The sequence below is a fragment of the Streptococcus sp. A22 genome (assembly GCF_043674215.1).
Classification (GTDB): Bacteria; Bacillota; Bacilli; order Lactobacillales; family Streptococcaceae; genus Streptococcus; species Streptococcus suis_V.
The window spans coordinates 1-43,851 of record NZ_JBIMJQ010000016.1 but is presented as its reverse complement, the minus strand read 5'-3'; the positions used below and the strand labels follow the sequence as shown (position 1 = coordinate 43,851).

The 43,851-nt window shown below is 40.6% G+C and carries 45 protein-coding genes and 2 pseudogenes; 41 read left to right on the top strand and 6 right to left on the bottom strand.

Features of this window, described 5'->3' with window-relative positions; genetic code table 11:
- Nucleotides 1-189 precede the first annotated feature (189 nt).
- Nucleotides 190-1,479 carry an LlaJI family restriction endonuclease gene (locus tag ACHBHN_RS07550; protein ID WP_394733883.1) on the top strand — a complete coding sequence of 430 codons (1,290 nt, stop codon included), beginning with the start codon at nt 190-192 and terminating at the stop codon, nt 1,477-1,479.
- Here the strand turns inward: ACHBHN_RS07550 and ACHBHN_RS07545 are convergent, their stop codons facing one another.
- On the bottom strand, nt 1,480-2,661 hold the full coding sequence (locus ACHBHN_RS07545; protein WP_394733882.1) for a hypothetical protein: 1,182 nt from the start codon (nt 2,659-2,661) through the stop codon (nt 1,480-1,482).
- A gap of 411 nt (nt 2,662-3,072) precedes the next feature.
- Here ACHBHN_RS07545 and ACHBHN_RS07540 point away from each other — a divergent pair, with 411 nt between their 5' ends.
- Entirely contained in the window at nt 3,073-3,678 is a 606-nt protein-coding gene (locus ACHBHN_RS07540; RefSeq protein ID WP_171942518.1) for a hypothetical protein, read from the top strand.
- A gap of 43 nt (nt 3,679-3,721) precedes the next feature.
- On the opposite strand, the gene ACHBHN_RS07535 is transcribed toward ACHBHN_RS07540, so the two are convergent.
- The 5 genes from ACHBHN_RS07535 to ACHBHN_RS07515 all read right to left on the bottom strand — a co-directional run bounded on the left by ACHBHN_RS07535 (nt 3,722) and on the right by ACHBHN_RS07515 (nt 8,011).
- Nucleotides 3,722-5,677, bottom strand: a complete 1,956-nt coding sequence (locus ACHBHN_RS07535) for a DNA polymerase (protein ID WP_394733881.1) — start codon at nt 5,675-5,677, stop codon at nt 3,722-3,724.
- Between the two features lie 234 nt (nt 5,678-5,911).
- Nucleotides 5,912-6,460, bottom strand: coding sequence for a DUF2815 family protein (locus ACHBHN_RS07530; RefSeq protein ID WP_394733880.1), 549 nt, complete (start codon nt 6,458-6,460; stop codon nt 5,912-5,914).
- Between the two features lie 4 nt (nt 6,461-6,464).
- Nucleotides 6,465-7,586 (bottom strand): DUF2800 domain-containing protein, encoded by a 1,122-nt coding sequence (locus tag ACHBHN_RS07525; protein ID WP_394733879.1) that lies wholly within the window; start codon nt 7,584-7,586, stop codon nt 6,465-6,467.
- Entirely contained in the window at nt 7,579-7,902 is a 324-nt protein-coding gene (locus ACHBHN_RS07520; protein ID WP_044685914.1) for a hypothetical protein, read from the bottom strand. Before ACHBHN_RS07520 ends, ACHBHN_RS07525 begins: the two co-directional genes overlap by 8 nt.
- A complete protein-coding gene (locus ACHBHN_RS07515; RefSeq protein WP_257116605.1) occupies nt 7,877-8,011 on the bottom strand; it encodes a hypothetical protein in 135 nt (44 codons plus the stop codon). The genes ACHBHN_RS07520 and ACHBHN_RS07515 overlap by 26 nt, the downstream gene beginning before the upstream one ends.
- Nucleotides 8,012-8,320: 309 nt before the next feature.
- Between ACHBHN_RS07515 and ACHBHN_RS07510 the strand changes: the two genes are divergently transcribed.
- The 39 genes and pseudogenes from ACHBHN_RS07510 to ACHBHN_RS07320 all read left to right on the top strand — a co-directional run bounded on the left by ACHBHN_RS07510 (nt 8,321) and on the right by ACHBHN_RS07320 (nt 43,731).
- The gene (locus ACHBHN_RS07510; protein ID WP_394733878.1) at nt 8,321-10,603 is read left to right on the top strand and encodes a phage/plasmid primase, P4 family; all 2,283 of its coding nucleotides are present in this window, start codon (nt 8,321-8,323) and stop codon (nt 10,601-10,603) included.
- A 349-nt stretch (nt 10,604-10,952) separates the two neighbouring features.
- Nucleotides 10,953-11,234: a VRR-NUC domain-containing protein gene (locus ACHBHN_RS07505; RefSeq protein ID WP_024411454.1), complete on the top strand. Its 282-nt coding sequence runs from the start codon at nt 10,953-10,955 to the stop codon at nt 11,232-11,234.
- A complete protein-coding gene (locus ACHBHN_RS07500) occupies nt 11,215-12,591 on the top strand; it encodes an SNF2-related protein (RefSeq protein WP_394733877.1) in 1,377 nt (458 codons plus the stop codon). Before ACHBHN_RS07505 ends, ACHBHN_RS07500 begins: the two co-directional genes overlap by 20 nt.
- Nucleotides 12,584-13,060, top strand: coding sequence for a hypothetical protein (locus ACHBHN_RS07495; RefSeq protein ID WP_125065244.1), 477 nt, complete (start codon nt 12,584-12,586; stop codon nt 13,058-13,060). The genes ACHBHN_RS07500 and ACHBHN_RS07495 overlap by 8 nt, the downstream gene beginning before the upstream one ends.
- A 194-nt stretch (nt 13,061-13,254) precedes the next feature.
- The gene (locus ACHBHN_RS07490; protein ID WP_014638129.1) at nt 13,255-13,437 is read left to right on the top strand and encodes a DUF6900 domain-containing protein; all 183 of its coding nucleotides are present in this window, start codon (nt 13,255-13,257) and stop codon (nt 13,435-13,437) included.
- A 44-nt stretch (nt 13,438-13,481) separates the two neighbouring features.
- Nucleotides 13,482-14,519 (top strand): methionine adenosyltransferase, encoded by a 1,038-nt coding sequence (metK, locus tag ACHBHN_RS07485; protein ID WP_394733876.1) that lies wholly within the window; start codon nt 13,482-13,484, stop codon nt 14,517-14,519.
- Between the two features lies 1 nt (nt 14,520).
- The gene (locus tag ACHBHN_RS07480) at nt 14,521-14,886 is read left to right on the top strand and encodes an HNH endonuclease (RefSeq protein ID WP_029185059.1); all 366 of its coding nucleotides are present in this window, start codon (nt 14,521-14,523) and stop codon (nt 14,884-14,886) included.
- Between the two features lie 298 nt (nt 14,887-15,184).
- Nucleotides 15,185-15,646 (top strand): hypothetical protein, encoded by a 462-nt coding sequence (locus ACHBHN_RS07475; protein ID WP_014638126.1) that lies wholly within the window; start codon nt 15,185-15,187, stop codon nt 15,644-15,646.
- Nucleotides 15,618-16,496: pseudogene (locus ACHBHN_RS07470) on the top strand (ParB N-terminal domain-containing protein); the annotation flags it as partial. The gene ACHBHN_RS07475 and the pseudogene ACHBHN_RS07470, both read left to right, overlap by 29 nt.
- A gap of 111 nt (nt 16,497-16,607) precedes the next feature.
- The gene (locus ACHBHN_RS07465) at nt 16,608-17,729 is read left to right on the top strand and encodes a site-specific DNA-methyltransferase (protein ID WP_079270013.1); all 1,122 of its coding nucleotides are present in this window, start codon (nt 16,608-16,610) and stop codon (nt 17,727-17,729) included.
- A complete protein-coding gene (locus ACHBHN_RS07460) occupies nt 17,726-19,006 on the top strand; it encodes a DNA cytosine methyltransferase (protein ID WP_394733875.1) in 1,281 nt (426 codons plus the stop codon). The genes ACHBHN_RS07465 and ACHBHN_RS07460 overlap by 4 nt, the downstream gene beginning before the upstream one ends.
- A 72-nt stretch (nt 19,007-19,078) precedes the next feature.
- Complete coding sequence (locus ACHBHN_RS07455; RefSeq protein WP_024388643.1) at nt 19,079-19,327, top strand: hypothetical protein; 249 nt, start codon at nt 19,079-19,081, stop codon at nt 19,325-19,327.
- A 1-nt stretch (nt 19,328) separates the two neighbouring features.
- Nucleotides 19,329-19,541 carry a DUF4314 domain-containing protein gene (locus ACHBHN_RS07450; RefSeq protein WP_024399324.1) on the top strand — a complete coding sequence of 71 codons (213 nt, stop codon included), beginning with the start codon at nt 19,329-19,331 and terminating at the stop codon, nt 19,539-19,541.
- Nucleotide 19,542: 1 nt separating this feature from the next.
- Entirely contained in the window at nt 19,543-19,773 is a 231-nt protein-coding gene (locus ACHBHN_RS07445; protein ID WP_018374774.1) for a hypothetical protein, read from the top strand.
- Between the two features lie 50 nt (nt 19,774-19,823).
- Nucleotides 19,824-20,297, top strand: a complete 474-nt coding sequence (locus tag ACHBHN_RS07440) for a phage terminase small subunit P27 family (RefSeq protein ID WP_018374773.1) — start codon at nt 19,824-19,826, stop codon at nt 20,295-20,297.
- Nucleotides 20,294-21,886, top strand: a complete 1,593-nt coding sequence (locus tag ACHBHN_RS07435) for a terminase large subunit (RefSeq protein ID WP_394733874.1) — start codon at nt 20,294-20,296, stop codon at nt 21,884-21,886. The genes ACHBHN_RS07440 and ACHBHN_RS07435 overlap by 4 nt, the downstream gene beginning before the upstream one ends.
- Nucleotides 21,887-21,980: 94 nt before the next feature.
- Nucleotides 21,981-22,325, top strand: a complete 345-nt coding sequence (locus tag ACHBHN_RS07430) for a hypothetical protein (RefSeq protein ID WP_105114932.1) — start codon at nt 21,981-21,983, stop codon at nt 22,323-22,325.
- A gap of 57 nt (nt 22,326-22,382) precedes the next feature.
- Nucleotides 22,383-23,666: a phage portal protein gene (locus ACHBHN_RS07425; protein ID WP_394733873.1), complete on the top strand. Its 1,284-nt coding sequence runs from the start codon at nt 22,383-22,385 to the stop codon at nt 23,664-23,666.
- Nucleotides 23,659-24,354 carry a head maturation protease, ClpP-related gene (locus ACHBHN_RS07420; RefSeq protein WP_105182484.1) on the top strand — a complete coding sequence of 232 codons (696 nt, stop codon included), beginning with the start codon at nt 23,659-23,661 and terminating at the stop codon, nt 24,352-24,354. The genes ACHBHN_RS07425 and ACHBHN_RS07420 overlap by 8 nt, the downstream gene beginning before the upstream one ends.
- Before the next feature lie 18 nt (nt 24,355-24,372).
- The gene (locus ACHBHN_RS07415; RefSeq protein WP_014638115.1) at nt 24,373-25,578 is read left to right on the top strand and encodes a phage major capsid protein; all 1,206 of its coding nucleotides are present in this window, start codon (nt 24,373-24,375) and stop codon (nt 25,576-25,578) included.
- A gap of 2 nt (nt 25,579-25,580) precedes the next feature.
- On the top strand, nt 25,581-25,838 hold the full coding sequence (locus ACHBHN_RS07410; protein ID WP_041179267.1) for a head-tail connector protein: 258 nt from the start codon (nt 25,581-25,583) through the stop codon (nt 25,836-25,838).
- A complete protein-coding gene (locus tag ACHBHN_RS07405; protein WP_394733872.1) occupies nt 25,838-26,176 on the top strand; it encodes a head-tail adaptor protein in 339 nt (112 codons plus the stop codon). The genes ACHBHN_RS07410 and ACHBHN_RS07405 overlap by 1 nt, the downstream gene beginning before the upstream one ends.
- Nucleotides 26,169-26,537 (top strand): HK97 gp10 family phage protein, encoded by a 369-nt coding sequence (locus tag ACHBHN_RS07400; protein ID WP_394733871.1) that lies wholly within the window; start codon nt 26,169-26,171, stop codon nt 26,535-26,537. Before ACHBHN_RS07405 ends, ACHBHN_RS07400 begins: the two co-directional genes overlap by 8 nt.
- Before the next feature lie 6 nt (nt 26,538-26,543).
- Complete coding sequence (locus tag ACHBHN_RS07395; RefSeq protein WP_394733870.1) at nt 26,544-26,870, top strand: hypothetical protein; 327 nt, start codon at nt 26,544-26,546, stop codon at nt 26,868-26,870.
- 1 nt (nt 26,871) lies between these two features.
- On the top strand, nt 26,872-27,441 hold the full coding sequence (locus ACHBHN_RS07390; RefSeq protein ID WP_394733869.1) for a major tail protein: 570 nt from the start codon (nt 26,872-26,874) through the stop codon (nt 27,439-27,441).
- A gap of 10 nt (nt 27,442-27,451) precedes the next feature.
- A complete protein-coding gene (locus ACHBHN_RS07385; protein ID WP_024407624.1) occupies nt 27,452-27,871 on the top strand; it encodes a hypothetical protein in 420 nt (139 codons plus the stop codon).
- Nucleotides 27,872-28,053: 182 nt separating this feature from the next.
- Nucleotides 28,054-30,912 (top strand): phage tail tape measure protein, encoded by a 2,859-nt coding sequence (locus ACHBHN_RS07380; protein ID WP_394733868.1) that lies wholly within the window; start codon nt 28,054-28,056, stop codon nt 30,910-30,912.
- A complete protein-coding gene (locus ACHBHN_RS07375) occupies nt 30,909-31,631 on the top strand; it encodes a phage tail protein (RefSeq protein WP_105115043.1) in 723 nt (240 codons plus the stop codon). Before ACHBHN_RS07380 ends, ACHBHN_RS07375 begins: the two co-directional genes overlap by 4 nt.
- On the top strand, nt 31,631-36,112 hold the full coding sequence (locus ACHBHN_RS07370; protein WP_394733867.1) for a phage tail spike protein: 4,482 nt from the start codon (nt 31,631-31,633) through the stop codon (nt 36,110-36,112). The genes ACHBHN_RS07375 and ACHBHN_RS07370 overlap by 1 nt, the downstream gene beginning before the upstream one ends.
- A 12-nt stretch (nt 36,113-36,124) precedes the next feature.
- Entirely contained in the window at nt 36,125-36,331 is a 207-nt protein-coding gene (locus tag ACHBHN_RS07365) for a hypothetical protein (RefSeq protein WP_024409976.1), read from the top strand.
- Nucleotides 36,332-36,336: 5 nt separating this feature from the next.
- Entirely contained in the window at nt 36,337-36,705 is a 369-nt protein-coding gene (locus ACHBHN_RS07360; protein WP_024412680.1) for a hypothetical protein, read from the top strand.
- Nucleotides 36,683-37,078 carry a holin family protein gene (locus tag ACHBHN_RS07355; protein ID WP_014636353.1) on the top strand — a complete coding sequence of 132 codons (396 nt, stop codon included), beginning with the start codon at nt 36,683-36,685 and terminating at the stop codon, nt 37,076-37,078. Before ACHBHN_RS07360 ends, ACHBHN_RS07355 begins: the two co-directional genes overlap by 23 nt.
- A 6-nt stretch (nt 37,079-37,084) precedes the next feature.
- Entirely contained in the window at nt 37,085-38,554 is a 1,470-nt protein-coding gene (locus ACHBHN_RS07350; RefSeq protein WP_394733866.1) for a LysM peptidoglycan-binding domain-containing protein, read from the top strand.
- Between the two features lie 106 nt (nt 38,555-38,660).
- Entirely contained in the window at nt 38,661-38,822 is a 162-nt protein-coding gene (locus ACHBHN_RS07345; RefSeq protein ID WP_024380991.1) for an SHOCT domain-containing protein, read from the top strand.
- Nucleotides 38,823-38,879: 57 nt separating this feature from the next.
- Complete coding sequence (locus ACHBHN_RS07340) at nt 38,880-40,115, top strand: recombinase family protein (protein WP_394733865.1); 1,236 nt, start codon at nt 38,880-38,882, stop codon at nt 40,113-40,115.
- Complete coding sequence (locus tag ACHBHN_RS07335) at nt 40,115-41,677, top strand: recombinase family protein (RefSeq protein ID WP_394733864.1); 1,563 nt, start codon at nt 40,115-40,117, stop codon at nt 41,675-41,677. The genes ACHBHN_RS07340 and ACHBHN_RS07335 overlap by 1 nt, the downstream gene beginning before the upstream one ends.
- A gap of 114 nt (nt 41,678-41,791) precedes the next feature.
- Nucleotides 41,792-41,998, top strand: coding sequence for a hypothetical protein (locus ACHBHN_RS07330; RefSeq protein WP_394733863.1), 207 nt, complete (start codon nt 41,792-41,794; stop codon nt 41,996-41,998).
- A 98-nt stretch (nt 41,999-42,096) separates the two neighbouring features.
- Nucleotides 42,097-42,669: pseudogene (locus tag ACHBHN_RS07325) on the top strand (ComEC/Rec2 family competence protein); the annotation flags it as partial.
- 105 nt (nt 42,670-42,774) lie between these two features.
- Nucleotides 42,775-43,731 (top strand): DNA/RNA non-specific endonuclease, encoded by a 957-nt coding sequence (locus tag ACHBHN_RS07320; protein WP_105161160.1) that lies wholly within the window; start codon nt 42,775-42,777, stop codon nt 43,729-43,731.
- Nucleotides 43,732-43,851 lie beyond the last annotated feature (120 nt).

The window sequence follows — 43,851 nt, the reverse complement described above, 5'->3', positions numbered from 1 at the left end:
TGGGCTAGCCCAGACAGCTTAACCTCTGGATCTCTAGTTATCAATGAACTTGTTGCACTTGACTTGACAATGTGCGATTTATTATTTTTAAAGATGAAATCAGAGAATTACTGTCCTCTGAATCTGCAGATGTAATGGAAATTACCAACAATGAAATAGAAGATCAGAATCCATAATAGGGAGCATAGAATGGGAAATTTTGAAGACTTACAAATAGATAAGCCTCTTTATGAATATTGTCAAAATGCGACCAATAAGGAAGGTGATACATTTGTCGGTATTAGGTCAGAAATAGTAGATGAAAAACATAATTTGACTATCTATTTTCCTTTAGGATTTGAAATATCTAAAGATGAAACTTTAGTTAGAAATGAAATAATACAATTATTATCGGTGCTTCAGGATTATAATGATGAACAGTCTCAGGTTGCATCAATTACACCAGAACAGTTGTTAAAAACTGTCAGGTTTCCAGCTCAAGCTTATATAAGAGTAATTTCTGATTATTTAAATAGTGGATACTATAAAATGATTGAAGATGAGTTTAAACTGGGGCAGTCTGGAGCAGTTTCTTGGAATAAGACCAGAAAAAAGGTTGAGCCGATAGTAACCAAAAATGGTATTGTCTATCCACAATACGTGGTACGCCAACATAGTGAGACAGACAAGCAATTGATTACAGAAATTAGTCAGTATTGCGTTTATGAGAGTTACGTAAAAATTGGTTGGTTATATAGACTTCCAAATGTACTAAAGCCACATAGAACTAGAGACTTAGAAGTTTATAAATCATATATACATAATATGATGTTAGTTGCTACTAAGGATAGGGATAAGCAATTATTTTCAGCTATGCATGATATCCTAAATTTTACAAATCAGGATGATGAGCCAGAAGAATTTTATTTTGGAACCAACAGATTTGAGTATATTTGGGAACGCCTAATTGAAGCTACTTTTGGAAACGAGAATAAAGAGTATTATTTCCCACGAACAAAATGGTTACTTGACATTGGAGTAGAAAAGACCAACAAAGCTATTGAACCAGATACTGTGATGAAAAAAAATCATGATATTTATGTGCTTGATGCGAAATACTATAAATTTGGTGATACTTTAAATCCAAATCATTTACCTACATCAACTTCAATCAATAAGCAGATTTCATACGGAGAGTATATACAAACAAATGCTAAGTTTGAATCTGAAAGAAAACAGGGAATGGCAGTTTATAATGCATTTTTGATGCCCTATAATTCTAGAAGTAAACCATTCAATGATGTGAGTAAGAGTACTTACTATTCCATTGGTGAATCCGTTGCAGATTGGAAAAATTCTACTGAAACGTATGAAAGAGTACAAGGAATTTTGGTTGATGTTAAGCATCTAATTAGTAATTCAGTAAGACCAAACAATATCGAAATCGAGAATCTATCTAATACAATATTAAAAAGTATTGAAAAAAAACGAGGGAAATAATTAACTCCTTCGTTTTTTTCGTTGTCGCATAATTCTAGCATTCTTACTATCTCTACAGTTATCAGAACAATGTCGTTTGGTACTATTGGTACTGGATACCTCGAAATACTGCTTACAATAATCATTTTGACATACTCTATAAATGATATTTTTAGAATTTTTATAATAGATTGAGAAGTATAGTGCACTAATCAATGAGGGTAACTTCCAATCGGGTGCCATAGTATCTGTGTTATATGTAAAGTGTATGTCCTCAAGCATTCTCTCAAATTCCTCACGAATAGTTATTTTTGATACTTCTAGAAGATATTCAGTAAAGTGATGTTGTGCTTCTATTTCTACGTAAATTGCCGTTGAGAAAGTATTTTTTATTTTAACTTGTTCTGAATAGAACGGATTCAGTATATATATGCAACCGAATAAGAAATCAATTTTTTTATTTAATTCATCAGTTAAAACAAGGTTATCAAGACTATAAAATAAATTGAAAATTCTTTTACACCAGTGAGGTGTATTTTCGTCCTGCATAATTTGCTGAGCTTCTAGCAAATCAAATTCAACCGTTTTATTCAATGATTCTGAATATCTTGAAAGTTTTGATTGAATTTGCCCTTCTATTGATACAGTTTTTACAGCATTATGATCTTTTGTTAGTGGAGTAATTGCTGCATCGAGTTGATTTTGAAGATCGGAGTTTGTAGGTAAAAACTTAGACTTCTTATAAGCTGTTGTAGAATATTTTCTTAAAAGGAGATAAAGTGTTGAGTCAAATAATTCTCGGTATTTTATTTGTGATTTGTTTTGATTGTTTATCAAATTAATAAATGCTTTTAAGCGCTCTTGAATCGAGTGTAGCTCTTCAATATCCACCGGACAATATTTTTCTTGTGATATAGGATAGATGAAACCGTATTTGTCAATAAAGTTTTTTAATTCGGATAAGTTATTTAAGTCGAGTCCTAGAAACTCACCAAGTGGGTTATTCTTTCGTCTGTTCCAAGTGATTATTTTTAACCCTTCACCAGGACTATAGCCCATTTCAATGTAAGGAAGATTAATTGATTTTATCACTAAGCGTTCTGTCTTTAATCCAGACACTTCATCTATTAGTGATTCAAATTCAGAAGATACAGCTTCATTTGTAAATGTAAATTCTCCTAAGTAACTTTTTTCACTACTCATTTTGTCCTCCGTAATTGGTAATTTAATAAAACTCTATGACAATATCTATTATATCACTTATAACAAGCAAAATACCAATGATAAAAATTTTTTATCATTGGTATTTTTGATATCTACTAAAATAGCATGAATTGATAGAGAATATATATATCAAGAAATATTTATGAAATGACATGACGATGTTGTTTAGCATGAATGTTTAGCTATTAACAATAGCACTTGAGGTATCTAGGCTACATTGTTACAACTGTAACTAAGCCATTAATGTTAGTTTGGATACAGTCATCTCAAATGGCAAGTTGACTAATTATGTATAAACCGCAAAGGAAAAGCATATGAGGTCAAAAATAAAACTAAATATTGGTTTGTCGTACTCTTTTTCTTTGCTTGTCAGAGAAAAGGAGTCAAGATATGACAACAAATGATAAAAATACTAATTCAAAATACACTCCAGAAAGCTATCGTGATGAGAAACCCTACAATGATATTCCTTGTGAAGAAGGGGAAGTTCTTGTTCCAATCGTGGTAATGAATAACGATATGATTAAAGCGATGGGTATTAATCGTTCAAATATGAAAACTGCTCGTATGAAAAACGGTTCAAGAGTACCAGTTGCTTATGCTCCAGTCAAACTTGAACATTTTGACAACGCTTTGAAGATATATTACAAGGATGTCAATATCTATCTAAATCAATTTAAAAGAGATTCAGATGTTTTATCTTTGGAAGAGATGATGGAAAATATGAATAATGAGAATAAAATGGGATATGACCCAACCGGAATTCCTTCTCACGAGGAGAAACTGATGCTTATTGTAACACTAGAAGAATTGATTGATGTTGTTTATCAACGTAATGAAAAGTACGGTAAAATCCTAAAGCTAATTTACCAAGATGTCACAATTAGCAAACAAGAGATCATTGAAAAACTTGGTCTGAAAAAGACCCAAGGTTATGATGCAATCAAGAAAGCACATGCACTCGCAAAGGAGGTATATAAAGAACTTAATCAATAATTTAAAATCGCCATCTCAATATTTTTGAGGTGGCGATTTTTTGCTAATCTTTCTGATAGAATAAGCATTCGTATCCGTCGGCACGAAGGTTAATATCAGATATCCAGTCTGGTGCAATTCCCATCAACGATGCAATCTCATCAAGTTTTTGTTCCATTGGGGATTCTATAATAACTTCATCATGTACATGTCCTACAATTTTAAACTCTTTTAGTTGCTTCAAAGAGTAAGCAAGAATGTCTCTACTGATAGCTTGGACAATGTTCTCCACAAATTTGGGACCATAACTTTCTAACCTCTCCCAACGTTTAGCAGTTCCAGTTCCCTCATAAGTGACGGACTCTCCACCGAACTGGTTCTCTCCAATTCTTGGTTTAATATATGCTAATTTACGACCAGATGGGAGTGTAATGAATAGAATGCCACTTCTTACTTCAAATTGAATACCGTGAGTAGATGTTGGAATTTGTTCCTTTACAGCAGTCTTTACAGCATTATCGACATCCCACCATAAGAGAACGATATTGGGATTTGCTTGTCGCCAAGAGTTCACTAGTGGTTGGAGTTCTTCCTCCGATAGTCCCATATCAATTGCTCCCATGGCTTTGAGTGCACCGACTGAACCACCATATCCGCAAGCAAGTTCCGCAATTTTCCCTTTTTGTCTCAATTCAGAATTTTGTCCGTGTTTTTCAACTGGTACTCCAAACATCTGAGAAGCGGACATACAGTAGATGTCTTTTCCCAGTTCAAATACCTTACTACGCCATCTCTCCCCTGCCAAGTGGGACAGGATTCGAGCTTCGATAGCTGAAAAGTCGCAAACAATGAATTTCTTTCCTTTACTAGGGACAAAGGTCGTTCGGATAAGTTGAGATAAGGTATCTTGTGTGTCGTAGAGTAGCTCAGTAGCTTCTAAGTCACCTGTTCTGAAAAGTTCTCTAGCTTCCTCTAGGTCAGGAAGATGGTTCTGTGGTAAATTCTGAAGCTGTACCAAACGGCCAGCCCATCGACCTGTACGGTTAGCTCCGTAAAATTGAAACATCCCCCTTGCTCGACCGTCCTTACAAACACAGTTCATCATGGCTTGATATTTGGATACACTTGATTTGGCGGCTTGCTGACGAAGTTTAAGAACTTGAGCAGTCGTATGATCAACCATTTTGAGAAGTTCTTTCACCGCTTTTTTGTCGAGTGAATCTGTAGTTACTCCATGTTCACGTAGCCAGCCAATCATCTGTAGAACAGAGTTGGGATTTTCTAGACTTGTTAAAGCTTTCAGTTCCTCTTGGATTTGAGCTTTGCTCTCTGTATCAATTTTGATTGCTGCTTTAACAAAATCAACATCTATGCCAATACCTCGGTCGTTGATAATCTGATCCTGGAGGTACTCATCCCAAACAAAATCAGGTACTGGGAAGTTTTTCAGTCGTTCCTTGATGGCCAATTCGACCTCAACATCACGTCTGTTGTAATCGATAAAGGTAGCCCACTTGTCAGGCGCGTGATGTGGAAAGTTGCGAATTCGTCCCTCATTGACTTTGGTAGGCTTACAAGGTACGCAGAAGTAGCGAATGAGGTCAGCCCCCTCTCTCATCTTTTTGTCTTTGAGTTTGAGAACTGTTCCAACCCCTTCTAAGGAAAGTGGGAGTCCTAAATATGCGGACCAAATCATGCTACACCGCCATGAATTAGGCGAGAGAAATCCATCTGATAAGAATTCAGGATGATATTTCTTGAGCCAGTTGGATATGCAAATTCGCTCAAATGAAGCGTTGAATGCCCATTTTATGACACTATCATTCACCAAGGCCTCAAGGATATCTTGTGGAAATTTCTCTTTAGTTAAGTCATATACAGTAACTGGTCCATTATCGACAGATACCGCAAACAAAAGGATTTCAAAACTGTCATCTTCCGCATAGCGATAGACACCAGATTTTCGTAAGTCAATTTCACAATAAGTTTCGATGTCTATACTGATCTCTTTAATTGGCATAGTTTGTCCTTTCTGAAAAAGGTGACAGAAGTACTGCCACCTTGAGTTCTATTTGTTTTTTCGACTGAGTGGTGTTTGACTAAGTTTTTCTTTATTTTGCTTTGCCTTTCGTTCCATTTCATTTCGAATGTCATCTCTAATGGTCATATATCCGAAGTATAGTCCGATAAGCACCCAGAGGCTCATAATAGTACAAGTTAAAATAGTATACATCATTAATCTAATTCTCTCTTTCTAGTTCAAAAAGTCATCATCGTCTTCTGTCGCAAAATCATCTTCAGCACGAGTGCGACCACCGAGGGGCTCGCCATCACGCAATTTTTGCAAGTTATTCAAACCGCAAGCAATCCCTTTATTGCCATTGGAATTAAATGCGTAGAAGGTAATAGAAGCACGTCCGTAGATGCCTGAATACAATTCTGATGTATCAATGATTTCTTGACGATTTCCGTCAACCACCCCAGGTTTGTGTGGAGAGTTGGCATTCACAAAGTAAGCATTTTTGTATGCTTCATCATCCGGGCGTTCAAGGTCACCATCACGAAGTGGAGTTTTTAGAGTAGATAATGCAGGTACAGATTTACCGTTGCCCTTGAGTTTTGACTCACCTTCTTTGTATGCTTGCTCAATAGCAGACTTGATTTTGTTAATAGTGATTGTATCCTCTTTTGGGATGATGAGTGAGGCACTGTACTTGGGAGTGCTACCGTTAATTGACTTTGGCTCATTGGCATTTAAGTAGCTGAAGCGCGTGTTTGGTCCTGTAATTACTTTAGTTGTCATATAGTTAATCCTCTTTAAATTCATGTTTTGCTAGGTTCATCTCTTGACGGCTATCGTCAATTGGAACGAGTGTTGGTTTACCACTTGGTTTTATTACGAGACCACCAAGTAGGTCGTTAAAGGTTTTCTTGCCGAGGAGTTTGGTCATGGCAGTGATAGTCAAGAGTTTCTTTTCGTAAGGGTCATAGCCAGCATCCATCACAGCTTGACTCACGGCTGACTCATCTGAGAATTTACGAATAGAGCGACCTTCAACCAGTTTGTATCCTGGGATGTGATGTCCTTCGGTAGCTTCTTTCAAAGCATAGGCTTTGACATCATTTGCCCACGAAACTAGCAAGTCCAGTTTAGGCAAAATCTCTGCAATGTCCTCGTTATCAAGAGTAGCTGGATTCGCAAACTCCATCTTGGCAAGAGCCAAATTATCCTCCGAACGTTTGCGACAGATATTCTTTAGTTTACAGAATTGGCAGTGTTTACCAGACTGCATATCCCCCTCACCTTTGAATGCAAGTTCAGCTTTTGGAGCGAGTTCATTTTCAGCCCATTCAAGCAACTCAGTCTTTTCTATCTCAAAGGTAGATATGTTATGTTTTCGTGGTTGAAAGATGGTCATGGTGACTTTATCAAAATCATAAAGCCCATCAAACATCTCAAGAGCACCGAGGGCATAACACATCATTTGTGGGTTATGGTCTGCATCAACTAGAACACCAAGTCCGTGCTTATAATCAATAACCTGAAGAAGTCCATCTGCCACAATAAGGCAATCTCCAGTTCCAAATCCTTCAGGTACCCACTTAGAAAAGTCCAGTCGTTGTTCGATAAGAACTGTAGGGTCACGAGAGTAGCCTCTGGCTTTCTCGACTTGTTCCATGACATAGTTGCGGTATTCTTCAGCGCAATCCTGCATTTCATTGTTATAAAATGCTAAATCCTCTGTCGGATCACGCGCATTCCGACCTAAAGCTTTCTCGACTAGATAAGCACATAACTCGTGAGCATCCGTACCTTCAAGGGCAAACTCAGAGTTTACATCTGGCATATCTTCTGTTAATCGAACGGAAGGTGGACAGTTCAACCAACGATGTGATGCAGATGCGGATAGAATGGCGTGGTTAGTCATTACCAATCCCTCCAGCTTCTTCAAGGACTGCCGCAAAGTGTTTAGGGTCAAGAGTTGATAGAGAAGAAGCACCGTAGGCATTTAGCAGAGAACGAACCTCATTCTTAAAGCCATCTTTTGCCTTTGTAGCAAGGACTGCACGGACATCCTCCAATTGAATTTCCTTTTGTGGTTCATTTTTTGGTGGATTTGATTTAGGTGCTGTTTCCTCCTCAGTAGTGAGGAGTTTCTTGAACTCATCCACCAAGCGAAGGTAGTACTTTGCGGTTTCTTCCATATCATGAATTAGTCTATTCAGTTCTTTCATTTTGCTCATTGATTTCTTCCTCCTTTATTTTACGAGCGAGTTGCTTTGAGATGACGCTGATGGCGGTGAGTGTATCGACCAGTTCATCATTGTGATTCACAGTTATTTCTTTAGTCATTTTGTGACCTCCTATCTTATTAGGTAGAGATGTGAACAGAAATTCCGGTTTTTAATAAAAATTTTTTGAATCGATGTTTTTCATCTCTTACACCTATATAGGTAATACTGGGGTGAAATTTTCCGCTTTTTTATAAAATTTTTTTTATTTGGTAAACATGAAAATAATCTTCCTCTAGCTATATAAAGGAAGATTATTTTTTTTTGAAAAAAATTTTATTAAGGTGCGGAAAAATGAGCCGTAGTTCTACCTAATAAGGTAGGAGGGAAAAATCTCCACACATCATTAATTACATTTGGAGGGTGCATAATGCAATTTACCTTATCTCATTCTGGACAGACTGGGGTTCAGACAACCACGGTTTATCCCAATCAAGTAACTGTTACAGATGAAATATCGCTACAAACTGTTGCGCAATTCGACCATGTGGCAGGGCTGTTTTTAAACAATACACGCTCAAATACCAATTTCATCCAGTCGGACGTTTTGGTCATGGATATTGATAATGACCATTCTGAAAATTCAGATGAGTGGATAACTGTAGAGCGATTAAAAGAAATCTTTGCGGATTATAACTTCGCTTTGGTGACAAGCCGTAGTCACATGCAGACTAAGGCAGGAAAAGCACCTAGACCCAAGTTTCATATCTACTTCCAAATTAATGAGGTAACAGATAAAGACATCTATGTAGCAATGAAGGAAGAACTCTGTAATCAATACAAGTTTTTTGATGATAATGCCAAAGATGCGGCACGTTTCTTCTTTGGAAATCCGCAAGCAGAGGTAGTTTGGCATGATTCATGGCTAACTATTGATGAAGATATGTTTCAAGCTGTGTCTATTGATGACGAGGAAGATTTCGATGCAGACTTCTATACTCCTCCAAGTGGACCGATCCAGCAAGGGAGTCGTAATTCAACGATGTCTGTATTTGCAGCTAAGATTGTCAAACGGTTAGGCGTGACCCAAGAAGCTAGGGATGGTTTTGATGAGCAGGCACAGAAATGTGTACCACCACTTGATATAGCAGAGTTAGATTCCATCTGGGGAAGTGCAGTCCGATTTTACAATCGAACCATTAAGCAGTCACAAGATTATGTATCACCTGAGGCCTATAACCGAGAAGCCATGCGACCTGATGACTATACCGATATTGGTGAAGCAGGACTGTTAGCTCGTGAATATGGAGACCGAATTGCTTTTACTCGTGAGACTGACTATCTTGCTTTCAATGGGAAACACTGGGTGGAGGATGAGCAATTGGCCATGCGACAGGTTCATGTTTTCTTGGATGAGCAACTAGCAGTGGCAGATGCCAACCTAGAGGATAAGACAAAACGGCTCATCCAAACAGGTATTTCAGAGGAACTGATTTTTAAGGGGGTTAAAGCCATTGAAAAAGCCCTTGATGGACCAAGTCAATTATCAGCCTTTAAGGAGTACAAGAAAGCATTTGACTTCCATAAATTTGTCATGAAATATCGTGATTATCGCCATCTCTCAGCTATCGTTAAAACCGCTAAACACATGGTTCGGATGAGTGTGTCTGAGTTTGATAACAATGAAATGTTGCTGAACACACCTAATGCCACAATCGACCTGTCAAAAGGACTAGCTGGTGTTAAAGACCATGTGTCATCAGATTATTTGACTAAAATGGCGACAGCCTCTCCAAGTGATAAAGGAAAAGGTTTGTGGTTGGAGACGCTTGCCACCTTCTTCTGTGGGGATCAAGAATTGATTGACTACGTTCAGATGGTGGTTGGTATGGCAGCCATCGGTAAGGTTTATCAAGAGCATCTCATTATTGCTTACGGCAGTGGTGCGAACGGTAAGTCTACCTTCTGGAACACTATCGCAAGAGTGCTTGGGAACTATTCAGGCAAACTGTCTGCCGATGCGCTTACTATGAGTGTTCGTCGTAATGTCAGTCCAGAAATGGCTGAACTAAAAGGCAAACGCCTCATCATTGCATCAGAGATGAGTGAGGGCATGAGGTTAAATACCTCCATGGTGAAACAGCTCTGTTCTACTGATGAAATCTTGGCTGAGAAGAAGTACAAAGCACCGTTTCATTTTGTCCCATCTCATACGCTAGTGCTTTACACTAACCACCTTCCTAAAGTTGGAGCGAACGATGATGGGATTTGGCGACGTCTGATTGTCATTCCTTTCAATGCCAAGATTACTGGTCGTAGTGATGTCAAGAATTTTGCGGACTACCTTTACGATGAAGCAGCACCAGCCATCATGACTTGGATTATTGAAGGGGCAGAAAAATCCGTCAAAGCTCACTTCAAGTTTACTTTGCCAAAGGTCGTTCAAGAATCGGTAGCTGCCTACCGTGAAGCAAACGATTGGATGGGGCAGTTCTTGTCAGATTGTTGCGATGTTGACGCTACTTTCACGGAGAAGTCGGGAGAACTATACTCCACTTACCGTACTTATTGCTTAAAGGTAAATGAGTACACGCGCAGCACAACAGATTTTTATACTGCCCTAGCTAACGCTGGTTTCACCAAGAAAAAGACAAGTAAAGGAATGATTGTTCAAGGTTTACGACTGAAAGAAGACGATGATTTTCTTAATTAAGGCGTGACAGTCGGTGCAGATCGTCATACTCACCCAAGGAATAGTAGTGACGGTCGTGATAGGCGAAAAGTAAACTCATTTCAAAATCTTATTTTTATTCTTTTTGAAAACTGTAGAGAGTTTTGAAATGGATTGTCACGACCTGCATTAATGGTCAAAAGTGCAGGTCTAGAAGGTCACATACAAAAGTTGCCATAGGGGATTTTCAAAGTGCAGGTCTAGAAGGTCATTTCTATAACTTGTATATAAGAAAAAATAAAAAGAATAAAAAAATATATAGGAAAGTTAAGGAACTGACTACCTTGACCTGCACTTTTACCTTGGCGATGTTTTGACGAAAGGATCAGTTATGAGAGAAAAAATTGTTGAACAGAAGTTAGTAATTGAAGTGAAAAAGCGTGGAGGGATTTGTCCTAAGTGGGTATCACCATCCTTTTCTGGTGTGCCAGATCGCTTGGTGTTTTTACCCAATGGCAAGTTTGGCTTGGTGGAAGTAAAAGCTCCTGACCAAAAGCCAAGGATGTTGCAAGTGTCAAGGCATAAACTGTTCGAGCGGTTAGGTTTCAAGGTTTACGTTATTGACCGAATTGAGATGATTGGAGAGGTGCTAGATGAAATTGACATTACATAACTATCAGGTAGTCGCCAAGGACTTCATCATAGGTCACCCTTATGCAGCAGTCATCCTAGACATGGGGATGGGAAAGACAGCTACAACCTTGTCTGCAGTGAACGAGTTGATGTTTGATCGGTTTGAGGTGACAAAGGTTTTGGTCATTGCCCCACTTCGTGTTGCAAACACGGTCTGGAGTGACGAGATTGAGCAATGGGCGGAGTTGCGTCACTTACGGTATTCGAAAATTGTGGGAACTCCCAAGCAACGAAAAGTAGCTCTTCAGAAAGATGCGGATATCTATATCGTCAATCGTGAAAACCTCCCTTGGTTGGTGGAACAATGCAGTCCCTATTTCAAGTGGGATATGGTGGTGATTGATGAATTGAGTTCCTTCAAGTCATGGCAGTCCAAACGCTTCAAAGCCTTTATGGCAATGCGACCTTACATGAAGCGAGTGGTTGGACTAACAGGAACACCAAGCTCGAATGGACTGATGGACTTGTTCGCAGAGTTTAAAGTCATTGACGGAGGAGAACGTCTTGGTCGCTTCATCGGTGAGTTTCGTAGTCGCTACTTTGAAGAAGGTCGTCGCAACGGAAACATTGTCTATGAATACATCCCCATGGACTATGCGGAGTGTCAAATTCAAGACAAGATTAGTGATATTACCATTTCCATGAAAGCATTAGACTATCTGGATATGCCTGAATTGATTTCAACCAAGAAACTGGTGCGTATGTCAGAAAAGGAAAAAGAAAAGTACAGTCAGTTTAAGAAAGAGTATGTATTGTCAGAGTTAGATGGACTAGAAGTAACTGCCGCAAATGCTGCAAGCCTTACGAACAAGTTAGTTCAGTTATCTAATGGTGCTGTATATTCTGATGATCATACAGTCGTGCCACTTCATGAACAAAAACTAGATGCCCTTGAAGATATCCTTGAATCCGCAAATGGAGAGCCGGTTTTAGTTGCCTATTGGTTCAAACATGACTTGACTCGGATTATAGGTCGTTTAGAAAAACTCAAGGTAAAGTGTCGGGTATTGAAAACAGAAGAAGATATTCGTGAATGGAACAAGGGCAATGTACCAGTTGGCTTACTTCATCCAGCTGGAGCAGGTCATGGTTTGAACCTCCAAAAAGGTGGTCACAACTTGGTCTGGTTTGGTTTAACGTGGTCTTTGGAACTATACCAACAAACCAATGCTCGTCTGTGGCGACAAGGTCAGGAGGCTGAGACTGTTGTTATCCAACACATTGTAACTGAAGGAACGATTGATGAGGAAATCCTTAAGGCATTAGAAAACAAAGATGCACAACAAGAACGGCTGATTGCAGCTGTTAAAGCACAAGTAGGAGGGGCAGATGGATAAGGCAGAGCACATACTGACGAATTACAATGAACTCAAAAGTGACTTGGAGATGTTAAAGTATCGTTTGGAACATTTCAAACCAGTGACAGAAAATGAGGTTATTGGTTCACTCGTTTTTGAAAAATATGATGAACCTAGAGTTAAAAGTACACCAACTAATCAACGGTCAGAGATGATTGCGCTGAATTTTCGTGAGAAGATGATACAGGAAAATGAGGAACAATTGGCGGATTTATCGCAACGGTATATCCGATTGGCTAATGACCTTGATAATTTTGAGATGGCTTTAAAATTTCTAAAGGGAGATTTGTATGATTTTGCGCAATCCATGCTTAAGACAGATAGTAATTGGGATAGTTTGATGAGAGAGTTTCATATTAGTCGAAGTACTGTTAGAAATTGGCGTCGTAAGGTCTTAGACCATGTTAGGGAAGTGTATATGAAAATGGGATTTTCTTTGGAAAAGTAACCTCTCCCTGACCTACCCTTGACCTACCAGTAACCTACCCCTGCACTAAGTGTGACCTAACATTGACCTCACTTTGTCAAAATTTGTGGTAGAATTGTAAGTGTCAAAAAAGATAAAAAATATCCAGTAATGACTGGATATATCTCCTTTTTAGAGTTAATATGTACACAACAAAAGAAGAGGAGAACAATACAATGACAAAACGCCAAGAAGAAAAACTCAATGCACTTTTAACAGAGATTGCTAAAGAAGAACTACTAGTTGAAACCTTGGAAAAACGTTGGAGTGACAACCTCGATTTCTACGATGTTTCGGTTTGGGGAATCAAAAGAGCATTGGAGAGAGCCTACGAAGCAGGCCGACAATCAGTAAAATAAACCAAAGCCTAGCCCGAGGGTTGGGCTTTTTGCGTGGAGGAATTATGATTATTACTAGTGAACAAGTGTCGGTTGGACACCCAGATAAAATCTGTGACCAGATTTCAGATGCTATTGTGACGGAGTGTCTCAAGTATGACAAATCAAGTCGAGTGGCAGTTGAGACTTTAATAAAGGATAACCATATTGTAGTAGCTGGTGAAATTTCGACAAGACATTTCTTTAATCTCGAGGACATTGTACGCCAGGTTGTCGAGCCACTTGGTTTGAAGAATGTTCGGGTAACTAACCTACTTGGACTCCAAAGTTCTGATATTGCCCAAGGTGTTGATAATGGTGGTGCTGGTGACCAAGGAATGATGTTTGGTTATGCGACAGATGAAACACCTGAGTACCTGCCACTTCCTTATGTCTTAGCAACTCGAGTCCTTGAGAAACTGATGTCACTCGGTCACCCCTTACTTGGAAAGGATGCAAAAGCACAGGTATCCTACGACTATGAGAAGAATCGAATTGATACATTTTTAGTTTCCATCCAACATACCGAAACGGCTGACCTTGCCAAAGTGAAACGAATTGTGACTGAAGCTATGATGGCTGTAGCTCTTCGTTACCGTCAGAATCTAGATTTCAACGTTCTAGTCAATCCAACTGGTCGATTTGTTCTTGGTGGCTCATTTGCGGATGCAGGAGTGACTGGACGTAAGATTGTGGCGGATACCTACGGTGGTTTCGCACATCATGGTGGAGGTGCCTTCTCTGGAAAAGACCCAAGCAAGGTGGACAGATCCGGTGCCTACATGGCACGAAAGATTGCAAAGGATATTGTTAGAGAAGGCTATGCGAAACGATGTGAAGTACAATTAGCCTACGCCATTGGAGTTGCAGAACCTGTGTCGGTGTATGTAGAAACCTTTGGTACCAGTCGCTACACCACAAAACAACTGGAAGGAATGATTCGTGAGCGATATGATTTAACACCACGAGGTATCATTAAGGAACTTCATCTCTTGAATGTAGACTACACCAAAACATCTTGCTTCGGACATTTCACGAAAGAAAATCTTCCTTGGGAGAAGTAAAATGCCAAGAAGACCAAGCACACCTTGTAAACAAAATGGTTGTCCTAACTTAGTATCCTATGGTCACAAGTATTGTGACAACCATAAGGGAAACCATCAACTGGATGCCAAGTCAACCAAAGCCAAAGGATACAATGCCCAGTGGAATAAAGCACGACTTCGTTACTTAAAAGTTCATCCACTCTGTGTTGAATGTAAAGTCAAAGGTCGATTAACCAAAGCAACAGTGGTTGACCATATCACACCCCACCGAGGTGACCAAGAACTCTTTTGGAATCAATCAAACTGGCAAGCACTTTGTAAGTCTTGTCATGATAGGAAGACCATGACGACTGACCGATATGTGGAGTATACGTATCGATTTTAGTCTTGGAGTTTCGTTACAATAGTATCCAATTTTTAACCCTTTGGGGGAGGGGGGATGGAATCTCTAAACCCTTGGGAGACTAAGACCGACGCCCCCTCAAACGTGCAATTTCGCAAAATTCGCAAGCGGGTACATTAAAATCGCTTCATTTTGACGTTCCTTCCCACCGTTATCACGTTTCTAATGTGGGGATGTAGCGTTCCCAAGTATGTCATTTTGGTAATAAAATAGTGAAAAAGGCTAGAAACAATGTAGAAAATAGTTGTTTTTAGTCCTTTTTTGCTGGAAAGGAAAACAAATGGACGAAAGTCAACGCAAACAAATCTGGAAAATGCGAGCAGAAGGTCTTGGCTATGGCTTAATCGGTAAGGCTACAGGACTGTCTAGAGATTCTGTTAAAAAATACTGTAAACGAAATCCAGCATTGCTTGGTCATGGAGCGGCGACAAAGCAAATGGCAAAAGCCGACCAGAATGACGGACTCCGTTGCCCACAGTGTTATCAAACACTTAAAATTCATAAAATAGGAAGACCAAAGAAGTTCTGTTCGGATAAATGTCGTAAAGTCTGGTGGGCCACTCATTCTGACGAACACGACAAATCAAAAACTGCATATGAAGATTTGACTTGCCAGCAATGTGGCAGGTCATTTTTATCTTATGCCAATCCAAATAGGAAATTTTGTAGCCATTCGTGTTACATTCAATCACGCTTTTATAAAGGAGAAACCAATGACAAGCCAACCAACAATGGAAATTAGAGAAATTCGATTGTCTGAATTACACCCAGCCTCCTACAATCCTCGAAAAAAACTTAAAAAGGGTGATAAGGAGTATGAAAAGATTAAGCAAAGTCTACTCAAGTTTGGCTACGTTGACCCCATCATCGTCAATAAAGACTTGACGGTAATTGGTGGCCATCAACGATTAACTGTATTGAAGGACTTAGACTATGAAACCGCCAAATGTGTCATTGTCGATTTATCCAAAGAAGATGAAAAGGCACTGAACATTGCCCTTAACAAAATCACCGGTCAATGGGACGACCAACTTTTGGCGGACTTGCTTTTGGATTTACAGGAATCGGATTTCAATCTCGACCTGACTGGTTTTGAACCACCAGAAATTGACGATATCCTGTCGAATGTTCATGATAAAGACCTATCAGATGATGACTTTGATGTTGAAGAGGAATTGAAGAAACCAACCTTTTCAAAACGAGGGGACATTTGGCAACTTGGTAAGCATCGAGTGATTTGTGGAGACTCTACGAAAGCTGAAACTTATGACCAACTTTTAGGTGATAAAAAGGCAAATTTGGTTGTGACAGACCCTCCCTATAATGTTGATGTAGAAGAAACAGCTGGAAAGATTCTCAATGACAATATGCCTGATAGTGACTTTTACCAGTTTCTTTTTGATATGTTCACTCAAGTAGAAAAACATATGGAGTCTGATGGTTCAATCTATGTATTCCATGCGGATACAGAAGGACTGAACTTCCGAAAGGCATTTAAAGAGGCGGGATTCTACCTCAGTGGGTGTTGCATTTGGAAGAAGAACTCCTTAGTTCTTGGACGTAGTCCCTATCAGTGGCAACATGAACCATGTCAGCCAGCAGGTACGATTGTTCAAACTATAAATGGTCCCGTTCCAATAGAAGACTTAAAGGATGGTGATAGGGTCATTAGTTACAATTCCTATTCAGGAACAATTCTGGGGATGCGTAATGGTGGCTATGAGATAAAAACAGCTTCTCGATATTATAATGGCACCTTATACGGTATAAAAATTGGAAATAAAATAACGTGGGCTACGGATAACCATCAGTTTTCGGTTCGTTTTAATGAATCAACAAAAAACAATTATTGTACCTATCTTATGCGTAAAGGAGACCGTTGGCGTGTAGGGATTACTGAACTCTATAACTCGAGGGGATTTGGTTTGAAAACGAGACTTCGTGGAGAGAAAGGTGAAGAGGCTTGGGTCATTGATGTATTTGATGATAAAGTAACAGCCCAGTGCCACGAACAGTTATTAGCCCTCAAGTACGGTATTCCTTATACTCATTGGGAAATGGATAGAGGACTTCCAAAGAAAGAAACTCAACGCACATCTCATCATGTCGATATGATTTATGATAACTTGGATAGCCAAATTCAATTAGATAATGCTAGACGTTTGCTTGTTGACTATGGTCGAAATATCAAATACCCACTCATTCACAAAGGAAATGGACATGAGGCATTTAGTAAACGAGTAACTGCTCGCATCAATGCTTGTAATCTGATCCCTCAAATTATGCAAGTTCCAATTCCAAAAACTTATGAAAAGGAAACGAGAGAAAATTTTTACTGGGGCGTAATTGATGAGGTTCTTACAAAAGGATTCAGTGGACCTGTTTATTCTCTTGCTGTTGAAAAATATGAACATTATATTGCAGATGGAATTGTTACTCATAACTGTCTTTATGGCTGGAAACAAAAGGGAAAACATCAATGGTTCAGTGACCGTAAACAAACAACCATTTGGGAATATGACCGTCCAAAATCTAGTAAAGACCACCCAACGATGAAACCAATTCCGCTCATGGCCTATCCTATTCAAAATTCATCGATGCGAGGAACGCTTGTCCTAGATCCATTTCTTGGTTCTGGTTCAACCCTAATGGCTGCAGACCAAACTGGAAGGGTTTGTTACGGCATTGAGTTGGATGAGAAGTTTGTGGATGTCATTGTCAAACGTTTTATAGAGTCAACAGGAAATGACAACGTGACGGTATTGCGTGATGGCCAGACTTTGACCTTTGATGAAGCCTATTCAATGATGGAGGAGACGGTATGACCTTAACTTTTCTTGATTTCTTTGCAGGAGTGGGTGGTTTTCGTCGTGGTTTGGAATTAGCTGGTTTCAAATGTATCGGTTACTGTGAAAAGGATAAATTTGCAAGAAAATCTTACGAAGCAATGTACGACACGAAAGGAGAATGGTTTCATGACGACATCACAAGCATTGACCAAACACAACTTCCAAAAGCAGATCTCTGGTGTGCGGGAAGCCCTTGTCAAAATGTGTCTATCGCAGGAAAGCGAGCAGGCCTATACGGTGAGCGAAGTGGACTCTTTTTTACATTTGTTGACATCATCCAAAGCCAAGAGGAAGAAGATAAACCCGAGTGGATACTCCTTGAAAATGTTAAGGGACTTTTATCAAGTGGCGGGGGACGAGATTATCTCGACTATCTCTCTATCCTGGATGAAGCAGGGTACGACCTTGAGTGGCAAGTGTTCAATTCAAAAGACTACGGAGTTCCCCAAAATCGAGAACGCATCTACACTATCGGACATCTTAGAAGTAGAGGTCGACGAAAAGTACTACCTATCAGCGGAGAAAGCGGTAGCCATCTTAAGCAACTTGTAGGTGGTATGCAAAGCTATCGTGTCTACGACCCTAGTGGAATTGCCACAACCCTTGTTGGTGCGGGTGGTGGACTGGGAGCTAAGACTGGTCTTTATTTGATTGACCAATCTTTGACAGAACCAAAGTTGACAGATGAGGCACGTTGTATCACTGCACGATATACTGCTGGAGCTACAAAGCGGACGGCTATGAATTCTGGAGTACTCGAAATTCAACCTATTCTGACACCCAATCGAATCAATAAGCGTCAAAATGGACGTAGGCTCAAGGAACAGGATGAGCCAATGTTCACATTGACCTCTCAAGACCGCCATGGCGTTCTTGAAGGTATCAAGGTCAGAAATGGTACAAAGCAAGGTTATCAAGTTGCTGAGGTAGGTGATTCAGTGGATTTATCTTATCCCAACTCTCCAACGAGACGAGCAAGAGTTGGGAAAGGAATCGCCCATAACCTATCCTGCGGTGGTCAAATGGGTGCTGTGGTTTGGAATGATCGAGTGGTGAAAATTAGACGTTTAACCCCTCGAGAATGTTTTCGACTACAAGGTTTTTCGGATGATTTATTCGAGAAAGCTCAGTCGGTGAACTCGGATGCTCAGCTATATAAACAAGCTGGAAATGGTGTTACGGTAACAGTTGTCTATGCCATTGGATGTGCCATTCTAGCAAGCGAAGAATTATCGAAAATATCATCAAAATAATCGAGAAATGACTGGATATAAGTCTCCTTTAGAGTTAATATGTACGCAACAAAAGAAGAGGAGAACAAAACCATGACAACAACACTTGAAAAACTCTATGAAACCTACCCAACAACTGCAAGTATCATTCCTTACAAGGAATGGGTTATCGTTGCATCCAAAGGAAACAAAGAAACAGTAGTTGAGATTTACGAAATCGTTGATAGCCTTGAAGAATTTGAATTATTTGAATGCCGACTTAATCGCATATACAAGGAATCAATAATTGTTACGGATCTTGGTCACGCTGTCAAGTGGGTATTCGATATGTTTGGAGAATAATATGGACACAAAAATTTTCAATAACCTAAAGACAATCTATCCGGTTGGTACAAAGGTTAGATTAGTAAAAATGGATGATCCACATCCAGTTCCTAAAGGAACACTTGGTACAGTTATTGGAGTGGATGACATTGGCTCACTCTTAGTTAAGTGGGAAAATGGCAGTTGTCTGAATGTTTTATATGGAATAGATATCGTGGAAAAGGTAAAGTAAGATGTGGGAAATAATGACTCGAACGGTTGGTGATAGGCATTACGTTTGTGAATTTCTCCGTGAAGATACAACAGACCCGAGAAATATAGACGGTGCTTGGATTAGAATTCTGACAATAAAACGTGATGGTGAATATATCTACCAATATAGATATGGGAATGAAATAGATAACATGGACGATATTGATAGAACAGTTTGTCAGGCAGTTCTTGATAACTTTAATGAACTTTAAGAATGAACTCGAATTGAGTTCTTTTTTCTTACTCTAAAGGAGGTGAGATTGTGGCAATCAGGGGGCGAAAACCAAAGCCAACGAATATGAAAATACTTGAGGGAAATCCTGGTAAGCGACCACTTCCTACGAATGAAGTCAAACCCAAACAAAAAGCCCCACGTTGCCCACAGTGGCTTGAAGATGATGCAAAGAAGGAGTGGAAACGGATGGGAAAAATTCTCGAACAAATGGGAATTTTAACCGAAATGGACATGACTGCATTTGCAGGATATTGTCAAGCTTACGCACGCTGGAAAGAGGCGGAAGAGTTTCTTACCAAGCATGGCTCCATTATCAAAACCCCGAATGGTTATCTGCAACAAGTCCCTCAAGTCTCTATCAGCCAGACTAACCTCAAAATCATGCTTAAATTCTGTGAACAGTTTGGTTTAACACCATCAGCACGTAACCGTTTAGCGACTATGGATTCGGAAGTTGGTACTGGTGATGAAATGGAAGATTTATTAGGAGGAATTTTATGAGCTATCATTATGAACCAAGTCCATTCATGCTTCCAACCTCACACTATGATAAGGTAAAGGCTGATAGGGCAGTAACATTTATCAATAACCTCTCCCATACCAAAGGTAAGTGGGCAGGAAAGCGATTTGATTTGTTGCCGTGGCAGGAACAGATTGTCCGTGACCTATTTGGGATTGTGAAAGAAGATGGTAACCGTCAGTTCTTAACAGCCTATATAGAAATTCCAAAGAAGAATGGTAAGTCTGAGCTAGCAGCGGCTATCGCTCTTTATCTACTTTATGCGGATAATGAAGCCAGTGCAGAAGTTTATGGTGCGGCTTGTGACCGAAACCAAGCGTCAATCGTATTTGACGTAGCCAAGCAGATGGTGCAGATGAGTCGCCCCTTGGAAAAGCGTTCTAAGATAATGGGTGCTACCAAGCGTATTGTAAATTATTCTAACGCTGGGTTTTACCAAGTTCTTTCAGCAGAGACTGGGACAAAGCATGGACTAAACGTATCTGGCTTGGTCTTTGATGAAATCCACGCTCAGCCTAATCGCCATTTGTATGATGTATTGACCAAAGGGTCAGGAGATGCAAGGGAACAACCCCTCTTTTTTATTATCACGACAGCTGGAACGGATAGGAACTCCATCTGTTATGAATTGCATACTAAAGCATTGGATATTTTGAATGGTAGAAAGAAGGACACGTCATTCTATCCTGTGGTTTATGGATTATCCGATGAAGATGATTGGAATGATGAAGCAAACTGGAGAAGAGCCAACCCTTCACTAGGGCATACAATTGGGATTGACCGTGTTAGAGAAGCCTACCAACAGGCACTTGACAATCCTGCGGAAGAAAATGTCTTTAAGCAGCTCCGTCTAAATATGTGGACAAGCTCAAGCGTTGCTTGGATTCCTGAACATGTCTATGCCAAGGGAAATGTTCCTATTCAATATGAAAGTCTCAAGGGTCGTAGTTGCTATGCAGGGCTAGACCTGTCTAGTACGTCCGATATAACAGCTTTTGTCTTGGTATTTCCTCCTAGATTTGAAGAGGAAAATTATATCGTTCTGCCATTTTTCTGGCTCCCTAAGGATACACTGGAACTGAGATGTCGACGTGACCATGTTTTATATGATGTTTGGGAGCGTCAGGGCTACATCAAAACTACGGAGGGGAATGTCGTTCACTATGGTTTCATCGAAAAGTTTATTGAAGAATTATCGGAAATTTATCATATCAAGGAGATAGCCTATGACCGTTGGAATGCGACACAAATGGTTCAGAATCTAGAAGGTATGGGCTTGACCATGGTGCCTTTCGGTCAGGGATACAAGGATATGAGTCCACCATCAAAGGAACTTTATAAACTTATGATGGAAGGTAAGATTCAACATGGTGGGCATCCAGTTCTGAAATGGATGGGACAAAACGTAGTCATGAGACAAGATCCTGCTGGTAATATCAAGCCTGATAAGGAAAAGTCGGTTGAGAAGATTGACGGCATTGTAGCACTCATAATGGGACTGGACCGTTGTATTCGTCATCAAATCGATGAAGGAAGTGTGTATGATGAACGTGGAATATTGAGTTTTTAGCTAAAAATTTATTCAAAAATAATGCATAAATGACTGGATAATACTTCTCTTTAGAGTTAATATGTACACAACAAAAGAAGAGGAGAACAAGACGATGGCAACAAAAGCACGGATTGGATTATTGACTAAAAACCATACAGCACAAACAATCGAGGTAGCGTATGAAGGTTATCCAGAATACACTGGGGAACTTCTAAAGAAACACTTTACATCAAGCAAAGAAATTCGTGCATTACTTCAGAAAGGTGACATCATTCAGCTTGAAGATAGTCTTGATAAGATAGAACACGATGACTTACAGGGGAATGCCCATCAACATCGTTTCATCGGTAGCCTTAGCCAATTGGCAGAGGATACCTTGGCAGATTACATTTATCTTTTTCAAGAAAGTGATAGAACATGGTATCTTCTTGAAGAAGGGGAGATGAAAACCATCTAAGAATAAACGAAAAGCACTTCAATTGAGGTGCTTTTTTCGTACTCAAAAGGGGGAACTATGGGACTACTAGATTTTCTGGGACGTAAGCGTTCTAGAGATAAACCACGAAATAGTTATGAAGGTCAGGACTTCTCATATCTGTTTGGAAGAACGACCAGTGGGGAGAATGTGGATGAGTTTAAAGCTATGCAGACGACAGCTGTCTATGCTTGTGTCCGCATCTTAGCTGAAGCAGTAGCTTCACTACCCATTCATGTTTATGAGAGAACGGCAACTGGAAAGGAGAAAAAGGTGGATCATCCCCTTTATTTTCTTTTGCATGATGAACCTAACCCTGAGATGTCATCCTTTGTCTTTAGAGAAACCTTGATGACCCATCTATTGATATGGGGCAACGCCTATGTCCAAATTATCCGAGATAGGAGTGGACAAGTTATCAGTCTTTACCCACTCTTACCAGATAAGATGTCTGTTCATCGTGACGAGAGCGGAAAGCTCTATTACAAATACAAGCGTCAGTCAGAAGAAAATCCAAACTTTAAGGAAAAGGGTGATGCTATCTTGAGAGCAGAAGATGTTCTCCACGTTCCTGGTCTGGGTTTTGATGGCTTGATAGGTTATTCTCCAATTGCCCTTGCTAAAAATGCTATTGGTATGACATTGGCTACGGAAAACTATGGGGCATCATTCTTTAAAAATGGTGCAAATCCAGGTGGTGTTTTGGAACACCCAGGTATTCTCAAGGATCCCAAACGAGTGAGAGATTCATGGAATGCAGTCTATAATGGGGTAACCAATGCCCATAAAGTGGCAGTTCTTGAGGAAGGGATGAAATACACTCAAGTAGGCATTCCACCTGAAGAAGCCCAGTTTCTTCAGACTAGAAAATTCCAAATCAATGAAATTGCAAGACTCTACCGCATTCCACCTCATATGGTTGGTGACTTGGAGAAATCTTCATTTTCAAACATTGAGCAACAATCTCTAGAATTTGTTAAATATACCTTAGACCCTTGGGTGGTTCGTCTCGAACAGGCTTTCAAGAGGTCTCTTTTTTTACCTGAAGAAAAGAAAACCTACTTTGTGAAGTTCAATGTAGATGGTCTTCTTCGTGGTGATTATCAGAGTCGAATGAATGGCTATGCGATTGGGAGACAAAATGGCTGGCTATCGACGAATGATATTCGTGAACTTGAGGACTTGAATCTCCTTTCAGATGAGGAAGGAGGCAATCTCTACTTGATAAATGGAAACATGACGAAACTGAAGGATGCGGGTGGCTTTATGAAACAAGCACCGTTAGAACAAGAAACTCAATCTGAGGAGGATATAGATGCATAAGTTTTGGAATTTTACAGAAGATGATAGTGGTCGAACACTTCGTATAGAAGGACAGATTGCTGATGAGACTTGGTTTGGCGATGAAGTCACACCACAAGTATTTAAAAATGATTTACATGCAGGAAACGGAGACATCACCCTCTGGATTAATAGTCCAGGGGGTGATGTTTTTGCGGCTGCTCAAATCTATAACATGCTGATGGATTACAAAGGTGATGTCCATGTAGTGATTGATGGATTAGCCGCAAGTGCTGCTAGTGTCATTGCCATGGCAGGTACAACAGTTTCAATGAGTCCAGTTGCCATGATGATGATTCACAATCCTTGGACAGTCGCACAAGGTGAAGCCAAGGACATGCAGAAGGTCATTGAAATGTTGGGAGAGATTAAGGAATCCATCATCAATGCCTATGAACTAAGAACAGGACTTTCAAGAACCAAGCTATCTCACCTCATGGACTCAGAGTCTTGGTTCAATGCCAAAAAGGCTGTTGAACTAGGCTTTGCGGACAAGATTCTCTTTGACAAACAAGAGGATCAGGGACTGGAGACTAAGAGCTATTCCTTCAGTCGAACCGCCGCCCAACAAGATTTACTTGTAAAAATGCAGGCGAAACTTGAGGTCCAACAACCAAAGAAAACAATCCCTCTCAATCAGTTGGAAAAACGATTGAATTTGCTCAAATAACGAAAGGAATATGAACTGATGTCTAAATTACTTGAATTGAAAGAAAAACGTAACCAAGCTTGGCAACAAGCAAAAACCTTCCTTGATTCTGTTCGCTCAGAAGATGGACTGGTGTCAGAGGAAGATTCCAAACGCTATGATGATATGGAAGCAAAAATCAACCTCTACAATCAAGAGATTGCTCGGTTGGAACGACAAGAAAAGATTGACCTTGAACTTTCTCAACCAGCCTCACAGGCTCTAATTAGTCAGCCCACTACAGTTTTGAATGACAAGACTACTGAAGAGGAAAAGCAAGGTGTGGCTTCAGATAGCTATGCCAAGACATTTTGGACAAGTGTCCGTAAGCGTCACTTTTTTGATGTCAAGGATGTCCTTCGAGTTGGGGAGGATACCGAAGGTGGTCATCTTGTTCCTGATGAGTATGAGAAGAAACTGGTTCAAGGATTACAAGAAGAGAATTTCTTCCGTAGCCTTGCGACTGTCATCAAAACCTCTAGTGGTGAGCGTAAGATTCCTGTTGTGACAGGACATGGCTCAGCATCATGGATGGATGAAAATGGCCTTTATCCTGAAACAGAAGAAACCTTTGGTCAGGTGACACTAGACTCTCATAAGATTGGGACTGCCATTCGTATTTCAGAAGAGTTGCTTAACGATTCAGTCTTTGACCTTGAGTCCTATATGACAGCTGAATTTGCTCGTCGAATTGGAACGGAAGAAGAAAAGGCATTCTTGATTGGTGATGGCTCTAAGAAACCAACTGGTATCTTTACTCAGGCAGATGTAACTGGTCCAACAACTGCTACAAAGGATATTACCTTTGACGATATGATTGAACTGTATCATTCTCTACCAGCACCGTATCGTAAGAACGCTGTTTGGATTTTACATGATACAACTGTCAAAGCTATCCGTAAACTCAAGGACAACAACGGTAATTACATTTGGCAGCCATCCACTCAAGCTGGACAACCAGATTTGATTCTAAATCGACCATATTATACATCGACATTTGCCCCACTACCTGAAGCAGGAAACAAAGCCATTGCATTTGGCGATTTTTCTTATTATTGGATTGCGGATCGTCAGGGTCGTACCTTCAAACGTCTGAATGAACTCTATGCCAATAATGGACAGATTGGATTTCTTGCTTCACAACGTGTGGATGGTAAGTTAGTCCTACCTGAAGCCGTTAAGACTTTAACTGTGAAGGCCAAGTAATGATGGTCAGTTTAGTAGAAGCAAAACAGTATCTCAAAGTGGAACACGATGATGAGGATGGACTGATTGAGCAATTGCTTGAAACCAGTCAGCAACTCTGTGAAGATATTTTGCGACAATCAATTTATTCAGGAGTTCTAAAGACGGCAATCCTATACGGGGTTGCCTATCTTTATGAACATAGAGAAGATGCAAATCATAAGGAGTTGAAGGAGACTCTCTATCATTTGCTGCTGGCTGAACGAAAGGATGTGTTCTGATGAAGATTGCACCCTTGAGAGAACGCTTGTCGTTTCATGTTCGACAGATTGTTCAAGATGAGATTGGCAATGAAACTTCGACATGGATACCTTTATTTGACCGGTGGTGCTCTTGTCGTCCTCTCACCTTGACCGAAAGGGATGGGAGTGTGACGAAACTGGAACAAGAGAAAGTCCAGTTCACCCTCAGGTATGAAAAGGCAATTCTTGGACTTCATTCTTTAACGACTCACATTCAATTTCGTGGTCAAACCTATGAGATTGAGTCTATTGATGGAGATACAGTGCCAAGGCAACTGATTTACATCGTCGCCATTAGGGAGGAGAGTTATGACTAGAATTGAACTAGATGCACTTGAAACTGCCATCGCAAATGAGCTAGCTGAGTATGTAAAGGATACCGCAGAGGTGATGCGTGAAGTTGTAGAGGAAGTCACAGATGAATCCATTGAAACCTTGAAAGCAACGTCACCGAGAAAGAGTGGATCCTATGCCAAAGGGTGGAAGAGTAAAGCAACGATTGATACCAGTACAGGTTTAACCAAAACCATTCATAATCGAACGCCAGGCCTGACGCATCTATTAGAAAATGGTCATGCCAAAAGCTCTGGTGGGCGAGTTGAGGGAATCAAGCATATCGCTCCCGTTGAGAAACAAGCGATACAATCCTTAGAAGAAAAGCTGAGAAAGCGAGTGTGATATGACATGTTACTGAGTGAAATGTACTCCATTCTCAAAGAATTACAGATCCCAGTCGCCTACCATCATTTTGAAGAAGGTAGTCGTCCAAGACCACCGTATCTAGTTTATTTGGTAACTGATTCAGATAATCATGGTGCAGACAATTGGACCTATCATAGGCAGAATAACCTGCAAGTGGAACTCTATACCACTAAGAAAGATTTAGCAACTGAACAAAAGGTGGAGTCATTATTTGACAGCCACCTTATTTATTTTGAAAAAGTAGAGACCTATATCTCATCTGAGAAACTCTATCAAATAACCTATTACATCACTTTACATGGAGGATAATATGGCTGAAAAGAATAAGGTCACCTTTGGACTACAAGATGTCCATTGGGCAGAAGTTACAAGCGAAGGTTCTGATGGTACGTTAACATACGGCAATGTAGAACGACTTCGTGGTGCTGCAGAATTAACCCTTGAACCAACAGGAGACAAGGGTTCATATAAGGCAGACAATATCAATTTTTATACAACGGAGTCAAACGATGGTTATGAAGGAACACTAAAAGTTGCTCTTCTAACGCAGGAATTTTTGACACGAGTCCTCGGAGAACAGTTGGATGCGACGACAAATACCATCTCAGAAATCGCAAATAGCGAAAAGAAAAATTTTGCGTTAATGTTCCGTTTTGAAGGGGATAAAAAAGAATCATTACACGTTTTGTATTATTGTTACGCATCTCGTCCGACTGTTGGTTCAAAAACCAAGTCAGGTTCGGATATCAATGAGGTAGAGTTGACCTTTACTGCCAGTCCTCGCCCTCTTGATAAGGTTGTACGTCGACGAACAACGGAGGAAACGAGTGATGAGATTCGTCAAAACTGGTTCAAGGCAGTTTTTGAACCTCGTAAGTAAGGAGTAGGCCATGAGAGAAAGTATTACCATAGCAGGCACAACCTACGAGTTAGCAACCAATGCCTATACCCCAATCGCTTATAAAGAGCAGTTTGGTAAGGACTATTTTCAGGATCTCTTTTCTATGGTCAATAGTCAAGCTATCTTGGATAAGCTAGACCAGCTGGAGGAAGGGGAAGAACTCAAGGCAAGTCAGGTTGATGTGTCTATCTTATCTGATTTCGATATGACATTTTTCCATCGTCTTTTTTGGGTTTTTGCCAAATCTGCCAATCCTCGTGTGAAGCCTTTTGTGGATTTCTTCATGGAATTGGAGGAATTTCCAGTTCAGGAAGTAGCCCCTGTCTTGATGAATATGTTGAACCAAGGGATGTCAACCAGAAAAAAGCAGATGAAACAGAAACAGCGAGTGAAGAAATCTTCACAGTAGAGAGTTATTTCTCCTGTTGTAAGGAGACTGGTCTGACCATTGACGATTTAAAACATATCTCTATTGGGATGGCACTTGACTACCAAACGGACTATGTGGAGATGCGTACTCGAGAAACTTCTCAAACACGACGAGCAACTCAGGCTGATTTTGATAATTTCTGATGGTAGAAAGGAGGGATTATGGCTGGAAACATAAAGGGAATTACGATTGAAATTGGTGGCGATACCCAACCCTTACAAGATGCACTTAAGGGTGTAAACAAACAAGCATCTGAAGCTACCAAAGAATTAAGACAGATTGATAAGGCTCTCAAGTTTGATACAGGCAATGTCACCCTCCTTACTCAAAAGCAGGAAGTATTAGCTAAACAAGTTGAAACAACTCGAGAAAAGCTAGCAACATTAAGGCAAGCACAGGATCAGGTTGAGGCTCAGTTTAAGGCTGGGGATATTGGGGCAGACCAGTACCGTGCCTTTCAACGTGAGGTGGAAACTACTCAAAGACTGCTGACGTCCTATGAAACTAAGTTAGCTGATGTGTCATCAACACTTGAGAATCACGGTCGAGCCAGTAGTTCAGTGGCTCAACAATTAGATAAACTCCAAGTGGAGCAGGGGCAGTTAGCAAGTGAGATGAACAAGGTCACGTCTCAATTTGAGTTACAAGAAAGTGCTTTGTCATCCAATAGTTCCGAAGCAGAACGCAATGCCATAGCCCAACAAAAGATTGGAGCACAGTCAGAAATTGTTTCTAAACAAATTTCCAATCTCGAAAAGCAACTAGCCTTGACAAAGAGTGAATATGGTGAGAATTCCATTGAAGCCAATAAGATGGAAGCTGAGTTGAACCAAGCAAAGACCGCTCTCAATAACCTGAACAACGAGATGGATGAGACCAAATCCTCTGCCGATGGTGCTCAAGATGGCATGAAAGCCATGTCTGACACCATTCGGGCTGAGGCACTTCAAGCGACCAGTGAGAAGCTAGCAGATATCTCTCAGAAAATCTTCGAAGTCGGAACAGAGTCCATGTCTGCGGCAGCTCAACTTCAAGCCAGCAATGCCCAATTCTCTACCGTCTTTGGGGATATGGAGAATGCTGCTAAGGATGCCCTCAATAAGATTGGGGAAGAGATGGACATTGTTCCAGAGCGTCTTCAAGGCTCCTTCACTCAGATGGCTTCCTTTGCCAAAACCTCTGGGATGGATACGGCTCAGGCTTTGGATCTGACCACTCGTGCCACCAGAGCAGCGGCTGATGGGGCAGCATTTTACGACAAATCCATCGAAGAAGTCACCGAAAACCTACAGTCCTTCCTCAAAGGAAACTATGAAAATGACGCAGCTCTAGGTATTTCTGCGACAGAAACCACTCGTAATGCAGCTGCGAACAAGCTCTATGGAAAGTCCTTCAATGAACTATCAGAAGCTCAGAAGCAGTTAACCCTTCTCCAAATGGTAGAGGACGGCAATGAACTCTCTGGAGCCTTGGGACAAGCTGCAAGGGAATCAGACGGACTGGAAAACGTTCTGGGTAACTTAAGACAGTCTGGAACTAATGCTCTAGCAGCAATCGGTCAACCGATTCTGGAGATCCTTATTCCAGTCTTCCAAAGTTTGGCAGACATTATTAGTCAACTAGCGACTTGGTTTACCAACTTATCCAGTCCCATCAAGGAAGTCGTCATTATCTTCACAGGTATTTTAGCCGTGGTAGGTATGTTACTTCCTATTTTCTTGGGCTTACAGGTTGCGGCAGCCGCTATGGGGACAACCGTTGTTGGAATGATAACGGCATTTTTGCCGATTGTGGGGATTATAGTTGGTATTGTAGCTGCCATTACCTTACTGATTGTTGGGTTAAAAGAACTCTGGACGAATCACGAAGGCTTTCGAACGGCCGTGACGGAAATCTGGAATAGTATCTATGCCTTTCTGTCCATGATCATCCAGCAGATTTCTAGTTTTGTTATGTCCATCTGGGGAACGCTAACCACATGGTGGACTGAAAACCAGCAATTGATTCTAAATGCTGCAACCACGGTATGGAATGCCATCACTACGGTTATTCAAACGGTGATGACTATTCTTGGACCGCTCATCCAAGCAAGTTGGGAGAATATCAAACTCATCATCACAGCCGCTTGGGAGATGATAAAGATTGTTGTCGAGACTGCTATCAATGTGGTACTTGGTATCATCAAGGCAGTCATGCAGGTTATCACTGGTGATTGGACTGGCGCTTGGGAAACCATCAAACAGGTCTTGTCGATAGCATGGGAGGGCATCAAGTCCCTTATTTCCTTAGCCCTCAATTTCATCACCCAGTACATCTCAACTGCTTGGACAGGTATCAAGAATACCATCTCAAATTTACTGACAGCTATCAGTTCAGTCGTTTCATCCATTTGGTCAGCAATCCAATCAACCATATCTAATATCTTATCCAATATTGGAGTCACGGTATCCAATATTTGGAACGGTATCCGAAACACGGTCTCTAGTGTCTTGAATGGCATTTCAAGCACGGTGTCATCCGTTTGGAATGGTGTCAAGAATACCATTTCCAATGCCATCAATGGGGCAAAAGATGCCGTGAGTAATGCCATCAATGCCATTAAAAATCTCTTTAACTTCCAAATCAGATGGCCACATATTCCTCTTCCTCATTTTCGAGTGTCAGGTTCAGCCAATCCACTCGATTGGTTGAAGGGTGGAATCCCAAGAATCTCCATTGATTGGTATGCCAAAGGAGGAATTTTAACCAAACCAACCGCATTTGGTGTAAACGGTAATAGCCTAATGGTAGGTGGTGAGGCTGGAAAAGAAGCAGTCTTGCCTTTGAATGAACAAACGTTAGGCGCAATTGGTCGAGGAATCGCAAAGACCATGACAAGCAATCTACCAACCATTCACATCACTATTACAGGTAACACAGTAAGAGAAGAGACTGACCTTCACCGACTTGCGGAGATGGTTGGAGAGAAACTCGTTTATGAATTACAACGTCAGCAAGGATTGAGAGGAGTGAAACCATGATTAGACATAATGCATTAACCATTGGTGGAGTGTCCACGAGTTCTTTTCCTTTTAAGGTAATCGTGGAAGATAGTCCTTCAATCACAGTAAGTGAAAGTAAGACGCAATTGATAGAACACCAAGGCCTGTCAGGAGCGGTTCTTCAAACCAATCCTCGCAGAAGTGTCATGGAACTGAGCTACACCCTCTATCTTGTAAAACCTAGTGAAGAACAGTTATTATCCTTTTTGAAGCTATTTTTGAAAGAAGGATTTTGGCTTGAGAACGCTAGTTTCAAGACCATACGCTTTTGGTGTTACAAGGTACACCATACTCCAGTTCAAAAGGATAAGCTGGGGGTGTATGAGTTTAAGGTTACATTTTCTTGTCACCCAACCAAGTGGTTCAAAACGACGACCTCGCAGGTGTTTAGGACTAGTGGTACTTTGAGAAGTCAAGGTTCAGCCATTGCTTTTCCGAAGATTACCATAAGTGGCAACTCGACTAGTGAAACTAGCTTTACGATTGGGGATGATGTCATCCGCTTGGAGCGATTACAAGAAACACTCATTATGGATAATAATCCTAGTCAGCCAAGTTTTAAGACACAAAGAGGTCAGCCTGTAAAATGGTCTGGCGATTTTATTTCCATTGATGCGGCCAGAAATGACTCGGTTGGAGTTGTCTTAGGTGCTGGCATTACATCATTAACAATAGAAATGAATTGGGGGTGGGCTTAGTGCTATCTTTATTAGACAAAACCGTTCGAACGGCAAAATGGCATGGAAAACCACTTCCTGAAACCATTAAGGCAAGTGTCAAGGAAACCTTGAATGGGGATTTTGTTTTGACCTTTACCTATCCAATTACGGATAGTGGTTTGTATCGTGAGGTTAAAGAGGATTATTTGGTTCGAAGTCCAGTACCAGTATTAGGACACCAGTTGTTTCGAATCAAGAAAATTATTGAAGGTGATTCAACTCTAGAAGTGACAGCTTATCATATTTCAGATGATGTCATGACTAGAATTGTTTCTCCTTTTTCTTGTGAACAAGTTGCCTGTGCAACAGCTCTCTCTTCTCTAGTCATGGCGAGCAAGTCTCCACTGGGAGATTTTTCTTTTACAAGTGATATTGTCAAGAACAGAACCTATACAACAGACAAGGAACAGACGCTTTACTCCACACTACTGGATGGTAAACACTCTATCCTTGGAACTTGGGAGGGAGAATTGGTTCGAGATAACCTTGCCCTAACTATAAAGGGTGAGCGAGGACAAGACCGTGGAGTTGTTATCTCTACTCACTACAATTTGAAAAAGTATCAACGAACCAAAGAAAGTTCACAGGTTATCACTCGTATCCATGCCACTTCAAGTTTCAAACAAGAGGGGGAGGATAGGGAGACTGTACTTCAAGTCACTGTAGATAGTCCGTTGATTAACTTCTATCCTTTCATCAATGAAGTGACCTATACAAATAATAGCGTCAGAACTCGTCAAGAGTTAATAGAGTGGGCTAGTAGCAAGTTTCGCTTAGAGGGAATTGATAAACCAAAAGATGCCATCATCATTGAGGCATTTGAATTAGATGGTCAAACAGTTCATCTAGGCGATACAGTGACTTTAAAAAGCAAGCTACACGGGATTGATGTGAGGAAGAAAGCCATCGCCTATGATTATGATCCTCTAGCTAAGAATTACCGCTCTATCACGTTTGATGATAAGGCAAGTATCGGAACAGGTAAAACTGGCGGAAGCTTGACTACCCTAGCAAATAATCTCCTTGAAGGGAATAAGCGGAGTGAGGATGTTGCCGTTGAAATTGCCATTGAGAATGCCAACAGAGCCTTTGATGCAGAATTTGAGAAACGTCAAGTAGCCATTGATAACGCTATCGAACAGGCTCAAAGTCATGGTGAGGTCTATGCGGATCGATTAAAGGCTAGCATTGATAGTGAGCTTTCTTCTATTCACCAACAGATGCGACAACAGGAAGAGGAGCAGCAACGCACAACTCGTGATTTATTGGCAAAGGCTGGGATTAACACCAACCTAGCTACAGAAGCCAAACAAAAAGCAGAACAGGCTCAAACTGGGGCGACTGAAGCCATCAGGAGGGCAGAACAAGCCAAGCTTGATGCCATTCAAGAAGCTAACCGCTTGACTGTAACGGAGCGTAGTCAGATAGAGTCCAAAATTGCGACAGCAAAATCACAAGCTATCTCTGAAGCTAGTCGATTGGTTGATGTAGCAAAATCACTGTTGAGTGGACAGTTGGCAACTGTCAGTACCAATCTCTCGCAAACCAAGGAGGAAATAAAACTTCTTGCGAGTAAGCAACTTGTAGATAGTCTGACTGGTCGAGTATCTGGTGCAGAATCCATGATTCAAGTACAAGCAGACCAAATTTCTCAGCGTGTTAAAACCAGTGATTTTAACCAAGCGAAACAGAGAATCGAAACTGCCGAGTCGTCTATTACGCAATTGGGGAATCGGATAACGACTGAGATTCGAGAGACCATAGCTAAGATTCCAGTTGATTTTGGTGGTCGAAATTACATACTAAAAAGTGATACTTATATTACATCCGGGAGTAAGTTTCTGGATAGTGCTTCGGACTTTATCGACTATGCTCAGGCAGGGAAGTTTGTGACGATCAGCGTTGATATAAAGGGGGAAAATCTGTCGCCTGATGAAAGGGGACAGTCTAGGATAGGCTGCGAGCTACGCTTGACTTTATCCAATGGCAATCCTCTCTATCTAAACTGCTATAAAGTTGTTTCAGCAACCCAACCTCGCGAGCGGATATACCGAACGGTTCGTATTCCTGATGGTGTATCGGTTGTTAGTGTAGCAAAGCTCAATCTTTTTGTGCAAGTCAGAGGAAATGCCTTAGCTGGAAGACCAAAGTTTGAACTTTCTTCTATGCCTACAGACTGGTCACCTGCTCCTGAGGACTTAATCACAGATCTTAGCCAAACCAGAACGCTAATTACTCAGACAGCTGAGGGACAAACTCAACTGTCTACAAAGGTCATTCATACTGAGAATAAAATGATGAATGCTGAAACCCAAATCAGGCAATTGTTGGGTGATGTGGCTAGTAAAGTATCAAAAACGGACTATGACAATCTCAAGAGTACAGTTGAGAATCATACGACAAGTATTAATCAGACGTCCCAGTCCATTTTACTTAAAGCTGACAAGACTTTTGTGGACGGTGTGAAATCTACGGCAGAAACCGCCCTTTCAAAAGCAACTAGCAATGCGACAATGATTAGTCAGACTAAGTCTGAGCTAACTGTTGCCACTGATGCCATCTCACAGAAAGTCGCAAAGACGGATTTTAATAAATTGACTGGTCGAGTAGCAAGTGCAGAATCCACTATACGTACACAGGCTGGGCAAATTGAACAACGACTAACAAGTACACAAGTTGAATCAGCTATTAACTCAAAAGGTTACCAAACCAAGTCACAGGTCGATTCCAATATTACTGGTCGTGGCTATCTAACCAGCAGTTCTCTCCAACCCTATGCGACGACAACTAGTGTGCAGAATTTGGTTAGAACCACCTCTGATAGTTTTACCCAGCGAATCAGTCAAACGGAAAGTAGAATCCCTACCTCAGTTTCGCATCGCAACTTGATAGCTGGTACTTCGGATAGATGGAGTGCTTATCAGACGATAAATGCCAATAGTAACTGGATAGCATCATTAGGAAGAGTGCAATTTGGGGATAGTAGTGGAATTTATGTTGGATCAAAAGTTCATTTATATGTTCATGTCTCAGCGGATGAGATTACCTTTGACCCCGCTGTAACGTCTCGTACTATGAAACTTCAAGGTCCAATCTTGGATAGTCAAAATGCCTGGACATGGACCAACTGGAATTTGTATCACCCTTTCTATAATAAATGGAGCAGCAATCTGACAACGGGTAACAACTATCGCTTGATAAAACTGACCGCCACCGTCACTCAAGAGATGTACCAACACTCTAAAGGATTTGAATTTCAAGTCAGAGTTGATGGGGTTAAAACTGGTAAGTTCCATGTGAGAGCCTTAATGGTATCAACTGGTGATATTTTTCCAGACTACTGGACACCGTCATTAGACGACTTTACGACAGTAACCGCCTTTCATGAAGTGCGGGATACTGTAAGTAGTCATACTCGAACAATTGGAGATCACACCAATCAAATCAGTCAGGTTGTCCAAACGGCTAATGGGATTGTGACACGAGTGGGCAATCTAGAAACAAGTCGAGCGACAACGGCGGCAGTTAATGCCATTCAAACTCAGGTTTCAACACTTGCAGGGGCGTGGTCGGTTCGAAATCTGACCAGTGCAGGAACAGTCCTGAGTCAGCTCAATCTCAATAAGGATGGCACAGTCAAGATTGATGGAAAACTCGTCCAAATTACAGGCACAACCTATATCCAAGATGGAGTAATTGCGAGCGGTAAGATTGCCAGTCTTGATGCAGGAAAGATTACGACAGGTATTATCTCTGCAGCTCGAATTGGAGCAGAAGCAATCACTGCGGATAAGTTAAAGGTTGACCAAGCTTTCTTTACCAAGTTTATGGCAACAGAAGCCTATCTTAAGCAATTATTTGCCAAATCAGCCTTTATAACCCAAGTGCAGTCAGTAACACTATCTGCCAACAACATTTCTGGTGGTATCTTGTCAGCAATCAACGGAGCCATGAAAATCAATCTGTCACTTGGAAACATCAAGTTCTTTACAAACTCTCCATCCATTTCTCGTGAGGTTAGTGGTTATCCTCACCAGTGGGTTTCATTTGAAACAGGTACCTCAAACGGCAAGCCATGTGGTGTAACCATTATCGGTTCCAATCGATGGAACAACTGGAATGCCAATGACGGTGGCTTTGTAGGAATTCGAGCATGGAACGGTACAGATACCGACCAAATTGATGTGGTAGGCGATAAGGTACGTTTAGCTAGTGCTCCATATACCAATCCAGATGGTTGGGAAATAGTAACGTTGCCTAACCGACTGAGTATTGATGCCTTTAAAGCATCTGACCGACCAAGTTCAATTTTGAATATCGGAGATATCCGCATCTATCGAAACGGTACAACCTACGTCAGTTTGAAAGATGTTCTTCATCAATTCAACCACAATTTTAAACACTTAGTAAACATCACAGGTCGAGGTGATGTCATCTTGACATGGGATACGATTAAATAAAGGAGTTCACGGATGAATCTAGAACAAATCAACCAATCACTAAAGCTAACTATTCAGGAGCTTGTCACAAAGCTATCTGATGAAATCACCGCTAAGAACCTCATTGCCATCCAATTGGTGGAAAGGGATGAGGAGCTTAGTCAATTGCGAAAAGAAAAACAGGAATTGACTGAGTTGTTAGAAGTTCAGACAAAACCTGAAGAAGAGAAAGGAGATTAGTTGCTATGGCACTACTCAATATTGACAAAGTAACAGAACCGTTTGATTTGGAGACAGCTCTCGCTTACATGCGTAAGAATGGAGAGTTCATTCGTTGTAAGACAGCAGAGCAGGATTTTTACATGTATCTTGAAGAAGTAAGGCGACCTGCCATTAAAAATGGAAGGCGGCAGTTGGTTACAACAGAAACAGTTTGGGCGTTTAATCAGTGGGGTAGTACCACATTAACTCTGAATCTTTCTGATTTATTTCATGAATGTTTTTATCTGATGCGGTTTGATGAGAACGGTCAACCGGATTGGTCAGACCCTACCATTGTGCAGGAAGGCCCAGTAGAAAGTGAGGTGACCGATGAAGGAACTGTTAACTCTTAATAAGATTTTATTTTCCATGATTGGAGGCTTGATTGGTAGTCTATTTGGAGAGTTGGATGGTATCTTATATGCCCTACTTGTCTTCATTATTATTGACTATCTAACAGGAATTTTTGCGGCAGTTGTAGAGAAACAATTGTCAAGTAGTATCGGTTTTCGTGGCATCTTTAAAAAGATAGCCATTTTATTTTTAGTTTCACTAGGTCATCTGATTGATACTGCAATCATCAAGCAGGGTGGAACAATTCGAACCATGGTCATTTTCTTTTATCTCAGTAATGAGGGGTTAAGTATTCTAGAAAATACCGTTCGAATTGGTTTACCAATACCTGAGAAACTACAAGCAATCTTAAAACAAATCAACGAGAGGTGAGAAGATATGGGAAAACATCTAGTCATTTGTGGTCATGGACAAGGGCGAACAGGCTATGATCCTGGAGCAGTGAATGCCAAACTAGGTATCACAGAAGCAGGAAAGGTTCGAGAATTAGCCAAGTTAATGTCCAAGTACAGTGGACAACAGATTGATTTTATTACCGAACAAAATGTTTACGATTATCGGAGTATTACTAGTATTGGTAAGGGATACGACTCAATTACTGAATTGCACTTCAATGCCTTTAATGGTAGTGCCAAAGGTACAGAAGTCTTGATTCAATCTTCTTTAGAAGCAGACAAGGAAGATATGGCTATCCTATCTCTCCTTTCACGATACTTTCAAAATCGTGGCATTAAGAAGGTAGATTGGCTCTTTAATGCCAACCAAGCAGCGAGTCGTGGATATACCTATCGTTTGGTGGAGATTGCCTTCATCGATAATGAACAAGACATGTCTATTTTTGAAACCAAGAAAGAGGACATTGCGAGAGGTCTTGTATCAGCTATAACAGGAGTTGAGGTCAAGACCATAGTGCCCTCGCCCCCCAGTTCAACCGCTGGGAGTTCAGGAACTCCTACAAAACCAATCTATCTTGTTGGTGATAGTCTTAGGGTATTGCCTCATGCGACTCATTATCAAACTGGTCAGAAAATCGCCAACTGGGTCAAGGGGCGAACCTACAAAATCCTCCAAGTAAAAAATGTTCACCAGTCCAACAGCAAGAGAGCTTATCTACTTGATGGAATAAAGTCGTGGGTGCTGGAGCAGGATGTCGCAGGAACAACTATCGGCCATAGTGAGCAGACCTATCAAGCACAGAAAGGTGATACGTATTATGGTATTGCTCGGAAGTTTGGTTTAACAGTTGATGCCCTTCTTGCGGTAAATGGCTTGAAGAAGACGGATATTTTAAAAGTTGGACAAACTCTAAAGGTCAATGCGGCTTCAAGGACAACAACCACTATTCCAACCAGTGTTGCAAGCCGTGTGGTTGCGTCAGCATTGTCCAAGGTCGGTCAAAAGGTGACTGTTCCATCTAACCCATATGGCGGACAGTGTGTTGCCTTGGTGGATAAGATTGTTCAAGAACTTACGGACAAGAATATGTCCTATACTAATGCCATTGATTGTTTGAAGAAAGCAAAATCAAATGGTTTCCAAGTAATCTATGATGCTTGGGGTGTGAATCCTAAAGCAGGTGATTTTTATGTCATTCAGACGGATGGTTTGGTATATGGTCACATTGGTGTCTGTGTGACAGATTCAGATGGAAAAAGTATTGATGGTGTGGAACAGAATATTGATGGGTATTCTGACCATAATAAGAACGGTATCAATGACCAATTGGAAATTGGTGGTGGTGGAATTACTCGTCGTGTGAAACGTCAATGGATGGCGGATGGCTCACTCTACGATTCAACTGGAACAGTTAAACTCGGTAAGGTTGTAGGTTGGTTTAGAATTTCATAATAAAGATATAAGCCTGGTGGGAACATCAGGCTTTATTTTTTTTGCTTTTTTTCAATAAGTGCGGAAAAATTACTCCCAAACCTACCTAGTAAGGTAGGAGGATAATATGGACGTTCAAAAAATTAATAATGAGATGACCTATCAACTTACAATGATACAAGCAAAGGTACTTCTAAATAAAGGAGCAATCACTATTGAGGAATTTGAACTTTTTAGGCAATTGATGCTTGAAAAATATCAACCATTTATAAGTCAATTATCGACCTAATAACTGGATATTTTTTTCTTTTAGAGTGATATATAGTAGCGAAAGGAGTGTATTAATTTGAGAACAGTTAGAAGAATACAACCCATAAAATCGCCCTGCAAGCCAAAGTTAAAGGTTGCGGCATACGCAAGGGTTTCTGATAGTCGTCTTCATCATTCTCTGTCAACACAGATTAGCTACTATAACCGTTTGATACAAGCACATCCAGACTGGGAATTGGTAGGGATTTATTATGATGAAGGCATAAGTGGTAAAGAACAAAGTAATCGACAAGGCTTTCAAAATCTTATAAAGGATTGTGATGATGGAAAGATTGATAGGATAATCACTAAGTCAATCGCTCGTTTTGGTCGAAATACAGTTGAATTACTAACCACTGTTCGACAATTACGTCTGAAAAATATTGGTGTTACTTTTGAGAAAGAAAATATAGATAGTCTTAGCTCAGAAGGAGAATTGATGTTAACCCTCCTTGCCTCAGTAGCTCAAGAGGAGTCTCAAAACATGAGTGAAAATATAAGGTGGCGAATCCAAAAGAAGTTTGAAAAAGGGATTCCGCACACTCCACAGGATATGTATGGATACCGTTGGGATGGAGAACAATATCAGATTGAACCTAATGAGGCAAAAGTTATTCGTAATGTCTTTAAATGGTATCTGGATGGAGATTCGGTTCAGCAGATAGTAGATAAACTCAATCAGGAGCATGTCTTAACAAGACTTGGTAATCCATTTACCGTAGCAAGCATCAGAGAATTCTTCAAGCAAGAAGCATACTTTGGTCGACTTGTCCTACAGAAGACTTATCGTGAAGCATTCTCTAGGAATCCGAAAAGGAACAAAGGACAACGCAATAAGTACATCATTGAAAATGCACACGAGCCAATTGTAACAAAAGAATATTTTGAATTAGTACTTCATGAGAAGGAGCGAAGATATCAGTTAATGAGTCAAGAAAGCCACTTAAATAAAGGTATCTTCCGTGACAAAATTTTTTGTTCAGACTGCGGATGTTTGATGATTGTTAAAGTGGACTCAAAACATGTTAAAAAAACCGTGAGATACTATTGTAGAACACGTAATCGATTCGGAGCATCATCATGTCCATGTAGGACGCTAGGAGAAAAGCGACTTTTGGCATCGTTTAAAAGCAAGTTAGGCATTGTCCCAGATAAAGAGTGGGTTGAAAATAATATTAAACACATCGAGTATGACTATGTTCACCATATCATCAGGGTTACACCAGTAAAAGGAAGGAAATATCCTATAGAAATTAGAGAGGGGCGATTTTAGTGAAGAAAGTAATTACTATTAAGGCTACACCAAGTATTATTAGGTCAAGTTCAGATGATTTCTCTTTGAAAAAGCGTAGAGTTGCAGGCTATGCCAGGGTATCAACTGACCATGAAGACCAAGCAACAAGCTATGAGTCACAGATGCGGTACTACTCTGAATACATTAATGGGAGGGATGATTGGGAATTTGTTAAAATGTACTCTGATGAAGGTATCAGTGGGACAAACACAAAATTAAGGACTGGTTTCAAATCTATGGTGGAAGATGCACTCAATGGCAAAATCGATTTGATTATTACAAAATCTGTTAGTCGATTTGCGAGGAATACCGTAGACTCACTGACTACAGTTAGGCAGTTGAAAGAGGTAGGTGTAGAAATCTACTTTGAGAAAGAAAACATCTGGACATTAGATTCAAAAGGTGAACTACTCATAACTATCATGTCTAGTTTAGCACAAGAAGAAAGTAGGAGCATATCCGAGAACGTAACTTGGGGCTTAAGGAAACAATTCGCAGAAGGGAAGGTTCATTTTCCTTATACCAATGTTTTAGGCTTTAAGGCAGGTGAAGATGGGGCAATTGTAGTTGATCAGGATGAAGCCAAAACTGTTAGGTACATCTTTCAGCAAGCTCTTATTGGAAAATCACCTTATCATATCGCAAAGGATTTGACTGAACAAGGTGTACCTTCGCCTAGTGGTAAATCTCATTGGAACGCAACCACAATCAAGCGAATGCTTAGAAATGAGAAGTATAAAGGGGATGCTTTACTACAAAAAACTTATACAATTGATTTTCTAACCAAAAAGAAGAACATCAACAGAGGTGAATTGCCTCAGTATTATGTGGAGAATAACCATGAAGCAATAGTAGATAGAGAGACCTTTGATGCAGTTCAACAAGTGCTCGATAATAAAGGCAGAAAGTCGAGTACAACAATCTTTAGTTCAAAACTTGTTTGCGGAGATTGTGGTCACTTCTTTGGTAGCAAGGTATGGCATTCAACCTCCAAATATAGAAGGGTAATCTATCGATGTAACGAAAAATACAATGGCAGTTATAAATGTTCTACCCCGCACGTTACTGAGGAAGAGGTGAAACAGTGGTTTATTTCAGCAGTTAATCAAGTAATAGATAATAGGCTTGAAGTAATTGACAATCTATCTGTATTACTATCCATTGGAAGCCTTGAGTTAATTGACGAACAGATAAAGTTCCTTGAAACTGAAGCAGAAGTTGTCAGTCAGTTAGTTGCAAACCTAGTTTCAGAAAATGCCATCATAAGGCAAGACCAAGACAAGTACCTCGATAAGTATAATCAACTTTCTTCAAAGTATGATGATATAGTGCAGGAGATTGAATCATTAGAACTCGAGAGGTTAAAAAAATCCAAAAGGAATAAGGAATTGCAGGTTTTCATGGAGGTACTAAAAAAACAGGAGGGATTGTTAACAGACTTTGATGAGTTATTGTGGGAAACGATGGTCGAAAGCATCATCATCAGCAAGGAAAAAGAAGTTGCTCTAAAATTTAAAAATGGATTGGTCGCAACAATATAAGTTACGACCTTTTTTGTTTATTTTCTATTGGTTGCTATCAAATTATGTTGGTTAATGAAAATAATAATTAGGAATATGATAAAATTGTAGTAATAAATCCAAAGGGGGGATAACATGCAATTAAAAAGAAAGAGAAATAATAAAGCTAGACAAACTATTGCGAAACTTTTTGAACTTTTCTCTGAGGAAACCCCTCAGCAAATAATTATTGATAGTATGGAGGCAGAAACAAAAGAGTCTACTGATTCTTTTCAAGTCCAAGACATAGACAGCTCATCTCAAAACCAATCTGATATTTCTAAACAAGAAAAGTCAGACTAGCTTGGTTGTAAATTATTTGTTGAATTCAAAACAAAAGTAAAGTGGTTGAATTATCAATCGTTACGCTATATTTTTTAAGTAATTGTATCAAATTGACTACTTATACCGATGCAGACCATGTGGGCGACCTCTTGGCTGTAGCCAAGGCTGTGGAGATTGGAACTATCTATGTGTCGCCGGGAAGTATGACCGATGCGGACTTTGTGGAGAAGTTGAGGGCAGTCAATGCGCCTGTCAGAGTGGTGCAGGTTGGAGATAGATTGCCAATTTTTGATTCTCATCTGGAGGTGCTTTATCCCAAGCTAGTAGGTGACGGTGGCAATGATGATTCTATCGTGCTTTACGGCAGGCTCTTGCAGGCCAATTTCCTCTTTACGGGGGATTTGGAGCAGAGTGAGCTGGAGCTGGTGGAGACCTATCCCACTCTGCCGGTCGATGTCTTAAAAGCGGGGCATCATGGGTCCAAAGGCTCCTCCTATCCTGAATTTTTGGACCACATCAAGGCCAAGATTGCCCTGGTATCTGCTGGGGAAAATAACCGCTACAAGCACCCTCATCAAGAAACCTTGGAGCGATTTGCACATGAAAAAATGCATGTTTATCGGACGGACCAGCAGGGAGCAGTACGGTTTAGGGGCTGGCAGCAGTGGCGGATTGAAACGGTGAAATAAGATGGGCTAAGCAGACCAAGATGTTTCAGTTTTGTCGTGAATATGAAGCGATTTCATGATATACTAATGATAGACAGATTTCGTTTATCCTAAGGAGTAGTATGTATGAAACGGCGTATTTTTCGGCTCATCCTTGGCATTCTGACGGCGATTTTCTTTTTCGGCAATGGGCCTGTGACCCTGGCCAATCAAGTGGACTACCAGGGCTTGCAATTACTGCCTTTTACAGGTCAGAAGCAGTTGGTTCTTGGAGAATTTGACCATCTCAGGCGTGCGACATTTGCTCATATTCAATTGCAGGATAAGGATGAACCCAAGAAGCAGAGGGAGCCTCGGATAAAATACAATCCTGTAGGCTGGCACAATTACAAACTGACCTATAACAAGGATGGGAAGAAGGCCTATCTCTTCAATCGTGGCCACCTAATCGGCTACCAGTTCAGCGGCTTGACCGACCAGGGTGAAAATTTGGTTCCTCTGACTGCCTGGACCAATAGTGGTCATTACAAAGGGACCAAGGACACCAACATTGAAGGCATGCTTTTTTATGAAAATCGGCTGGATTCTTGGCTGGCAACCCATCCTAACTATTGGTTGGATTATCGGGTAACTCCGATTTATAGAGGCGATGAATTGGTGCCACGCCAGATTGAGCTCCAATACGTAGGCATAGATCAGGCTGGGAATCTACTGGAGATTCGGCTGGGTAGTGAAAAAGAGATTGTCGATACCTATGGTATTACGCGGGTCGTTTTGGAGAATTATTCTGAGAATGCGGAGATTGACTACTTGACGGGGACAGCCAAGCCTAGTCTGGTACCAACTGAAACGGCAAGTAGCTCGACGACAGCATCTGCATCTAGCCAGCAAGCGACTAATCCAAGCACGGAAGCAAGTCAGGAATTGGCTCCGGTCGTCTATATTGCCCGTAATGGAAAGGCGGATGTTTATTGGTATTCCAAGGATAATATGCCTAAGAATACCAATTGGTCAAAAGTGATTAGCATGTCGGAGCAAGAAGCTAAGGACCTTGGCAAGCGACATACGAGTAAGGAAGAATGATAACTAATGACAGCAGGCTTGTTGATGATGAGCCTGCTTTTTGTGGCTCTTTGTCAACTGTAGTGGGTAGATGAAAAGCTAACACCTAGAGAGGACGAAATTCGTTCTCTCATTTTTGAT

Excerpts from the sequence above, each read along its gene's own strand:
- ACHBHN_RS07365 (WP_024409976.1), top strand. The coding sequence starts at position 36,125 with ATGAATCTAGAACAAATCAACCAATCACTAAAGCTAACTATTCAGGAG.
- ACHBHN_RS07460 (WP_394733875.1), top strand. The coding sequence starts at position 17,726 with ATGACCTTAACTTTTCTTGATTTCTTTGCAGGAGTGGGTGGTTTTCGT.
- ACHBHN_RS07330 (WP_394733863.1), top strand. The coding sequence starts at position 41,792 with ATGCAATTAAAAAGAAAGAGAAATAATAAAGCTAGACAAACTATTGCG.
- ACHBHN_RS07380 (WP_394733868.1), top strand. The coding sequence starts at position 28,054 with ATGGCTGGAAACATAAAGGGAATTACGATTGAAATTGGTGGCGATACC.
- ACHBHN_RS07490 (WP_014638129.1), top strand. The coding sequence starts at position 13,255 with ATGACAAAACGCCAAGAAGAAAAACTCAATGCACTTTTAACAGAGATT.
- ACHBHN_RS07510 (WP_394733878.1), top strand. The coding sequence starts at position 8,321 with ATGCAATTTACCTTATCTCATTCTGGACAGACTGGGGTTCAGACAACC.
- ACHBHN_RS07525 (WP_394733879.1), bottom strand. The coding sequence starts at position 7,586 with ATGACTAACCACGCCATTCTATCCGCATCTGCATCACATCGTTGGTTG.
- metK (WP_394733876.1), top strand. The coding sequence starts at position 13,482 with ATGATTATTACTAGTGAACAAGTGTCGGTTGGACACCCAGATAAAATC.
- ACHBHN_RS07405 (WP_394733872.1), top strand. The coding sequence starts at position 25,838 with ATGAAGATTGCACCCTTGAGAGAACGCTTGTCGTTTCATGTTCGACAG.
- ACHBHN_RS07505 (WP_024411454.1), top strand. The coding sequence starts at position 10,953 with ATGAGAGAAAAAATTGTTGAACAGAAGTTAGTAATTGAAGTGAAAAAG.
- ACHBHN_RS07320 (WP_105161160.1), top strand. The coding sequence starts at position 42,775 with ATGAAACGGCGTATTTTTCGGCTCATCCTTGGCATTCTGACGGCGATT.
- ACHBHN_RS07390 (WP_394733869.1), top strand. The coding sequence starts at position 26,872 with ATGGCTGAAAAGAATAAGGTCACCTTTGGACTACAAGATGTCCATTGG.
- ACHBHN_RS07445 (WP_018374774.1), top strand. The coding sequence starts at position 19,543 with ATGTGGGAAATAATGACTCGAACGGTTGGTGATAGGCATTACGTTTGT.
- ACHBHN_RS07475 (WP_014638126.1), top strand. The coding sequence starts at position 15,185 with ATGGACGAAAGTCAACGCAAACAAATCTGGAAAATGCGAGCAGAAGGT.
- ACHBHN_RS07345 (WP_024380991.1), top strand. The coding sequence starts at position 38,661 with ATGGACGTTCAAAAAATTAATAATGAGATGACCTATCAACTTACAATG.
- ACHBHN_RS07400 (WP_394733871.1), top strand. The coding sequence starts at position 26,169 with ATGACTAGAATTGAACTAGATGCACTTGAAACTGCCATCGCAAATGAG.
- ACHBHN_RS07410 (WP_041179267.1), top strand. The coding sequence starts at position 25,581 with ATGGTCAGTTTAGTAGAAGCAAAACAGTATCTCAAAGTGGAACACGAT.
- ACHBHN_RS07355 (WP_014636353.1), top strand. The coding sequence starts at position 36,683 with ATGAAGGAACTGTTAACTCTTAATAAGATTTTATTTTCCATGATTGGA.
- ACHBHN_RS07520 (WP_044685914.1), bottom strand. The coding sequence starts at position 7,902 with ATGAGCAAAATGAAAGAACTGAATAGACTAATTCATGATATGGAAGAA.
- ACHBHN_RS07395 (WP_394733870.1), top strand. The coding sequence starts at position 26,544 with ATGTTACTGAGTGAAATGTACTCCATTCTCAAAGAATTACAGATCCCA.
- ACHBHN_RS07375 (WP_105115043.1), top strand. The coding sequence starts at position 30,909 with ATGATTAGACATAATGCATTAACCATTGGTGGAGTGTCCACGAGTTCT.
- ACHBHN_RS07540 (WP_171942518.1), top strand. The coding sequence starts at position 3,073 with ATGACAACAAATGATAAAAATACTAATTCAAAATACACTCCAGAAAGC.
- ACHBHN_RS07495 (WP_125065244.1), top strand. The coding sequence starts at position 12,584 with ATGGATAAGGCAGAGCACATACTGACGAATTACAATGAACTCAAAAGT.
- ACHBHN_RS07430 (WP_105114932.1), top strand. The coding sequence starts at position 21,981 with ATGGCAACAAAAGCACGGATTGGATTATTGACTAAAAACCATACAGCA.
- ACHBHN_RS07530 (WP_394733880.1), bottom strand. The coding sequence starts at position 6,460 with ATGACAACTAAAGTAATTACAGGACCAAACACGCGCTTCAGCTACTTA.
- ACHBHN_RS07350 (WP_394733866.1), top strand. The coding sequence starts at position 37,085 with ATGGGAAAACATCTAGTCATTTGTGGTCATGGACAAGGGCGAACAGGC.
- ACHBHN_RS07360 (WP_024412680.1), top strand. The coding sequence starts at position 36,337 with ATGGCACTACTCAATATTGACAAAGTAACAGAACCGTTTGATTTGGAG.
- ACHBHN_RS07415 (WP_014638115.1), top strand. The coding sequence starts at position 24,373 with ATGTCTAAATTACTTGAATTGAAAGAAAAACGTAACCAAGCTTGGCAA.
- ACHBHN_RS07435 (WP_394733874.1), top strand. The coding sequence starts at position 20,294 with ATGAGCTATCATTATGAACCAAGTCCATTCATGCTTCCAACCTCACAC.
- ACHBHN_RS07420 (WP_105182484.1), top strand. The coding sequence starts at position 23,659 with ATGCATAAGTTTTGGAATTTTACAGAAGATGATAGTGGTCGAACACTT.
- ACHBHN_RS07550 (WP_394733883.1), top strand. The coding sequence starts at position 190 with ATGGGAAATTTTGAAGACTTACAAATAGATAAGCCTCTTTATGAATAT.
- ACHBHN_RS07425 (WP_394733873.1), top strand. The coding sequence starts at position 22,383 with ATGGGACTACTAGATTTTCTGGGACGTAAGCGTTCTAGAGATAAACCA.
- ACHBHN_RS07480 (WP_029185059.1), top strand. The coding sequence starts at position 14,521 with ATGCCAAGAAGACCAAGCACACCTTGTAAACAAAATGGTTGTCCTAAC.
- ACHBHN_RS07515 (WP_257116605.1), bottom strand. The coding sequence starts at position 8,011 with ATGACTAAAGAAATAACTGTGAATCACAATGATGAACTGGTCGATACA.
- ACHBHN_RS07450 (WP_024399324.1), top strand. The coding sequence starts at position 19,329 with ATGGACACAAAAATTTTCAATAACCTAAAGACAATCTATCCGGTTGGT.
- ACHBHN_RS07455 (WP_024388643.1), top strand. The coding sequence starts at position 19,079 with ATGACAACAACACTTGAAAAACTCTATGAAACCTACCCAACAACTGCA.
- ACHBHN_RS07385 (WP_024407624.1), top strand. The coding sequence starts at position 27,452 with ATGAGAGAAAGTATTACCATAGCAGGCACAACCTACGAGTTAGCAACC.
- ACHBHN_RS07465 (WP_079270013.1), top strand. The coding sequence starts at position 16,608 with ATGCGTAATGGTGGCTATGAGATAAAAACAGCTTCTCGATATTATAAT.
- ACHBHN_RS07500 (WP_394733877.1), top strand. The coding sequence starts at position 11,215 with ATGAAATTGACATTACATAACTATCAGGTAGTCGCCAAGGACTTCATC.
- ACHBHN_RS07535 (WP_394733881.1), bottom strand. The coding sequence starts at position 5,677 with ATGCCAATTAAAGAGATCAGTATAGACATCGAAACTTATTGTGAAATT.
- ACHBHN_RS07545 (WP_394733882.1), bottom strand. The coding sequence starts at position 2,661 with ATGAGTAGTGAAAAAAGTTACTTAGGAGAATTTACATTTACAAATGAA.